This is a genomic window from Pseudomonas sp. PDM28 (assembly GCF_019219115.1).
GTDB lineage: Bacteria > Pseudomonadota > Gammaproteobacteria > Pseudomonadales > Pseudomonadaceae > Aquipseudomonas > Aquipseudomonas laurylsulfatiphila.
The window spans coordinates 459,543-517,213 of record NZ_JAHUWG010000004.1; the positions used below are offsets into that span (position 1 = coordinate 459,543).

48 protein-coding genes and 2 tRNA genes (2 of these 50 cut by a window edge) are annotated in these 57,671 nt (G+C 60.6%); 34 read left to right on the forward strand and 16 right to left on the reverse strand.

What is annotated here, in order from left to right; genetic code table 11:
• The 12 genes from KW841_RS11405 to KW841_RS11460 form a co-directional block, all read left to right on the forward strand.
• Window positions 1-491: the end of an NAD(P)H-hydrate dehydratase gene (locus KW841_RS11405; protein ID WP_218476020.1), read on the forward strand. 1,009 nt of this gene lie to the left of the window's left edge; the window shows 491 of its 1,500 coding nt (coding positions 1,010-1,500); its start codon lies off the left edge, out of view; its stop codon occupies window positions 489-491.
• Window positions 479-949, forward strand: coding sequence for a tRNA (adenosine(37)-N6)-threonylcarbamoyltransferase complex ATPase subunit type 1 TsaE (gene tsaE, locus KW841_RS11410; RefSeq protein ID WP_007973252.1), 471 nt, complete (start codon window positions 479-481; stop codon window positions 947-949). The genes KW841_RS11405 and tsaE overlap by 13 nt, the downstream gene beginning before the upstream one ends.
• Window positions 950-2,380 carry an N-acetylmuramoyl-L-alanine amidase gene (locus KW841_RS11415; RefSeq protein ID WP_371319504.1) on the forward strand — a complete coding sequence of 477 codons (1,431 nt, stop codon included), beginning with the start codon at window positions 950-952 and terminating at the stop codon, window positions 2,378-2,380.
• On the forward strand, window positions 2,377-4,287 hold the full coding sequence (gene mutL / locus KW841_RS11420; protein WP_256357777.1) for a DNA mismatch repair endonuclease MutL: 1,911 nt from the start codon (window positions 2,377-2,379) through the stop codon (window positions 4,285-4,287). The genes KW841_RS11415 and mutL overlap by 4 nt, the downstream gene beginning before the upstream one ends.
• Window positions 4,287-5,258, forward strand: a complete 972-nt coding sequence (gene miaA, locus KW841_RS11425) for a tRNA (adenosine(37)-N6)-dimethylallyltransferase MiaA (RefSeq protein WP_218476022.1) — start codon at window positions 4,287-4,289, stop codon at window positions 5,256-5,258. The genes mutL and miaA overlap by 1 nt, the downstream gene beginning before the upstream one ends.
• A gap of 93 nt (window positions 5,259-5,351) precedes the next feature.
• Window positions 5,352-5,612, forward strand: a complete 261-nt coding sequence (gene hfq / locus KW841_RS11430; RefSeq protein WP_003221112.1) for an RNA chaperone Hfq — start codon at window positions 5,352-5,354, stop codon at window positions 5,610-5,612.
• A gap of 12 nt (window positions 5,613-5,624) precedes the next feature.
• Window positions 5,625-6,926 (forward strand): ribosome rescue GTPase HflX, encoded by a 1,302-nt coding sequence (gene hflX / locus KW841_RS11435; RefSeq protein WP_007973259.1) that lies wholly within the window; start codon window positions 5,625-5,627, stop codon window positions 6,924-6,926.
• 96 nt (window positions 6,927-7,022) lie between these two features.
• Window positions 7,023-8,198 carry an FtsH protease activity modulator HflK gene (hflK, locus tag KW841_RS11440; protein ID WP_102698659.1) on the forward strand — a complete coding sequence of 392 codons (1,176 nt, stop codon included), beginning with the start codon at window positions 7,023-7,025 and terminating at the stop codon, window positions 8,196-8,198.
• Window positions 8,198-9,067 (forward strand): protease modulator HflC, encoded by an 870-nt coding sequence (gene hflC / locus KW841_RS11445; RefSeq protein ID WP_218476024.1) that lies wholly within the window; start codon window positions 8,198-8,200, stop codon window positions 9,065-9,067. Before hflK ends, hflC begins: the two co-directional genes overlap by 1 nt.
• Window positions 9,068-9,380: 313 nt before the next feature.
• Window positions 9,381-10,568, forward strand: coding sequence for an ATP phosphoribosyltransferase regulatory subunit (locus KW841_RS11450; RefSeq protein WP_007973265.1), 1,188 nt, complete (start codon window positions 9,381-9,383; stop codon window positions 10,566-10,568).
• Window positions 10,569-10,622: 54 nt separating this feature from the next.
• Entirely contained in the window at window positions 10,623-11,912 is a 1,290-nt protein-coding gene (locus KW841_RS11455) for an adenylosuccinate synthase (protein ID WP_007973267.1), read from the forward strand.
• 138 nt (window positions 11,913-12,050) lie between these two features.
• Entirely contained in the window at window positions 12,051-13,985 is a 1,935-nt protein-coding gene (locus tag KW841_RS11460) for a methyl-accepting chemotaxis protein (RefSeq protein ID WP_218476026.1), read from the forward strand.
• 120 nt (window positions 13,986-14,105) lie between these two features.
• On the opposite strand, the gene KW841_RS11465 is transcribed toward KW841_RS11460, so the two are convergent.
• The 4 genes from KW841_RS11465 to KW841_RS11480 form a co-directional block, all read right to left on the reverse strand.
• Entirely contained in the window at window positions 14,106-15,662 is a 1,557-nt protein-coding gene (locus KW841_RS11465) for an iron ABC transporter permease (protein WP_218476028.1), read from the reverse strand.
• Window positions 15,662-16,672, reverse strand: a complete 1,011-nt coding sequence (locus KW841_RS11470) for an iron ABC transporter substrate-binding protein (RefSeq protein ID WP_218476031.1) — start codon at window positions 16,670-16,672, stop codon at window positions 15,662-15,664. The genes KW841_RS11465 and KW841_RS11470 overlap by 1 nt, the downstream gene beginning before the upstream one ends.
• A 309-nt stretch (window positions 16,673-16,981) precedes the next feature.
• Window positions 16,982-17,068: transfer RNA gene (locus tag KW841_RS11475), tRNA-Leu, on the reverse strand.
• 168 nt (window positions 17,069-17,236) lie between these two features.
• Window positions 17,237-17,323: transfer RNA gene (locus KW841_RS11480), tRNA-Leu, on the reverse strand.
• Between the two features lie 224 nt (window positions 17,324-17,547).
• Between KW841_RS11480 and rnr the strand changes: the two genes are divergently transcribed.
• From rnr to KW841_RS11535, 11 genes are all read left to right on the forward strand, one after another.
• Window positions 17,548-20,184, forward strand: coding sequence for a ribonuclease R (rnr, locus tag KW841_RS11485; protein ID WP_218476033.1), 2,637 nt, complete (start codon window positions 17,548-17,550; stop codon window positions 20,182-20,184).
• Window positions 20,181-20,948, forward strand: a complete 768-nt coding sequence (gene rlmB, locus KW841_RS11490; RefSeq protein ID WP_007973273.1) for a 23S rRNA (guanosine(2251)-2'-O)-methyltransferase RlmB — start codon at window positions 20,181-20,183, stop codon at window positions 20,946-20,948. Before rnr ends, rlmB begins: the two co-directional genes overlap by 4 nt.
• A gap of 305 nt (window positions 20,949-21,253) precedes the next feature.
• The gene (gene rpsF, locus KW841_RS11495; RefSeq protein WP_007973274.1) at window positions 21,254-21,676 is read left to right on the forward strand and encodes a 30S ribosomal protein S6; all 423 of its coding nucleotides are present in this window, start codon (window positions 21,254-21,256) and stop codon (window positions 21,674-21,676) included.
• Window positions 21,677-21,704: 28 nt separating this feature from the next.
• Window positions 21,705-21,935: a 30S ribosomal protein S18 gene (gene rpsR / locus KW841_RS11500; protein WP_002551829.1), complete on the forward strand. Its 231-nt coding sequence runs from the start codon at window positions 21,705-21,707 to the stop codon at window positions 21,933-21,935.
• 36 nt (window positions 21,936-21,971) lie between these two features.
• Window positions 21,972-22,865, forward strand: a complete 894-nt coding sequence (locus KW841_RS11505) for a hypothetical protein (RefSeq protein WP_218476035.1) — start codon at window positions 21,972-21,974, stop codon at window positions 22,863-22,865.
• 19 nt (window positions 22,866-22,884) lie between these two features.
• Window positions 22,885-23,331 carry a 50S ribosomal protein L9 gene (gene rplI, locus KW841_RS11510; RefSeq protein ID WP_007973276.1) on the forward strand — a complete coding sequence of 149 codons (447 nt, stop codon included), beginning with the start codon at window positions 22,885-22,887 and terminating at the stop codon, window positions 23,329-23,331.
• 134 nt (window positions 23,332-23,465) lie between these two features.
• Entirely contained in the window at window positions 23,466-24,863 is a 1,398-nt protein-coding gene (gene dnaB, locus KW841_RS11515) for a replicative DNA helicase (RefSeq protein ID WP_007973277.1), read from the forward strand.
• 216 nt (window positions 24,864-25,079) lie between these two features.
• Window positions 25,080-27,383, forward strand: a complete 2,304-nt coding sequence (locus KW841_RS11520) for a YgiQ family radical SAM protein (protein ID WP_218476037.1) — start codon at window positions 25,080-25,082, stop codon at window positions 27,381-27,383.
• 359 nt (window positions 27,384-27,742) lie between these two features.
• A complete protein-coding gene (locus KW841_RS11525) occupies window positions 27,743-31,015 on the forward strand; it encodes a transglutaminase family protein (RefSeq protein WP_218476039.1) in 3,273 nt (1,090 codons plus the stop codon).
• Between the two features lie 88 nt (window positions 31,016-31,103).
• Entirely contained in the window at window positions 31,104-33,590 is a 2,487-nt protein-coding gene (locus KW841_RS11530) for a circularly permuted type 2 ATP-grasp protein (RefSeq protein WP_218476041.1), read from the forward strand.
• Complete coding sequence (locus KW841_RS11535; protein WP_218476044.1) at window positions 33,590-34,480, forward strand: transglutaminase family protein; 891 nt, start codon at window positions 33,590-33,592, stop codon at window positions 34,478-34,480. Before KW841_RS11530 ends, KW841_RS11535 begins: the two co-directional genes overlap by 1 nt.
• A 213-nt stretch (window positions 34,481-34,693) precedes the next feature.
• Here the strand turns inward: KW841_RS11535 and KW841_RS11540 are convergent, their stop codons facing one another.
• Together KW841_RS11540 and KW841_RS11545 are read right to left on the reverse strand one after the other, a co-directional pair.
• The gene (locus KW841_RS11540; RefSeq protein WP_007973286.1) at window positions 34,694-34,873 is read right to left on the reverse strand and encodes a hypothetical protein; all 180 of its coding nucleotides are present in this window, start codon (window positions 34,871-34,873) and stop codon (window positions 34,694-34,696) included.
• Between the two features lie 68 nt (window positions 34,874-34,941).
• Window positions 34,942-35,529: a TIGR00730 family Rossman fold protein gene (locus KW841_RS11545; RefSeq protein WP_007973290.1), complete on the reverse strand. Its 588-nt coding sequence runs from the start codon at window positions 35,527-35,529 to the stop codon at window positions 34,942-34,944.
• 344 nt (window positions 35,530-35,873) lie between these two features.
• Here KW841_RS11545 and azu point away from each other — a divergent pair, with 344 nt between their 5' ends.
• Entirely contained in the window at window positions 35,874-36,320 is a 447-nt protein-coding gene (gene azu / locus KW841_RS11550) for an azurin (protein ID WP_015093240.1), read from the forward strand.
• Between the two features lie 194 nt (window positions 36,321-36,514).
• Here the strand turns inward: azu and nadE are convergent, their stop codons facing one another.
• From nadE to KW841_RS11565, 3 genes are all read right to left on the reverse strand, one after another.
• On the reverse strand, window positions 36,515-37,342 hold the full coding sequence (gene nadE / locus KW841_RS11555; RefSeq protein WP_126048935.1) for an ammonia-dependent NAD(+) synthetase: 828 nt from the start codon (window positions 37,340-37,342) through the stop codon (window positions 36,515-36,517).
• Window positions 37,343-37,346: 4 nt separating this feature from the next.
• Window positions 37,347-38,573: a nicotinate phosphoribosyltransferase gene (gene pncB / locus KW841_RS11560; protein ID WP_007973300.1), complete on the reverse strand. Its 1,227-nt coding sequence runs from the start codon at window positions 38,571-38,573 to the stop codon at window positions 37,347-37,349.
• A 192-nt stretch (window positions 38,574-38,765) separates the two neighbouring features.
• Window positions 38,766-39,677, reverse strand: coding sequence for a LysR family transcriptional regulator (locus tag KW841_RS11565; RefSeq protein WP_218476046.1), 912 nt, complete (start codon window positions 39,675-39,677; stop codon window positions 38,766-38,768).
• Between the two features lie 174 nt (window positions 39,678-39,851).
• Between KW841_RS11565 and KW841_RS11570 the strand changes: the two genes are divergently transcribed.
• The 9 genes from KW841_RS11570 (at window position 39,852) to KW841_RS11610 (ending at window position 50,976) form a co-directional block, all read left to right on the forward strand.
• On the forward strand, window positions 39,852-41,342 hold the full coding sequence (locus KW841_RS11570) for an aldehyde dehydrogenase family protein (protein WP_007973303.1): 1,491 nt from the start codon (window positions 39,852-39,854) through the stop codon (window positions 41,340-41,342).
• A gap of 141 nt (window positions 41,343-41,483) precedes the next feature.
• A complete protein-coding gene (locus KW841_RS11575) occupies window positions 41,484-42,767 on the forward strand; it encodes an FAD-binding oxidoreductase (protein ID WP_218476048.1) in 1,284 nt (427 codons plus the stop codon).
• A gap of 364 nt (window positions 42,768-43,131) precedes the next feature.
• Complete coding sequence (locus KW841_RS11580; protein ID WP_102698673.1) at window positions 43,132-44,265, forward strand: ABC transporter substrate-binding protein; 1,134 nt, start codon at window positions 43,132-43,134, stop codon at window positions 44,263-44,265.
• A 250-nt stretch (window positions 44,266-44,515) separates the two neighbouring features.
• Entirely contained in the window at window positions 44,516-45,430 is a 915-nt protein-coding gene (locus KW841_RS11585) for a branched-chain amino acid ABC transporter permease (RefSeq protein WP_008048116.1), read from the forward strand.
• A 3-nt stretch (window positions 45,431-45,433) separates the two neighbouring features.
• Entirely contained in the window at window positions 45,434-46,717 is a 1,284-nt protein-coding gene (gene livM, locus KW841_RS11590; RefSeq protein WP_102698674.1) for a high-affinity branched-chain amino acid ABC transporter permease LivM, read from the forward strand.
• Window positions 46,714-47,586 (forward strand): ABC transporter ATP-binding protein, encoded by an 873-nt coding sequence (locus tag KW841_RS11595; RefSeq protein WP_218476051.1) that lies wholly within the window; start codon window positions 46,714-46,716, stop codon window positions 47,584-47,586. Before livM ends, KW841_RS11595 begins: the two co-directional genes overlap by 4 nt.
• Window positions 47,583-48,299 (forward strand): ABC transporter ATP-binding protein, encoded by a 717-nt coding sequence (locus KW841_RS11600; protein ID WP_007979701.1) that lies wholly within the window; start codon window positions 47,583-47,585, stop codon window positions 48,297-48,299. The genes KW841_RS11595 and KW841_RS11600 overlap by 4 nt, the downstream gene beginning before the upstream one ends.
• Before the next feature lie 837 nt (window positions 48,300-49,136).
• The gene (locus KW841_RS11605) at window positions 49,137-49,898 is read left to right on the forward strand and encodes an SDR family oxidoreductase (RefSeq protein WP_007979699.1); all 762 of its coding nucleotides are present in this window, start codon (window positions 49,137-49,139) and stop codon (window positions 49,896-49,898) included.
• 172 nt (window positions 49,899-50,070) lie between these two features.
• Window positions 50,071-50,976 carry a cation diffusion facilitator family transporter gene (locus tag KW841_RS11610; protein ID WP_218476053.1) on the forward strand — a complete coding sequence of 302 codons (906 nt, stop codon included), beginning with the start codon at window positions 50,071-50,073 and terminating at the stop codon, window positions 50,974-50,976.
• A 102-nt stretch (window positions 50,977-51,078) separates the two neighbouring features.
• On the opposite strand, the gene KW841_RS11615 is transcribed toward KW841_RS11610, so the two are convergent.
• From KW841_RS11615 to KW841_RS11645, 7 genes are all read right to left on the reverse strand, one after another.
• A complete protein-coding gene (locus KW841_RS11615; RefSeq protein ID WP_218476055.1) occupies window positions 51,079-52,212 on the reverse strand; it encodes an AGE family epimerase/isomerase in 1,134 nt (377 codons plus the stop codon).
• A 200-nt stretch (window positions 52,213-52,412) separates the two neighbouring features.
• Window positions 52,413-52,985, reverse strand: a complete 573-nt coding sequence (locus KW841_RS11620) for a HupE/UreJ family protein (protein ID WP_218476057.1) — start codon at window positions 52,983-52,985, stop codon at window positions 52,413-52,415.
• Between the two features lie 26 nt (window positions 52,986-53,011).
• Window positions 53,012-53,626 (reverse strand): urease accessory protein UreG, encoded by a 615-nt coding sequence (gene ureG / locus KW841_RS11625; protein ID WP_007979691.1) that lies wholly within the window; start codon window positions 53,624-53,626, stop codon window positions 53,012-53,014.
• 23 nt (window positions 53,627-53,649) lie between these two features.
• On the reverse strand, window positions 53,650-54,324 hold the full coding sequence (locus KW841_RS11630; RefSeq protein WP_218476059.1) for an urease accessory protein UreF: 675 nt from the start codon (window positions 54,322-54,324) through the stop codon (window positions 53,650-53,652).
• Window positions 54,321-54,821 (reverse strand): urease accessory protein UreE, encoded by a 501-nt coding sequence (gene ureE, locus KW841_RS11635; RefSeq protein ID WP_095964722.1) that lies wholly within the window; start codon window positions 54,819-54,821, stop codon window positions 54,321-54,323. Before ureE ends, KW841_RS11630 begins: the two co-directional genes overlap by 4 nt.
• 288 nt (window positions 54,822-55,109) lie before the next feature.
• Complete coding sequence (locus tag KW841_RS11640) at window positions 55,110-55,742, reverse strand: TetR family transcriptional regulator (protein WP_007979686.1); 633 nt, start codon at window positions 55,740-55,742, stop codon at window positions 55,110-55,112.
• A gap of 171 nt (window positions 55,743-55,913) precedes the next feature.
• A complete protein-coding gene (locus KW841_RS11645; RefSeq protein ID WP_218476061.1) occupies window positions 55,914-56,426 on the reverse strand; it encodes a hypothetical protein in 513 nt (170 codons plus the stop codon).
• A gap of 387 nt (window positions 56,427-56,813) precedes the next feature.
• Here KW841_RS11645 and KW841_RS11650 point away from each other — a divergent pair, with 387 nt between their 5' ends.
• Window positions 56,814-57,671, forward strand: the 5' end (the start) of a protein-coding gene (locus tag KW841_RS11650) for an AsmA family protein (RefSeq protein ID WP_218476063.1). Its footprint extends 1,218 nt past the window's final position; 858 of the gene's 2,076 nt are visible here — the first part of the coding sequence; it begins with the start codon at window positions 56,814-56,816; its stop codon lies beyond the right edge, outside the window.

Sequence of the window (57,671 nt, forward strand, 5' to 3'; positions counted from 1 at the left end):
CTGCTAACGCAGCGTTGCCGCAAGTCTGGGACGCCGATGCGCTGAACCTGCTGGCCGAGGGGCATGTGAGTTTGCCCAGGGATTGCGTGATCACCCCGCATCCGGGCGAAGCGGCGCGTTTGCTCGGAATGAGTACGGCGCAGGTTCAAGCCGACCGACCGGCCGCGGCCCATGCATTGAGCAAGAAATACTCGGCGGTCGTGGTGCTCAAGGGGGCCGGGAGCCTGGTTACCTGTCCCGACGGGCGGCTGGCCGTCTGTCATCAGGGCCACCCGGCGATGGCTACTGCCGGTCTGGGCGATGTATTGGCCGGTTTGCTCGGCGCATTGCTGGCCCAGGGCATGGAACCCTTCGACGCGGCCTGCCTGGCGGTCTGGCTGCACGCCAATGCCGGCGAGCAACAAGGAAAATTCGGCCGTGGGCTGGCGGCCAGTGATCTGATTCCAGTCATTCGTCAGTTGTTAGAGGAGCAAGCACCGTGTCTGAAGTAACCCTGTACCTGGCCGATGAGCAGGCCATGAGCGACTTTGGCGCACGCATTGCCCGAATCACCCAAGGCCATGGCCTGATCTTCCTTGAGGGCAACCTGGGGATGGGCAAAACCACCTTGTCCAGGGGCATCATCCGTGGCTTGGGGCATGTCGGGGCGGTAAAAAGTCCGACCTTCACTCTGGTTGAGCCCTACGAGATTGGCGACATTCGCGCCTTCCATTTCGATTTGTACCGTCTGGTCGATCCGGAGGAGCTGGAGTTCCTCGGTATCCGCGACTATTTCGAAGACGATGCCCTGTGTCTGATCGAATGGCCCGACAAAGGTGCAGGCTTTTTGCCAAAGCCGGACCTGACCATTACCATTAGCCCGCAAGACAGCGGGCGTTCGCTGAAAATTTTATCCCAGGGCTCGCGTGGCGAGGCCTGGTGTGCCGCTTTGGCATTGGAATCCAAATAAATGATGGGGTTAGGTATGCGCTTTCGCGCGTTGGTTGCTGCCGTAGGGGTGTTGTTTCTGGCGGTGACCGTCGACGCTGTGGCCGATTCGAAGGTCAACAGTGTTCGTCTGTGGCGGGCACCGGACAACACACGTCTGGTGTTTGACCTGACCGGCCCGGTGCAACACAGCGTCTTTACCCTGACCGCGCCGGATCGCCTGGTTATCGACATCAATGGCGCGACCCTCGGTGCGCCGCTCAACGTCAACACGTCGAACACCCCGATTACCGCCATGCGTTCGGCCCAACGCACGCCGACCGACCTGCGGGTGGTCATCGACCTGAAAAAGGCGGTGACGCCAAAAAGCTTCTCCCTGGCGCCGAACGCCCAGTACGGCAACCGGTTGGTGGTCGATCTGTTCGATAACGCCGCGGATGCCGCGCCTCCTCCAGCGCCGACACCGTCGGTTGCCACGATGCCCGCCGTGCCGGTCACGCCGACGGAACCTGCTATCAAATTGCCGCCAGCCCCGGCTGGCAAACGCGACATCGTAGTGGTGATCGACGCCGGTCACGGTGGCGAAGATCCGGGGGCTTCCGGCTCCCGAGGCCAGCGCGAGAAGGACGTGGTGCTGCAGATTGCTCGCGAAACGCAACGGCAGGTCAACGGCATGAAAGGTTTCCGCGCCGAACTGACCCGTACCGGCGACTACTTCATTCCGTTGCGCGGCCGTACCGAAATCGCCCGCAAGAAAGGCGCCGACCTGTTCGTCTCGATCCACGCCGACGCCGCGCCTTCTGCCGCCGCTTTCGGTGCTTCGGTATTTGCCCTGTCCGATCGCGGCGCGACTTCCGAGACCGCCCGCTGGCTGGCCGACAGCGAAAACCGTTCCGACCTGATCGGTGGTGCCGGCAACGTCAGCCTCGATGACAAGGACCGCATGCTCGCCGGCGTGCTGCTCGACCTGTCGATGACGGCATCCCTGACCTCCAGCCTGAACGTTGGCCAGAAGGTGCTGAGCAACATTGGCCGGGTCACGCCTCTGCACAAGCAGCGGGTCGAGCAGGCCGGGTTCATGGTGCTGAAGTCGCCGGATATTCCGTCGATCCTGGTGGAAACCGGGTTCATCTCCAACGCCAACGAAGCCTCGAAGCTTGCCGCGTCGAGCCACCAGCAGGCACTGGCGCGTTCGATCAGCAGCGGCGTGCGCCAGTTCTTCCAGCAGAACCCGCCGCCGGGCACTTACATTGCCTGGCTGCGCGACTCCGGCAAGATCGTGCAGGGGCCGCGTGACCACCGCGTCAACCCGGGCGAGACCCTGGCGATGATCGCCGTGCGTTATCAGGTGTCGCCCGCGGCCCTGCGCAGTGCCAACAACCTGTCGAGCGATGAGCTCAAGGTCGGTCAGCACCTGACCATTCCGGGCACTGAACTGGCGGCCAAAGAATGAATCAGGTCGTGAACAGCGGCGCTCGCATCGAGCTGCTCAGCCCGCGACTGGCGAACCAGATTGCCGCCGGTGAGGTGGTCGAACGCCCGGCTTCGGTGATCAAGGAGCTGCTGGAAAACAGCCTCGACTCCGGTGCCAGGCGCATCGACGTCGATGTGGAGCAGGGCGGCGTCAAATTGCTGCGGGTGCGCGACGACGGTAGCGGCATTTCCGCCGATGACCTGCCGCTGGCGCTGGCCCGTCACGCCACCAGCAAGATTCGCAACCTGGAAGACCTCGAGCAGGTCATGAGCCTGGGCTTTCGCGGTGAGGCCCTGGCATCGATCAGCTCCGTCGCGCGCCTGACCCTGACCTCCCGCACCCGCGACGCCGATCAGGCCTGGCAGGTCGAGACCGAAGGCCGTGACATGGCGCCCCGCGTGCAGCCTGCGGCGCATCCGGTGGGCACCTCGGTTGAAGTGCGCGACCTGTTTTTCAACACGCCGGCGCGACGCAAGTTTCTCAAAACCGAAAAAACCGAATTCGATCATCTGCAGGAAGTGATCCGGCGTCTGGCTCTGGCGCGCTTCGATGTGGCGTTCCATCTGCGCCATAACGGCAAGACCATCCTCAGCCTGCACGAGGCCCATGATGATGCGGCCCGTGCCCGGCGCGTGGCGGCGATTTGCGGTCCGGGCTTCCTGGAACAGGCCCTGCCGATCGAAATCGAGCGCAACGGCCTGCATCTATGGGGCTGGGTCGGCCTGCCGACCTTCAACCGCAGCCAGGCCGATTTGCAGTATTTCTTCGTCAATGGCCGAGCCGTGCGCGACAAGCTGGTGGCCCACGCGGTGCGCCAGGCCTATCGCGACGTGCTGTTCAATGGTCGTCACCCGACTTTCGTACTGTTTTTCGAGGTCGATCCGACCGGCGTCGACGTCAACGTGCACCCGACCAAACACGAAGTGCGCTTCCGCGAAGGGCGCATGGTCCACGATTTTCTCTACGGCACCTTGCACCGTGCCTTGGGTGATGTGCGCCCCGATGATCATCTGGCGGCACCCGTTGCTACGGCCGTCGTCCGGCCTACCGGTCTCGAGGCCGGTGAATTCGGGCCCCAGGGCGAAATGCGCCTGGCCGCCAATGCGCTGCTGGAACAGCCTCAGGCCCAGCCGTCGTTCAATGCGCCGGCGGGTTCCGGTGCTGGCGCGGGTTATCAGTATCAATACACGCCACGTCCACAGTCCGGTGTGCCTGTCGCCGAAGCGCAGGCCGCCTATCGCGAGTTTTTTGCGCCGCTGCCCGAGGCCAATGCCGTTGCGCTACCGGCCGGGCAGGACGACATCCCGCCGCTGGGTTATGCGCTGGCACAACTCAAGGGCATCTACATCCTTTCGGAAAACGCCCAGGGCCTGGTGCTGGTGGACATGCACGCCGCGCACGAGCGGATCATGTATGAGCGTCTGAAGGTGGCGATGGCCAGCGAGGGCCTGAGTGGGCAGCCGTTGCTGGTGCCGGAGTCCCTGGCCGTTAGTCAGCGTGAAGCCGATTGCGCCGAGGAACATGTCGCCTGGTTCCAGCGCCTGGGCTTTGAGTTGCAGTGCCTGGGCCCGGAAACCCTGGCCATCCGACAGATCCCGGCACTGCTCAAACAGGCCGAAGCCAACCGGCTGGTCGCGGACGTTCTGGCTGACCTGATGGAATTCGGCACCAGCGACCGCATTCAGGCGCACCTGAACGAATTGCTCGGGACCATGGCCTGCCACGGTGCGGTTCGGGCGAACCGGCGTCTGGCCCTGCCGGAAATGAATGCCCTGCTGCGTGACATGGAAAACACCGAGCGCAGCGGTCAATGCAACCATGGCCGACCGACCTGGACCCAACTGGGCCTGGACGATCTGGACAAACTGTTCTTGCGCGGTCGTTGATGAGCCAGCTCCCACCTGCGATTTTCCTGATGGGCCCGACCGCCGCCGGCAAGACCGACCTGGCCATCGAACTCACCAAAGTCCTGCCTTGCGAGTTGATCAGCGTCGATTCGGCACTGGTCTACCGTGGCATGGACATCGGCACCGCCAAGCCTTCCAAAGAGCTGCTGGCGCAATATCCGCACCGTCTGATCGATATTCTCGACCCGGCCGAGAGCTATTCGGCTGCGGATTTCCGCCGTGACGCCCTGCAAGCCATGGCCGAGATCACCGCGCGCGGAAAAATTCCGCTGCTGGTAGGCGGCACGATGCTCTATTACAAGGCTTTGGTTGAAGGCCTGGCGGAAATGCCGGCCGCCGACCCGCAAGTGCGCGCACAGATCGAGGAAGAGGCTGCACGCCTTGGCTGGCAAGCCCTGCACGACCAGTTGGCAATGATCGACCCGGTTTCTGCCGCGCGTATTCATCCGAACGATCCACAGCGTCTGAGTCGAGCACTGGAAGTTTATCGGGTAAGCGGTCAGAGCATGACTGCGCTACGCTTGCAACAATCTGCGCAAAGTACCGAAGCAGCCGCTTCGGGACAGCAACAATTGCCCTATACTGTCGCGAACTTGGCTATTGCCCCGGCAAATCGCCAGGTACTGCACGAGCGAATTAAACAAAGATTCACTTTAATGTTGGAACAGGGATTCATTGACGAGGTCGTAGCCCTGCGTAATAGAGGTGACCTGCATGCCGGGATGCCGTCTATACGTGCAGTAGGCTACCGCCAAGTCTGGGACTACCTGGATGGCAAGCTGACGTCAGCCGAGATGCAGGAGCGTGGAATCATTGCCACGCGCCAATTGGCGAAACGCCAGTTCACCTGGCTGCGCAGTTGGACTGACCTGCATTGGCTGGACAGTCTGGATTGCGACAATCTGCCGCGCGCCTTGAAATACCTTGGGACCATCTCCATATTGAGCTGAGTCCTTGCAATTGCCGTCTATCCTTGGGGGTGTGGCGGCTAAAGCCATCTGTTTACCTATTTTTTATATTGAATCCTTAAAGGAGTGCGGCACATGTCAAAAGGGCATTCGCTACAAGACCCTTACTTGAATACTTTACGTAAAGAGAAAGTTGGGGTGTCCATCTACCTGGTCAACGGTATCAAACTGCAAGGAACGATCGAGTCGTTCGACCAGTTCGTCATCCTGCTGAAAAACACCGTAAGCCAGATGGTCTACAAGCACGCTATCTCTACAGTGGTACCGGTTCGTCCAATTCGTCTGCCTAGCGCAACCGAATCCGATGCAGGTGACGCTGAGCCAGGTAACGCCTGATAGGAGTCTCCTTTGTTCTTTGAGCGCCACGGTGGTGGTGAGCGAGTGATCCTCGTTCACTTGGATGGACAGGACCCTGAGGCGCGCGAAGATCCGCAGGAGTTTCAGGAATTGGCTAATTCGGCCGGCGCCGAGACCGTTGCGTTTTTTAACGTGCCGCGTCATCGGCCAACCGCCAAATTTCTGATTGGCAGCGGCAAGGTCGAGGAGCTACGCGATCTGGTCCATGCCGAAGAAGCAGACCTGGTCATCTTCAATCACGTCCTCACACCCAGTCAGGAACGTAACCTCGAACGTGTCTTCGAGTGTCGCGTGATCGACCGCACCGGTCTGATTCTCGATATTTTCGCCCAACGCGCCCGCACCCATGAAGGCAAGCTCCAGGTAGAACTGGCCCAGCTTGACCACATGAGCACCCGGCTGGTTCGGGGCTGGACCCACCTTGAGCGCCAGGGTGGCGGTATCGGCATGCGTGGCCCGGGTGAAACCCAGCTGGAAACCGACCGCCGTTTGCTGCGGGTTCGCCTGCGACAGATCAAGGGCCGCCTGGAAAAAGTGCGCAGTCAGCGCGAACAGTCGCGACGCGGCCGTTCCCGTGCGGATATTCCTACCGTGTCCCTGGTGGGCTATACCAACGCCGGCAAATCCACGCTCTTCAATAACGTGACGAAATCCGACGTGTACGCGGCTGACCAGTTGTTTGCCACGCTGGACCCGACCTTGCGCCGTCTGGAACTGGACGACCTGGGGCCGATTGTCCTGGCCGACACTGTGGGTTTCATTCGCCACTTGCCCCACAAGCTGGTCGAGGCATTTCGGTCTACGCTCGAAGAGTCGAGCAACTCCGACCTGCTGTTGCACGTGATCGATGCGGCCGAACCGGATCGCATGTTGCAGATCGAGCAGGTGATGGTGGTGCTGGGCGAGATTGGTGCCCAGGACTTGCCGATCCTCGAGGTCTATAACAAACTCGATTTGCTTGAAGGCGTTGAGCCACAAATCCAGCGCGACGAAAACGGCAGGCCCCAGCGGGTCTGGCTCTCGGCACGTGATGGCACAGGTCTGGAGTTGCTTGAGCAAGCTATTGCCGAGTTGCTGGGCAGTGATTTGTTTGTCGGTACCTTGCGCTTGCCTCAGCGCTTTGCGCGTCTGCGTGCACAGTTTTTCGAGCTGGGCGCGGTACAGAAAGAAGAATACGACGAAGAAGGTGTCAGCTTGCTGGCCGTTCGATTGCCGCGCTCGGAGCTCAATCGACTGGTCAGCCGTGAAGGCGTTGTGCCGACGGAGTTTATCGAGCAACACACTTTGCAATAAAAGCCTGAGAAAGCGGTTGTGCCGTGGTGACAGGCATTCTGTAGCATTGGTCGGCGCGCCGTGGGTGCGTCTTTGCTTTATCAGATGGAGAGCGCTATGGCTTGGAATGAGCCGGGTGGCAACTCGAATAATCAGGATCCTTGGGGTGGCAAGCGTCGTAACAACGGCGACCGCAAGGGGCCACCGGATCTCGACGAGGCCTTCCGAAAGCTGCAGGAAAGCCTGAACGGTTTGTTCGGTGGTGGTAAGAAACGTGGTGGCGACGACGGCGGTGGTCCGGGCAAGAGTGGCGGCTTTGGCGGCCTGCTCGGCATCGGCCTGGTCGTGTTGGCCGCCGTTTGGCTGTACAGCGCGGTTTATGTCGTCGACGAGCAGGAGCAAGCCGTGGTGCTGCGCTTCGGCAAGTACTACGAAACTGTGGGGCCGGGCCTGAATATCTATTTCCCGCCGATCGACAAGAAGTACATGGAAAACGTCACGCGTGAGCGTGCCTACACCAAGCAGGGCCAGATGCTGACCGAAGACGAGAACATCGTCGAAGTGCCGCTGACCGTGCAGTACAAGATCAGCAACCTGCAGGACTTCGTGCTGAGCGTCGATCAGCCGGAAATCAGCCTGCAGCACGCGACCGACAGCGCCTTGCGCCATGTGGTGGGTTCCACCGCCATGGACCAGGTACTGACCGAAGGTCGTGAGTTGATGGCCAGCGAGATCAAGGAGCGTCTGCAACGCTTCATGGACACCTATCGCACCGGTATCACCGTTACCCAGGTCAACGTTCAGAGCGCAGCGGCACCGCGCGAAGTCCAGGAAGCCTTCGATGACGTGATCCGTGCCCGGGAAGACGAGCAGCGTTCGCGCAACCAGGCCGAAACCTATGCCAACGGCGTCGTGCCGGAAGCCCGTGGTCAGGCCCAGCGCATCCTCGAGGATGCCAATGGTTACCGTGACGAGACCGTCTCGCGCGCCAAGGGTGAGGCCGATCGCTTCACCAAGCTGGTCGCCGAGTACCGCAAGGCGCCTGAAGTTACCCGCCAGCGTCTGTACCTGGACACCATGCAGGAAGTCTTCAGCAACACCAGCAAGGTACTCGTGACCGGCAACAAGAATGGCCAGAGCAACCTGTTGTACCTGCCGCTGGACAAGATGGTCGAAAGTGGTCGCAACACCAGCACTCCGGTGACCAGTGCGGCAGCCACCAGCAATGAAGCGAATGCGCGTGCGGCAGCTGATCTGCAGCAACAGCAAGCACGTACCAGGGAGAGTCGCTGATGAGCAATAAATCGCTGATCGCCCTTATTTTCGGCGTCGTCGTGGCGATCGCTGCCTGGAACTGCTTCTACATCGTGGCTCAGACCGAGCGTGCGGTGTTGCTGCAGTTCGGTCGCGTGGTCCAGACCGATGTTCAGCCAGGCCTGCATGTGAAAGTGCCTTACGTTAACCAGGTGCGTAAATTCGACGCACGCCTGATGACGCTGGATGCGCCGACACAACGCTTCCTGACGCTGGAAAAGAAAGCCGTGATGGTCGATGCCTACGCCAAGTGGCGCGTGAAGGACGCAGAGCGTTACTACACCGCGACTTCCGGCCTCAAGCAGATCGCCGACGAACGTCTGTCCCGTCGTCTGGAATCGGGCCTGCGTGACCAGTTCGGTAAGCGCACCTTGCACGAAGTGGTCTCCGGTGAGCGCGATGCGTTGATGGCGGACATTACGGCTTCGCTGAACAAGATGGCTGAAAAAGAACTGGGCATCGAAGTGGTTGATGTCCGGGTCAAGACCATCGACTTGCCGAAAGAAGTGAACCGCAGCGTGTTCGAACGCATGAGCACCGAGCGTGAGCGTGAAGCTCGCGAGCACCGCGCCAAGGGTAACGAGCTGGCCGAAGGCATCCGTGCCGACGCCGATCGTCAACGCCGCGTGCTGCTGGCTGAAGCCTATCGTGAATCCGAAGAGGTTCGCGGTGACGGTGATGCCCAGGCCGCTGCGATCTACTCCAAGGCCTACGGTCAGGATCAGGAGTTCTACGCGTTCTACCGTAGCCTGCGTGCCTACCGTGAAAGCTTCGCGAACAAATCCGACGTCATGGTCCTCGACCCAAGCAGTGACTTCTTCCACTACCTGGAAAAAGCCAAGCCTTGATACAGCGTTGACCTGATTTATCCCCCCGCCGGGCGGCTAAAACCTCTGGCGGGGTGATCCTTTGGGAAAACGTGTGTATGATGCGGCAGCCGGGAAATTCCCGGCTTTTTTGCGTCTGCATGTTTGATTGCTGTTTTAAAGCAGATGCCGGGCCGATTGGCTCGACAGTTTTTCGAGGAAAGTGGTTGGCGAAGCCGGTAGAAGGGCTTTTCGCTCCGTCGCTCATGCGCGTGGTTTGTGCGCAAGCCGACCATTTTCTGCTTCACTCAAGGCTCGCCGACAGGCTGGTCGCCCGGAGATAGGGGAAGGCGTAATGGCAACGGTAGACCGCTGGCTTCTGCCAGATGGCATCGAAGAAGTACTGCCACCGGAAGCTGCGCGTATTGAAGTCGCGCGTCGTCAGGTGTTGGATCTGTTCCAGAGCTGGGGTTACGAGTTTGTCGTGACTCCCCATATCGAGTACCTGGAATCCCTGCTGACCGGCGCGGGCCAGGACCTGGATCTGCGCACCTTCAAGGTCATCGACCCGCAATCGGGCCGCCAGATGGGTTTCCGTGCCGATATCACGCCGCAAGTGGCGCGCATTGATGCGCATACCCTGCGTCGTGAAGGCCCAAGCCGCCTGTGCTATGCCGGCAGCGTGCTGCATGCTCAGCCGCGTGCCTTGTCGTCCTCGCGCAGCCCGATTCAACTGGGTGCCGAGTTGTACGGCGACGGCAGCCCGAGCAGCGACGTTGAAGTCATCAGTCTGATGCTGGCCATGCTGCAACTGGCCGATGTGCCGGATGTGCACATGGACCTCGGTCATGTCGGCATCTATCGCGGCCTGGCCCGCGCCGCCGGTTTGTCCGGTGAAGTCGAGCAGCAGTTGTTCGATGCCTTGCAACGCAAGGCCATCGACGAGGTCATTACCTTGACCGAAGGTTTGCCTGCCGATCTGTCGGGCATGCTGCGGGCGTTGGTCGACCTGTGTGGCGGTCGTGAAGTGCTGGCTGCGGCCCGCGAGCGTCTGGCCAAGGCGCCTGCCCCGGTTCTGGCGGCGCTGGATGACCTGCTGGCAATTGCCGAGCGGTTGTCCGTGCGTTTCCCTGAGCTGCCGCTGTATTTCGACCTGGGCGAGCTGCGTGGCTATCACTACCACACCGGTGTGGTGTTCGCCGTATTCGTGCCGGGTGTTGGCCAGTCCATTGCCCAGGGCGGTCGTTACGACGACATCGGCGCGGACTTCGGTCGTGCCCGTCCGGCGACCGGCTTTTCCACCGATTTGAAAACCCTGGTGACCCTGGGGCGTGCTGAGATCGAGTTACCGTCTGGCGGTATCTGGATGCCTGACAGTACGGATGCGGCACTCTGGCAGCAGGTTTGCCAGTTGCGCAGTGAGGGTCAGCGTGTCGTTCAGGCTTTGCCTGGGCAACCTTTGGCCGCCGCCCGTGAAGCGGACTGCGACCGGCAATTGATTCAGCAGAACGGGCTTTGGCAAGTATCGCCACTGGCTTCTTGAGTTTTCCTGCCGGCTGCCGCCGGCACCAAGTTTGCGCGAATGAGGACAAGTGTTATGGGTAAGAATGTCGTAGTCCTGGGCACCCAATGGGGTGATGAGGGCAAAGGCAAGATCGTTGATCTGCTGACCGAACATGCTGCCGCCGTAGTGCGCTACCAGGGTGGCCACAACGCGGGTCACACTCTGGTGATCGATGGCGAAAAAACCGTCTTGCACCTGATTCCGTCGGGCGTGCTGCGCGAAGGCGTGCAGTGCCTGATCGGCAACGGCGTGGTGGTTGCACCTGACGCCCTGTTGCGCGAGATCACCAAGCTGGAAGAAAAAGGTGTGCCGGTGCGCGAGCGCCTGCGTATCAGCCCGTCCTGCCCGCTGATCCTGTCCTTCCACGTTGCGCTGGACCAGGCCCGTGAAAAGGCCCGTGGCGAGCTGAAGATCGGTACCACCGGTCGCGGCATCGGCCCGGCCTACGAAGACAAGGTTGCACGTCGTGGCCTGCGTGTGGGCGACCTGCTCAACATGCCGCGCTTTGAAGACAAGCTGCGTGAACTGGTGGATTACCACAACTTCATGCTGGTGGGTTACTACAAAGAGCCAGCCATCGACTTCGACAAGACCCTGGCCGAGTGCAAGGAATACGCTGAGCTGCTCAAGCCGCTGATGCTGGATGTGACGGCCGAGCTGCACGACCTGCGTCGCGCTGGCAAGGACATCATGTTCGAAGGCGCCCAAGGCTCCCTGCTGGACATCGACCACGGTACCTACCCGTACGTGACCAGTTCCAACACCACCGCTGGCGGCGTTGCTACCGGTTCGGGTGTCGGCCCCATGTTCCTGGACTACATCCTGGGCATCACCAAGGCTTACACCACGCGTGTAGGTTCGGGTCCATTCCCGACGGAGCTGTTCGACGAAGTCGGTGCGCACCTGGCCAAACAAGGTCACGAGTTCGGCGCGACTACCGGCCGTGCTCGTCGTTGTGGCTGGTTCGACGCTGTTATCCTGCGTCGCGCTATCGATGTGAACAGCATCTCGGGCATCTGCCTGACCAAGCTGGACGTGCTCGACGGTCTGGAAACCATCAACATCTGCGTCGGCTACAAAGACGCAGAAGGCAAGGCCGTTGCCCCGACTGATGCTGACAGCTACGTGGGCCTGCAGCCTGTGTACGAAGAAGTGCCGGGCTGGACCGAGTCGACCGTGGGTGCCAAAACCCTGGAAGAGCTGCCAGCTAACGCCCGTGCTTACATCAAGCGCGTTGAAGAGCTGATCGGTGCGCCGATCGACATTATTTCGACGGGCCCGGACCGCAACGAAACCATCGTTCTGCGTCATCCGTTTGCTTGATAAGTCATTGATGTAAAACACAAAGGCTCCTTAATCGGGGCCTTTGTCGTATTTGTCTGCAGGACGGCATGACCTTTGCTGTAAATATCCTCAAAAGAATGCCATCAAATTAATGGCGTCCAAGTAGAGGGATTCACAGTGTCGGCCGTTCTCTCACTGTTACAAAGCCGTTTGTTGCGGCCTGTGTTCGTTACCCTGGGTATCGCCCTTTTGGTGCAGGTGCTGGTGGCTGTTGCTCTGACCCGGAGCACGGTGACCGCGCTCGAAGCCGATCTGGGCACGCGCCTGGGCGCTGACAGTCAAAAACTTTCCGCCGAGCTCGAGCAGGCCGGGCGTGAAGTCACGTCCAGTCTGGACAGCCTTTCTACCAGTACACGTCAGCGCCTCACGGCCGGTTTGTCCTCGCGTCTTGAGGAAGAGCAGGCGCAACTGCGTTCGACCCTGGAAAAGGACCTGAAGGACTCCGCCAACGATATGGCGCAGCTTCTGGCTTCGGTCGCGCCCCGCGCCATGTGGGACAACGACGTTCCGACGTTGTCCGAATTCGCTCGCCGGGCCCAGCGCAATCCCAATGTGCTGTTCGTGGTGTATGACGACGCTACCGGTCAGCACCTGACGCGCTACCTCAACCGGGAAAACCCGATCAACAAGGCACTGCTGGAAAAGGGCCAGGGCGAGCGGGCGCTCGACAAGGTGCTGGATGCAGCGAAGAACGATCCTTCGGTCTTCTACATCGAGGCCTCGATCAACCCCAATGGCGTGGAAATCGGCAAGGTCCTGATGGGGGTCTCGACGGCGTCGGTGGAGACTGATCTCGCAGCCCTCGACAAGCGCTTCTCGGCCTTGATCGCCAGCAGCGATCAACTGGTCGGCGACAGCCTCAAAGGCGCCGCTGCCGACAGCGCAACGGCGATGCGCGCGCGTCTGCAGTCGGCGCAGTCCACAGCGGCTGAAATGAAAGCCAACACCACCAGCACCGTACAGGAAGCCGCTGCAACATTGCGCTGGCGCATCGGTGTGTGTCTGGCAGTCGTGGGTTTTGGTGTCCTGCTGTTGCTGGCGGTGGTGCTCGGTCGTCGAGTGGTCAATCGTCTGAAAATGCTGATCGTTGCCATGGATGACCTGGCCGCGGGCGAAGGCGATCTGACCAAGCGTGTGCAGATCAACAGCAAGGACGAAATCGGCGACATGGCCTCGGCGGTCAATCGCTTTGTGGATAAGTTGCAGCCGATCGTGCGCGAGGCGGGCGATGTGGCTCAGCGTACCGGCGTCGAGATTGGTGCCATGACCCTGCGCAACGCGGGTGCGGACGCAGCGGCTGGCATGCAGCGCGATGAAGTGGCGGAGAGTTTGCGTGCCCTGTCGCAAATGGCGGATGAGGCGCAATCGGAAAGCCAGGCCATGCAGGCGGCGCTGAAGCAGGTGGTGGAGATTCGTCAGGCTACCGATGAAAACACCCGGACCTCGGCGAAAGTCGGCAGTCTGATCGAGGAGCTGGCGGGGCAGGTCAATACCGGCGCCCAGGTGATCGAGCGACTGGCGCAGCAAAGCGAGCAGATTGAAGTGGTGTTGACGGTAATTCACGGCATCGCCGAGCAGACCAACCTGCTGGCGCTGAACGCGGCGATTGAAGCGGCGCGTGCCGGCGAGACCGGACGCGGGTTTGCGGTGGTGGCAGATGAAGTGCGGGCGCTGGCGAGCAAGACGCAGAGCTCCACCGGCGATATCCAGGCGCACATCGTGGCGTTGCAGCAGGGCGCGCGCGAGGCGGTCGCGGCAATCGGTCAGGCCGGGCGCCAGGCCAACGAGGGTTTGGTGGTGCTGCGTGACAGTGCGCGGTTGCAGCAGTCGGTGCAGGCGTCGGTCGAGCAGGTGCATGCAGCGATTGGTCTGGCGACCCAGGCCGCTGCGCATCAGGCGCAGGGGGCGCAGGCTGTGCGAGGGCGAGTGCAGACCATTCATGCCCAGGCTGAGAAAGCTGCGCAAGCTGTGGTGGAGACCACGGCCAGCGGCAAGGTGCTGGATGGCTTGGCGGCGCAGTTGAAGGCGAGCCTGGGGCAGTTCAGGGCTTGATTGGTTGTTGGTGCCGGCCCCTTCGCGAGCAAGCCCGCTCCCACAGTGGTCCTCTGTCGAACACAAATATGATGTTCACAAAGGGCCACTGTGGGAGCGGGCTTGCTCGCGAATACGGTTTTAGCGGCTCAGGTACATCCGGGTCGTAAGCAGATAGACCGGCAACCCCGACACCAATATCAACAACGCCGCATAAGGCGCCGCCGCCGCAAACTCCACATTCGCGGTATGCGCCCAGACTTCTGTCGCCAGTGTATTCAACCCCGTCGGACTCAACAGCAGGGTCGCCGTCAGCTCCTTCATCGCATCCAGGAACACCAGCGCAAAAGCCGCGCCCAGTGCCGGGAAAATGATCGGCAGTGTCACTCGGCAGAAAGCGCTGAAAGACGAGGCGCCCAGCGTGCGTGCCGCTTCTTCAAGCTGCGGTGCCGCCTTGTTCAGGGCGGTGCGGATCGGCGCCTGGGCCAGCGGCAGAAACAGCAGGGCGTACGCGATCAGCAGCAATGCCGAAGTCTGGTACAGCATCGGCACGTAGTGCAGGGCGAAATACACCAGGGTCAGGGCGATGACCAGTCCCGGCAGGGCATGCAGCAGATATGGCAAGCGCTCGGCCCAGATCGCCAGTTGGCCCTTATGGCGCACGACCAGCAGGCCGACCGGCACCGCCAGCACCAGGCAAAACGCAGCGCCACCCAGCGACAGCGCGAGGGATGACAGCAATGCTTCACCGATGGCTGCCATTGGAAAGGCCGCCGATGATCCGACGGCCAGCCAGTAAGCCAGCATGCCCAGCGGAATCCCGCTGCCGACGATTGCCAGTAGCAGGCAATAAAGCTGTCCTGCCACAGCCCACGGCCCCAGTTGAACCTGCTCCGCGCGTCGCGCCGCACCCTGGCCGGTGCGCACGTGTCGACCTTTGCCGCGCACGCGCAGCTCCAGCCACAGCAGCGCCAGGCAGAGCATCAGCAGTACGGCGGAAAGCATCGCCGCGTTGGCATTGCTGAACTCCAGCTCGAACTGCTGGTAGATCGCCGTGGTGAAGGTTTGCAGGCCGATGATCGACAGCGCGCCGAACTCCACCAGCATGTGCAGGGCAATCAGCAAGGAGCCAGCTAGCAGCGACGGCCAGAGCAGGGGCAGGGTGACCTTGAAGAACACGCCCCAGCGGTTCTGTCCCAGGGTGCGCGCCGACTCTTCCAGGGATGGGTCGAGGTTGCGCAGGGTCGCCGCCACCGGCAGGAAAATCAGCGGGTATTTAGAGAGCGTCATCACCAGAATTGCCCCGCCGAGTCCCTCGAAATGAGCGCTCAATGAAACCCAGGTGAAGCTGCTGACAAACGCCGGTACGGCGAAGGGCAGGCACAGGATCACACCCCACAGGCGTCGCCCCGGCAGGCTGCTGCGCTCCAGCAACCACGCCAGCGACAGGCCGATCACGGCGCAGGCCAGCGTCACGCCGATCATCAGCGCCAGGGTATTGCGCAGCAGTCCGAACACATAGGGGCGCCACAGCAAATGCAGCGCCTCGGCCCAGCCTGCTTGCCAGGCCTTGAGTCCGACATAGGCCAGCGGCAGCAGGCTGAGCACCACCAGTAGCAAAACCGGCAGGACCAGCCAGATCGACGGCCGCTTGCGCCGTGGCATGTACCCGCCATGCGCGGAAAGCGATGCGCTCATCAGTTCAGGCCAACATCACGTTCCAGGTCCAGGGCTTCTTCGGCGTTGCCCAGGTCGGCTGGCGTGACTTTCGGTGCTTGCAGTTCGCTGAATGGCTTGAGTCCGCGATCGGACTCCATGCCTTTGTGCAGCGGGTATTCGGCGGTGGTCTGGGTGATCACGCGCTGGCCTTCCTCGCTGGCCATGTAGGCGAGCAATTGCTGTGCTTCTGTTGGGTGTTTGCTGGATTTCAGGACGGCTGCGCTGGACACAGTGATCAGCCCGCCGACGTCGCCGCCGGTGAAGTAGTGCAGTTTCGAATCGAGCTGGCCTTTTTCGCGCTGCAAGGCGAACCAGTAGTAGTTGTTGACCAGCACGGTGGCCACTTCGCCATTTTCCACGGCTTTGAGCGCGACCATGTTATTGCTGTAGGTCTTGCCGAATGCGCGCAGCCCGGTCAGCCACTCTTCGGCAGCGTCCATGCCGTGCACTTTGATGATGGCCACGGCTTGTTCCTGAAAGGCGCCGCTGGTGGGTACGAAGCCGACCTTGCCTTGCCATTTTGGATCGGAGAATTCCATCACCGAGGTCGGCAGGTCTTTTTCATCAATCAGCTTGGGGTTGTAGGCGACGACGCGCACCCGGGCAGTCACGCCAATCCAGGTGCCATTGCTGGCGACGTATTCCTTGGGCAGAACGGCCAGCGTGGCGTCATCCGCCTTGGCCAGCAGGCCTTGTTCGCCAAGTTTGTTCAGTGGCGGCGATTCTTCGGTGTAGATCACATCGGCAGGGGAGCGATCGCCTTCTTCGACGACCTGGCTGGCGAGTTGGTTGCTGCTGCCTTTACGTACATTGACGTGGATCCCGGTCTTGGCTTCGAAGGCTTTGGCGACCGCGTCGCCGACTTCTTTGTGTTGGCCGTTGTAGAGCGTCAGGGAAACCGGGTCGGCGGCTTGGGTGAGGGGAGTGGCGAGTGTCAGGCCGAGCAGGGTGATGGTCAAGCCGCGGCGCAGGGTATTTCGAAACATCATTCGCAGGGTTCCTCACTGTCGCATTGCAAAAACTTGCAACAATGATAAACGATATTGTTTCTCAAATGCGCCTTGCGGGTTGGATTTCCTTTTGGTACAGGCTGCCGATAACCCTGTAGGAGCGAGCCTGCTCGCGATGGTTTTCAACGATAACGCGGGGTGCCTGCATGCCAGTGTTGTCTGGGCGTGCATCGCGAGCAGGCTCGCTCCTACAGAAGGGCGGTAGAGAACTTTTCTGGAGGTCAGAAACGCAAAAACCCGCTTTCGCGGGTTTTTGTGAAATTCAAGGCCGTAACCTTGAACTTGAATTGGTGCCCAGAAGAAGACTCGAACTTCCACGACCGTAAGGTCACCAGCACCTGAAGCTGGCGTGTCTACCAATTTCACCATCTGGGCATTCATCTTCAGCGTTGCCGCTGTTGATGTGGCGCACTATACGGAGAGCATTTTGATCTGTAAACCCCTGATTTTAAAAATTAATAAACCAGTGGCCCAGAATGCAAAAACCCGCTTTCGCGGGTTTTTGTGTGAGCCTTGAAATTGATCTAATCTCAAGCTCGAAATTGGTGCCCAGAAGAAGACTCGAACTTCCACGACCTTGCGGTCACCAGCACCTGAAGCTGGCGTGTCTACCAATTTCACCATCTGGGCAGTATCGGCAACGTCTCCGTCGTCGATGGCGCGCACTATACGGAGCGTCTTTTTAACTGTAAACCCCCGACACCAAAAAAACCTGGAAAATTTCACCAGCGGTCTTCAAATCAGCTTTGCGGTGTCGATACAGGGCTTTAGATGGGTCGTCTTAGCTTGAAATTTCCCGTTTCATTACGCCTATGCCAAACTAACCCGCATATAGACAAGGTGAAAACTCTCTAATGGCCGATTGGCAGTCCCTCGATCCCGAGGCCGCTCGTGAAGCGGAAAAATATGAAAACCCTATTCCTAGCCGCGAACTGATCCTTCAGCACCTTGCTGATCGCGGTTCGCCTGCTAACCGCGAGCAACTGGTCGAAGAGTTTGGTCTGACCACAGAAGACCAGATCGAAGCCCTGCGCCGCCGCCTGCGCGCCATGGAGCGCGATGCTCAACTCATCTATACCCGACGTGGCACTTATGCGCCGGTGGACAAGCTTGACCTGATCCTGGGCCGCATCAGCGGTCACCGTGACGGCTTCGGCTTCCTGGTGCCGGACGATGGCAGTGACGATCTGTTCATGAGCCCGGCGCAGATGCGCCTGGTGTTCGACGGTGACCGTGCCCTGGCGCGTGTTTCCGGCCTGGATCGTCGTGGTCGCCGCGAAGGCATGATCGTCGAAGTGGTGTCCCGTGCTCACGAAAGCATCGTCGGTCGCTACTTCGAGGAAGGCGGTATCGGTTTCGTCGTGGCGGATAACCCGAAGATCCAGCAGGAAGTGCTGGTGACGCCGGGCCGTAATGCCAACGCGCAGATCGGTCAGTTCGTCGAAGTGAAGATCACTCACTGGCCAACGCCACGCTTCCAGCCGCAAGGCGACGTGGTTGAAGTCGTGGGCAACTACATGGCGCCGGGCATGGAAATCGACGTCGCCCTGCGTACCTATGACATTCCTCACGTCTGGCCTGACGCCGTGCTCAAGGAAGCCGGCAAGCTCAAGCCGGAAGTCGAAGAGAAAGACAAAGAGAAGCGCATCGACCTGCGTCATCTGCCGTTCGTCACCATTGACGGCGAAGATGCCCGCGACTTCGACGATGCGGTCTATTGCGAAGCCCGTCCGGGCAAGCTGCGTCTGTTCTCGGGCGGCTGGAAGCTGTACGTGGCGATTGCCGACGTATCCAGCTACGTGAAGCTTGGTTCGGCGCTGGATGCCGAAGCGCAGGTTCGCGGCAACTCGGTGTACTTCCCCGAGCGCGTGATCCCGATGCTGCCTGAGCAGCTGTCCAACGGTTTGTGCTCGCTGAACCCGCAAGTCGATCGTCTGGCCATGGTTTGCGAGATGACCATCTCCAAGTCCGGCGAAATGACCGACTACTGCTTCTACGAAGCGGTGATCCACTCCCATGCGCGCCTGACCTACAACAAAGTCAGCGCCATGCTGGAAACGCCGAAAGCCACCGAGGCGCGCAAGCTTCGCGGCGAATACACCGACGTCGTGCCGCACCTTAAGCAGTTGTACTCGCTGTACAAGGTATTGCTGGCGGCTCGTCACGTTCGTGGTGCGATCGATTTCGAGACCCAGGAAACCCGGATCATCTTCGGTTCCGAGCGCAAGATCGCCGAAATCCGTCCGACCGTGCGCAACGATGCACACAAGCTGATCGAGGAATGCATGCTGGCGGCCAACGTGGCCACCGCCGAATTCCTGAAAAAGCACGAAATTCCTGCGTTGTACCGTGTTCATGATGGTCCGCCACCGGAGCGTCTGGAAAAACTGCGCGCCTTCCTCGGCGAGCTCGGCCTGTCCCTGCACAAAGGCAAGGACGGTCCGTCGCCGAAGGATTACCAGGCATTGCTGGCCGGTATCAAGGATCGTCCGGATTTCCACCTGATCCAGACCGTCATGCTGCGTTCGTTGAGCCAGGCGGTGTACAGCGCCGATAACCAGGGCCACTTCGGCCTGAATTACGAAGCCTATACCCACTTCACCTCGCCGATCCGCCGCTACCCGGATTTGCTCACGCACCGCGCAATCCGCAGCGTGATCCATTCCAAGCAGAACACCCCGCACGTTCGCCGTGCCGGTGCGATGACCATTCCGAAGGCGCGCATCTATCCGTACGACGAAGCGGCCCTGGAGCAACTCGGCGAGCAGTGCTCGATGAGCGAGCGCCGTGCCGACGAAGCGACTCGCGACGTGGTTAACTGGCTCAAGTGCGAGTTCATGAAAGATCGCGTGGGCGAATCGTTCCCGGGCGTGATCACTGCGGTGACCGGTTTTGGTCTGTTCGTCGAGCTGACCGATATCTACGTCGAAGGCCTGGTGCACGTCACCGCGCTGCCGGGCGATTACTACCACTTCGATCCTGTGCACCACCGCCTGGCCGGTGAACGCACCGGTCGCAGCTTCCGCCTGGGCGACACCGTGGAAGTGCGAGTCATGCGCGTCGACCTCGACGAGCGCAAGATCGACTTCGAGATGGCCGAAAAAACCATCAGCGCACCGATTGGCCGGAAAAAGCGTGGCACGGAAGCGGCAGCACCTGCAGCCCTCTCTACAAAAACAGTCGCAGAACCGGCCCCGGCGAAAACCGGTCGCCGTCCTGCCAAGGAAAAGGCTGTGGAAGCCTATCGCCCGAGCGATGCCGCGGCGAAAAACGCCGAAGTGCGCAAAAGTCGTGAAATGAAACAGGCGTTGCTGGCCGGTGCGAAAAGCGGCGGTAAAGCGGCGTCTGGGGGAAAGACCAGCCGGTCGGCGCCTGACAAGGCCGTCGGCGGCAAGCCAGCCAAACCGAGCAAACATCGTAAAGGCCCGCCAAAAGCGGGCTCGGCTCCAGCCAAGAGTGGTGGGGCGCGTAAACCTAAGGCCAAGCCATGAGTCAGTTGGAAAAGATCTACGGCGTTCATGCTGTAGAAGCGTTGTTGCGTCACCACCCGAAACGCGTCAAGCAGATCTGGCTGGCCGAAGGCCGCAATGATCCTCGGGTCCAGACGCTGATTGAGCTGGCCAATGAAAACCGGGTCCAGGTCGGCCAGGCCGAGCGCCGCGAAATGGACGCCTGGGTTGAAGGCGTGCACCAGGGCGTGGTCGCGGACGTGAGTCCGAGCCAGGTCTGGGGCGAGGCAATGCTCGATGAGCTGCTCGATCGCACCGACGGCGCACCGTTGTTGCTGGTGCTCGACGGCGTGACCGATCCGCACAACCTCGGTGCCTGCTTGCGTTCCGCCGATGCGGCGGGCGCGCTGGCAGTGATCGTGCCGAAGGACAAGTCAGCCACGCTGACTCCGGTTGTACGAAAAATTGCCTGCGGCGCGGCGGAAGTGATTCCGCTGGTTGCCGTGACCAACCTGGCGCGTACCCTGGAAAAGCTCCAGCAGCGTGGCTTGTGGGTTGTCGGTACGGCTGGCGAGGCTGAGGTCAGCCTGTATGACCAGGATCTCACCGGTCCGACCATCCTGATCATGGGCGCCGAAGGCAAGGGCATGCGCCGCCTGACCCGCGAGCATTGCGATTATCTGGTGAACCTGCCGATGGCCGGTAGTGTCAGCAGTCTCAACGTTTCCGTGGCGACCGGCGTTTGCCTGTTCGAAGCGCAGCGTCAGCGTAGCGTCAAGGCCAAGGCTGCTGCCAAGAAGTCCTGATCCAGTTGCAGTCCCTGTGGGAGCGAGCTTGCTCGCGATGACGGAGTAACATTCAGCATCAATGTTGAATGGGAGGCCCCCATCGCGAGCAAGCTCGCTCCCACAGTGTTTTGTGGTGTGGCATGAATGTGTGGCTGTTCAAATATTCACCAATTGCCTTGCGCCTCCCTCATCCCTTCTCTACAATTGCGCCCCTTGCTGTGATGGCAGGCACCAACGTGTCTAGCGTCCGCAAGTCCATAAGTGTCATTCACTCCTTGTCTGACCGCTTTTGAGCGGCAGGCTACAACCCGTAAGGAGCATTCATGCGTCATTACGAAATCATCTTTTTGGTCCACCCGGATCAAAGCGAGCAAGTCGGCGGCATGGTTGAGCGTTACACCAAGCTGATCGAAGAAGACGGCGGCAAAATCCACCGTCTGGAAGATTGGGGCCGTCGTCAACTGGCCTACGCAATCAACAATGTTCACAAGGCTCACTACGTGATGCTGAACGTTGAGTGCACTGGCAAGGCCCTGGCCGAGCTGGAAGACAACTTCCGCTACAACGATGCAGTGATCCGTAACCTGGTCATCCGTCGCGACGAAGCCGTTACCGGCCAGTCCGAGATGCTCAAGGCTGAAGAAAACCGCAGTGAGCGCCGTGAGCGTCGCGACCGTCCTGAGCACGAAGGCGTTGAAAGCGCTGACAGTGATGACAGCGACAACAGCGATAACGCTGACGAGTAATCCACGGACCTTTTAAGGAGCCTATCAAATGGCACGTTTCTTCCGTCGTCGTAAATTCTGCCGCTTCACCGCTGAAGACGTGAAAGAGATCGATTACAAAGATCTCAACACTCTGAAAGCCTACGTATCCGAGACCGGCAAAATTGTTCCAAGCCGCATCACCGGTACCAAAGCTCGTTATCAGCGTCAGCTGGCCACCGCTATCAAGCGCGCCCGCTTCCTGGCCCTGCTGGCCTACACCGACAGCCACGGCCGCTGAGACCGGGCAGTCGACACGTAGCAAAGGATTGAATGCATGCGGGCCATAGCTGAGTTCATCATGCGCGGCCGTATGCAGGCCACTCTGGTAGTGGCTGGATGCGCGGCATTGCCGTTGTTGTATTGGTTGGGTGCTGCCGCCGGATGCCTTGTGCTCCTGCGGCGCGGATTGAGGGACGCCCTGGGCGTTCTTGCTCTGGGACTGCTGCCGGCATTGGCCTGGTGGCTTTACTCCGACGACCCACGGGCACTTCTGGTGCTGCTGGGGTCTGCGAGCCTTGCGTTGGTTTTGCGCGCAAGCGAGTCCTGGAACCGCGTGCTGCTGGTCAGCATAGCGATGGGAGTGGTGTTTTCAGTGGTGTTGGGGACAGCTTTTGCTCCCCAGATCGAGATGCTGGCGCAGGCTTTGATCAAAGTCATGCCGTCGCTACTCGGCGATGTCTACCAGAAGTTGTCGGTAGACGAACAAGCGCGTTTCGCGTCCCTGATTGCACCGGTCCTGACCGGCCTGATTGCGGCATTGTTGCAAATCGTCAGCTTGCTGAGCCTGCTTGTCGGGCGCTACTGGCAGGCGTTGTTGTACAACCCGGGCGGTTTTGGTCGCGAGTTTCGCGCCATCCGCTTCCCGCTGTTGCCGGCGATGTTGCTGCTGGCGTGCATGCTTCTGGGGCCGAATCTCGGACCGCAGATGGCCATGTTGACGCCGTTGTGCAGTGTACCGCTGGTGTTCGCCGGGCTGGCCCTGATTCACGGGCTGGTGGCGCAGAAGCGACTGGCCAGGTTCTGGCTGGTGGGGTTGTACGTGACGCTGTTGCTGTTCATGCAACTGATCTATCCGTTGCTGGTGGTCCTGGCCATCGTCGACAGCCTGATTGATTTTCGCGGTCGTTCGGCACCGAAAGATGCCGATAACGCGAACGGTGAAGGTTAAAAGTTAAGAGGATTTTCACATGCAACTGATCCTTCTGGAAAAAGTCACCAACCTGGGCAACCTGGGTGACAAAGTGAACGTTAAGGCTGGTTACGGTCGTAACTACCTGCTGCCTTACGGCAAAGCTACCGCTGCGACCCCAGCCAACCTGGCTGCGTTCGAAGAGCGTCGCGCTGAGCTGGAAAAAGCTGCAGCAGATCGCAAAGCATCGGCTGAAAGCCGCGCTGCCCAACTGGCCGAGCTGGAAGTGACCATCACTGCCACCGCTGGCGACGAAGGCAAGCTGTTCGGTTCGATCGGTACTCACGACATCGCTGACGCACTGACCGCCTCCGGCGTTGAAGTGCAGAAGAGCGAAGTTCGTCTGCCGAACGGCACCATCCGCAACGTAGGCGAATTCGACGTAGCCGTGCACCTGCACGCCGAAGTTGAAGCCACCGTACGCGTTGTCGTGGTAGCAGCTTAAGCAGCACTTGTCGGCTGGCACCCTCGGGTGCTTGCCGGTAACATCGGGCACGATCCTGTTTACAGGTCGTGCCCTTTGTCTTTCTGGCATCCCAGTTTTTACATTCCTGCTTTCCAAAAAAAAACCAAGTGGCCATGAACGAAATCTTAGCTCCCGAGCAATACGACCTGCAAACCGCCGCGCTGAAGGTGCCGCCGCATTCCATCGAGGCCGAACAGGCCGTGCTCGGTGGTCTGATGCTGGACAACAACGCCTGGGAGCGTGTGCTCGATCAAGTCTCCGACGGCGATTTCTATCGACATGACCACCGTCTGATTTTCCGCGCGATCGCCAAACTGGCCGATCAGAACTCGCCGATCGACGTCGTGACCCTTGCCGAGCAATTGGACAAGGAAGGTCAGACCTCGCAAGTCGGTGGCCTCGGATACCTCGGCGAGCTGGCGAAAAACACGCCGTCCGTCGCCAACATCAAGGCCTATGCGCAGATCGTTCGCCAGCGCGCGACCCTGCGTCAATTGATCGGCATCAGCACCGAAATCGCCGACAGCGCCTTCAATCCTGAGGGGCGCACGGCAGAAGAAATCCTCGATGAAGCTGAACGGCAGATCTTCCAGATCGCTGAGGCCCGGCCAAAAACCGGTGGCCCAGTGGGTGTGAACGAGTTGCTGACCAAGGCCATCGACCGCATCGACACCCTGTTCAACACCGACAACGCCATCACCGGCCTGTCCACCGGCTACACCGACCTCGACGAGAAAACCAGCGGCCTGCAACCGGCCGACCTGATCATCGTCGCCGGCCGTCCGTCCATGGGTAAAACCACCTTTGCGATGAACCTGGTGGAAAACGCCGTGTTGCGCAGCGAGAAGGCTGTCCTGGTGTACTCCCTCGAGATGCCAGGCGAATCGCTGATCATGCGTATGCTGTCTTCCCTCGGCCGCATCGACCAGACCAAGGTGCGTTCCGGTCAGTTGGAAGACGACGACTGGCCGCGCCTGACCTCGGCGGTCAACCTGCTCAACGACCGCAAGCTGTTCATCGACGATACCGCGGGCATCAGCCCGTCGGAAATGCGCGCCCGGACCCGTCGTCTGGTGCGCGAACACGGCGATGTCGGCCTGATCATGATCGACTACCTGCAGCTGATGCAGATCCCGGGTTCCAGCGGTGACAACCGGACCAACGAAATTTCCGAGATCTCCCGTTCCCTGAAAGCCCTGGCCAAGGAATTCAACTGCCCGGTGGTGGCGCTCTCGCAGCTCAACCGCTCCCTGGAACAGCGGCCGAACAAACGCCCGGTGAACTCCGACTTGCGGGAATCCGGAGCGATCGAGCAGGACGCCGACGTGATCATGTTCGTGTATCGCGACGAGGTGTATCACCCGGAAACCGAGCACAAGGGCATTGCCGAGATCATCATCGGCAAGCAGCGGAACGGGCCGATCGGCTTTATCCGCCTGGCCTTTATCGGTAAGTACACCCGATTCGAGAACTTGGCGCCGGGTAGCTATAACTTCGACGACGACGAATAATTTTCGTTGTCTCAGCGGGCCCCATCGCGGGCAAGCCCGCTCCCACAGTGATTTATGGTGTACCTGCTATTTTTGGTATCACCCAGAATCCTGTGGGAGCGGGCTTGCCCGCGATGGGGTCGCCGCAATTTCCGACCACAGCCGTCGGAATTGGTCAAAATTTGTGCTATATTCCGCGCCCGCGAAATTCAATGAAAGCCAACACCGGTTATCGACATGCAAGCAGCCAAGCCGTTATTTGACTATCCCAAGTACTGGGCCGAATGTTTCGGGCCAGCGCCGTTCCTGCCCATGAGCAGGGAGGAGATGGATCAGCTCGGCTGGGATTCCTGCGACATCATCATCGTCACTGGTGATGCGTACGTCGATCACCCGTCGTTCGGCATGGCGATCATCGGCCGGCTGCTGGAGTCCCAGGGCTTCCGCGTCGGGATCATTGCCCAGCCGAACTGGCAGTCCAAAGACGACTTCATGAAGCTCGGCGAGCCGAACCTGTTCTTCGGTGTCGCGGCCGGCAACATGGACTCGATGATCAACCGCTACACCGCGGACAAGAAAATCCGTTCCGACGATGCCTACACGCCGGGTGGCCTGGCGGGCAAGCGTCCGGACCGCGCCAGCCTGGTCTACAGCCAGCGCTGCAAGGAAGCCTACAAGCACGTGCCGATCGTGCTCGGCGGCATCGAAGCGTCGCTGCGCCGCATCGCGCATTACGATTACTGGCAGGACCGCGTGCGCAACTCGATCCTGATCGACGCCAGCGCCGACATCCTGCTCTACGGCAACGCCGAGCGCGCGATCGTCGAGGTCGCCCAGCGTCTGTCCTACGGTCACAAGATCGAAGACATCACCGACGTGCGCGGGACGGCGTTCATCCGTCGTGACACGCCGCAAGGCTGGTACGAAGTCGATTCCACGCGCATCGACCGTCCGGGCAAGATCGACAAGATCATCAACCCGTACGTCAACACCCAGGACACCCAGGCCTGTGCCATCGAGCAGGAAAAGGGGCCGGTTGAAGATCCGCAGGAAGCCAAGGTCGTACAGATCCTGGCGAGCCCGCGCATGACCCGCGACAAGACCGTGATCCGTCTGCCGTCGGTGGAAAAGGTTCGCAACGACGCGGTGCTCTACGCCCACGCCAACCGTGTGTTGCACCTGGAAACCAACCCGGGCAACGCCCGCGCGCTGGTGCAGAAGCACGGCGAAGTCGATGTCTGGTTCAACCCGCCACCGATTCCGATGACCACCGAAGAAATGGACTACGTGTTCGGTATGCCTTACGCCCGAATTCCGCACCCGGCGTATGGCAAGGAGAAAATCCCGGCCTACGACATGATCCGTTTCTCGGTGAACATCATGCGTGGCTGCTTCGGCGGCTGCACCTTCTGCTCGATCACCGAGCACGAAGGGCGGATCATCCAGAACCGTTCCCACGAGTCGATCATTCGCGAAATCGAAGAAATTCGCGACAAGGTTCCCGGTTTTACCGGCGTAATCTCCGACCTCGGTGGCCCGACCGCGAACATGTACCGCATCGCCTGCAAGAGCCCGGAAATCGAATCCGCGTGCCGCAAGCCATCCTGCGTGTTCCCGGGTATCTGCCCGAACCTGAACACCGACCACTCGGCGCTGATCAAGCTGTATCGCAGTGCCCGTGAATTGCCGGGTGTGAAGAAGATCCTGATCGCTTCCGGCCTGCGTTATGACCTCGCGGTCGAATCGCCGGAATACGTTAAAGAGCTGGTGACCCACCACGTCGGTGGTTACCTGAAGATCGCCCCGGAACACACGGAGGAAGGTCCGCTCAACCAGATGATGAAACCGGGCATCGGCAGCTATGACAAGTTCAAGCGCATGTTCGAGAAGTACTCCAAGGAAGCGGGCAAGGAGCAGTACCTGATTCCGTACTTCATCGCCGCCCACCCGGGCACCACCGATGAAGACATGATGAACCTGGCCCTGTGGCTCAAGGGCAACGGTTTCCGTGCCGACCAGGTGCAGGCGTTCTACCCGTCGCCGATGGCCACCGCCACCGCGATGTACCACTCGGGCAAGAACCCGCTGCGCAAGGTCACCTACAAGAGTGACGCGGTGACCATCGTCAAGAGCGAGGAGCAGCGTCGTCTGCACAAGGCGTTCTTGCGTTATCACGACCCGAAAGGCTGGCCGATGCTGCGTGAAGCACTGACCCGCATGGGTCGCGCCGACCTGATCGGGCCGGGCAAGAACCAGTTGATTCCTTTGCATCAGCCGTCGACCGACAGCTACCAGAGCGCCCGTCGCAAGAATTCGACGCCAGCCGGCAGCCATAAAGTGGCCAAGGAAAAGACCACCAAGATCCTCACCCAGCACACCGGTCTGCCACCGCGTGCCAGCGATGGCGGCAACCCGTGGGACAAACGCGAACAGGCCAAGGCGGCGGCGTTCGCCCGCAACCAGCAGGCGGCCAAGGAACGCAAGGACGCGGCCAAGGGCAAGGGGCCGAAGCCGGCTCGCAAGCCCGTCGTACCGCGATAAGCCTCGCCCGCTGAACAGAACGCCAACCTTCGGGTTGGCGTTTTGCATTCCTGGCTTGAAAGGTGTGCAGGGCTGCTGGCCTCTTCGCGAGCAAGCCCGCTCCCACAGGTTTAGAGGCGTTCGCAAAATTTGTGTTCGACTCGGACACTGTGGGAGCGGGCTTGCCCGCGAAGAGGCCGGTTTTGGCGGCGACTATGCAACTGGACGCCACAAATACGTGCAACTCTTGAATCCAATTCTCCGCCTCGCCCGGTTTTGGTGCTGTACTGCCTCAGGCAACCGAAGAAAGCGCCAGCAATGCGCGATGGCATAAGTCTTGCGCGCTTTCCCATACGCTCAAGGCTCGCAGGAGGCACGCCGTGTCGATTCATGTCGCATTGCACCATGTCACGCATTACCGCTATGACCGCGCTGTCGAGCTGGGTCCGCAGATTGTTCGCCTGCGTCCCGCCGCCCACAGCCGCACGCGGATTCTGTCTTATGCGCTGAAAGTCTCGCCCGAGCAGCACTTCATCAACTGGCAGCAGGACCCTCAGGGCAATTACCTGGCGCGGCTGGTGTTCCCGGAAAAAACTGATGAATTGCGAATCGAGGTCGATCTGCTGGCAGAAATGGCGATCTTCAATCCGTTCGACTTCTTCCTCGAACCCTACGCGGAAAAGATCCCCTTCACGTATGCAGCAGATGAGCGCAAGGAACTGGCGCCGTACCTGGAAACCCTGCCCCTGACGCCGAAATTCAAGGCCTATCTGGACGGCATCGACCGCACACCATTGCCCGCCGTGGACTTCCTCGTCGCGCTCAACCAGCACCTGAGCGAAGACATCGACTACCTGATTCGCATGGAGCCCGGCGTGCAGACGCCGGAACATACCCTCGAACATGCCTCCGGTTCCTGCCGCGACTCGGCATGGTTGTTGGTGCAACTGCTGCGCAACCTGGGACTGGCGGCGCGTTTCGTCTCCGGCTACCTGATTCAACTGACTGCCGACGTCAAAAGCCTCGACGGCCCGTCGGGCACTGAGGTGGATTTCACCGACCTGCACGCCTGGTGCGAGGTGTACTTGCCCGGTGCCGGCTGGATCGGCCTGGACGCAACCTCCGGGCTGTTTGCCGGTGAAGGACATATTCCGTTGGCCTGTAGTCCCGATCCGTCTTCTGCGGCGCCGATCAGTGGCCTGGTGGAACCCTGCGAGTGCGAATTCAGCCACGAAATGTCCGTGGAGCGGATTTGGGAAGCACCGCGGGTCACCAAGCCCTACACCGACGACCAGTGGCTGGCGATCCAGGCCCTGGGCCGACAGATCGATGCCGACTTGCTGGAAGGCGATGTGCGCCTGACCATGGGTGGCGAGCCGACCTTTGTGTCCATCGATGACCCGGACGGCGCCGAGTGGAATACCGCGGCACTGGGGCCGGATAAACGGCGGTTGTCCGCCGAACTGTTCCAGCGCATGCGTAAACACTACGCGCCCAATGGACTGGTGCATTTCGGGCAAGGCAAGTGGTACCCCGGCGAGCAACTGCCACGCTGGTCGCTCAATTGTTACTGGCGCCGCGACGGCGTGCCGATCTGGCACAACAGCGCGCTGATCGCCGACGAACAACAAGACTACGGCGCCGATGGCGCGCTGGCCGGACGCTTTCTGGCGAGTGTCGCCGAACGCCTGAAAATTCCGACACGCTTCGTTTTTCCAGCCTACGAAGACAATTTCTATTACCTCTGGCGCGAAGGGATGCTGCCGCAAAACGTCAGCGCCGAAGATTCCCGTCTGGAGGAACCGCTGGAGCGGGCACGTCTGCGCAAGGTGTTCAGCCAGGGGTTGGACAAGGTAATTGGCCAGGTCCTTCCGCTGGCGCGCACCGCCAAGGGCGATCAGTGGCAGAGCGGCCGCTGGTATCTGCGCGACGAGCACTGCCGACTGGTGCCGGGGGATTCGCCGCTGGGCTATCGCTTGCCGCTGGGGTCGCAACCCTGGGTGAAAGCGGCGGAATATCCATTCATTCATGCGCAAGACCCGAATCAGGCGTTCCCGCCGCTGCCTGACACCGGCCAGCTTCAGAGTCAGGGCGCAGCAGTCGCAGAAGACCGCGTGCCAAAAATCGACGAGTCCGCCGACTGGCTGACCCGTACAGCCTTCTGTGCCGAGGCGCGGGAAGGCCGTTTGTACCTGTTCATGCCGCCGCTGGAGCGGGTCGAGGATTACCTTGAACTGGTCGCGGCCATCGAAGCCACCGCTGAAGAACTGATGTGCCCGGTATTGCTGGAGGGCTATGAGCCGCCGAACGATCCGCGCCTGAGCAACTTCCGCATCACCCCGGACCCGGGGGTGATCGAGGTCAACGTGCAGCCGTCCGCGACCTGGGATGAATTGGTCGAGCGCACCGAGTTCCTCTATGAAGAAGCGCGCCAGACTCGCCTGACCACCGAGAAATTCATGATTGACGGCCGGCACACCGGTACGGGCGGCGGTAACCATTTCGTGCTGGGCGGTGCGCCCCCGGGGGACTCGCCGTTTCTGCGTCGCCCGGATCTGCTGCGCAGCCTGATCAGCTACTGGCACAACCACCCGTCCTTGTCCTACCTGTTTTCCGGATTGTTCATCGGCCCGACGTCCCAGGCGCCCCGCGTCGACGAAGCACGCAACGATGCCTTGTACGAACTGGAAATCGCTTTTGCGCAAATGCCCTCACCGGGTGAGGAGTGTCCGCCATGGTTGGTGGATCGACTGCTGCGCAACCTGCTGATCGATGTCACCGGCAACACTCACCGCGCCGAGTTCTGCATCGACAAACTCTATTCGCCGGACGGTGCCACCGGGCGCCTCGGATTGCTGGAGCTGCGTGCGTTCGAGATGCCGCCCCATGCCCGCATGAGCCTGGCGCAACAATTGTTGCTGCGGGCGCTGGTGGCGCGGTTCTGGCGCGAGCCCTATGCACCGCCAAAACTGGCGCGCTGGGGCACGGAACTGCACGATCGCTTCCTGTTGCCGCACTTTATCGAGCAGGATTTTGCCGATGTCATCGTCGACCTCAACGCCGCCGGTTATCCGGTGCGGGCCGAATGGTTCGCCGCGCATCTGGAGTTTCGTTTTCCCAAGGTGGGCGATTACGCCGTCAGTGGTATTGCCCTGGAACTGCGCCAGGCGCTCGAGCCCTGGCACGTGCTGGGCGAAGAGGGCGCCATGGGCGGCACGGTGCGTTACGTGGATTCGTCGCTGGAGCGTTTGCAGGTCAAGCTCAGCGGCTTGCCGCCCCAGCGTTACCTGCTGACCTGCAACGGTATTCCTGTTCCCTTGCAGCCCACCGGGCGTGTAGGTGAATTCGTCGCGGGCGTGCGTTTTCGTGCCTGGCAACCGGCCAACTGCCTGCAGCCGACCATCCCGGTCCACGCGCCGCTGGTATTTGACCTGCTCGATACCTGGATGCAGCGTTCGCTGGGCGGCTGCCAGTACCACGTCGCCCACCCGGGCGGGCGCAATTACGACAGTTTGCCGGTCAATGCCAACGAGGCCGAGAGTCGGCGGATGGCGCGTTTCTTCCGCATCGGACACACGCCGGGGAAACTCCCTGTACCCCATCTGGACATTAACGATGAGTTACCGATGACGCTCGATTTACGACGTTTCTAAACCGTCCGCGACGCTCGGATTTTTCGTATATCCGGGCGTCACGAGCCTGCGCTAGTCTGACCGATCATTGCTGTCTGCCGAGCTTTCCATGCCTGATCTGCTTGACCGCTACCCGCTGACGGCGGGCACCTATCACGAACTGCTCGACGACAGTGGCGCCGTGCGCCCGCACTGGCGCCGGCTGTTCGAGCAGTTGCAACGCAGCACGCCGGCACAACTGGTGCAGCGTCAGGCCCTGCTGACCCGGCAAATCCAGGAAAACGGTGTCACCTACAACGTCTATGCCGATCCCAAGGGCGCTGACCGGCCATGGGAGCTGGACCTGCTGCCCCATGTGATCGCTGCTGATGAGTGGGAGCACTTGTCGGCCGGCATCGCTCAGCGGGCGCGTTTGCTCAATGCCGTGCTGGCTGACCTTTACGGTCCGCAACGGCTGATTGCCGAAGGACTGCTGCCCGCCGAGCTGGTGTTCGGTCACAACAATTTCCTTTGGCCCTGTCAGGGCATCAGCCCGCCTGACGGAGCCTTTCTGCATCTGTATGCCGTGGATCTGGCGCGCACACCCGATGGCCGCTGGTGGGTCACGGCGGACCGTACCCAGGCGCCGTCGGGTGCCGGGTATGCGCTGGAAAACCGCACTATCGTGTCCCGGGCCTTTCCCGAGCTGTACCGCGATATGAAAGTGCAGCACCTGGCCGGGTTCTTCCGCACCTTGCAGGAAACCCTGGTCCGTCAGGCCCCGAGTGACGAGGACGCACCCTTGGTGGTGCTGCTGACACCCGGGCGTTTCAACGAAAGCTATTTCGAACATCTGTACCTGGCCCGTCAGCTCGGTTATCCGCTGGTGGAGGGCGGCGACCTGACGGTGCGCGATGCCACGGTCTACCTGAAGACCCTGAGTGGGCTGCGGCGGGTGCACGCGATCATGCGGCGGCTCGACGATGACTTCTGCGACCCGCTGGAACTGCGCACCGATTCGGCCCTCGGTGTACCGGGCCTGCTGGAAGCGGTGCGGCAGGGGCGGGTGCTGGTGGCCAACGCGCTCGGCAGTGGTGTTCTGGAGTCACCGGGCTTGTTGGGTTTCCTGCCGAAGATCAATCAGTTCCTGTTCGGCGAAGAGCTGATCCTGCCGTCCATTGCCACCTGGTGGTGCGGCGAAGCGCCGGTATTGGCCCAAGCCCTGGAAAAACTTCCGGAGTTGCTGATCAAACCGGCGTTTCCGTCCCAGAGCTTTGCACCGGTATTTGGCCGCGACTTGAGTGAAAAACAGCGCCAGGAGCTCGCCGAGCGCATGCAGGCACGGCCATACGCTTATGTCGCGCAAGAACTTGCGCAACTGTCCCAGGCGCCGATCTGGCAAGCCGAAGACGGTCAACTACAACCCCGGGCCATCGGCATGCGCGTGTATGCAGTGGCCAGCCGCGAGGGCTATCGGGTGTTGCCCGGTGGCTTGACCCGGGTCGCCGCACAAGCCGATGCCGAAGTGGTGTCGATGCAGCGCGGCGGCGCCAGCAAGGACACCTGGGTACTGGGCGATCGTGCGCCCAGCGGCGAGCAATGGAAGGCCCAGCGCAACATCGGTGTGCATGATCTGGTGCGGCGCGACCCGTATCTGCCATCGCGGGTGGTGGAAAACCTGTTCTGGTTTGGTCGTTACTGCGAACGTTGCGACGACAGTGCCCGTTTGCTGCGCATCATGCTCGCGCGCTATGTCGACGGCGACGACCCGCAAGCCTTGCAGGCCGCAGTCGATCTCGGCGAACGGTTGATGCTGCTGCCCGATGAGGGCGAATTACCCGAACGCCTGTTGGCGGCATTGCTCGGTGACGACTGGCCGTTCAGCCTGCGGTCCAACCTGCAACGCTTGCAGTGGGCCGCTTCGCAGGTGCGCGGCAAGCTCTCGCGGGAAAACTGGCAGGCGCTGGTGGAGTTGCAGCGTGAAGCCATGGAGCTGGAAACCGAAGAACCGGACTTCGGCGAGTTGCTGGATTTCCTCAACCGCCTGGTGATGTCCCTGGCGGCGCTGTCCGGTTTTGCCCTGGACGACATGACCCGGGACGAAGGCTGGCGTTTCCTGATGATTGGCCGGCGGATCGAACGCCTGCAATTTCTCAGCGGCAGCCTGGCGGCGTTCCTGCGGGGCGCCGGGGTTTTCGATCAGGCCGGGCTGGAATGGTTGCTGGAACTGGGTAACAGCAGCATCACCTACCGCTCGCGCTATCTGGCGGTCGCGCAGCTGATTCCGGTGCTCGACCTGTTGTTGCTCGACGAGCAGAACCCTCACGCCGTGTTGTTCCAGTTGAAACTGGTGACGCGCACCCTCAAGCGTCTCAACGACGACTTTGGCGTACCGCGTGAAACAGTACTGCCGCAATTGGTCGAGCGTCTGGCGCGATTCGATCTGGGGTGCCTGGAAAACCCGTTGTTCGGCGACGCCAGTGTTCGCGCCGCCATCGAAGGGCTGGCCGCACTGTTGCAGGAGATCGCCGATGCCAGCGGGCAAGTCTCCGATCGCCTGGCGCTGCGGCATTTCGCCCATGTCGACGATGTCAGCCAGCGCACGGTGTCCGTCTGATGAGCGCCCACTACCAGATTTTCCACGACACTCATTATCACTACGACAGCCCGGTGTCCCTGGCCCAGCAACTGGCACATTTGTGGCCGCGGCCTTGTGCCTGGCAGCGCTGCACCGACCGGCAATTGCAGATCAGTCCGCAGCCGACCTCGCGTCGCGATGAGCTGGATGTATTCGGCAATCCGCTGACCCGGCTGGCATTCGAGCGTCCCCACGATGAGTTGCTGGTCAACGCCAGCCTCACCATCGAAGTGTTGCCCCGACCTGTGCCGGATTTCAGTGGGTCTGCGGCGTGGGAACACACACGAAGCGCGCTGACCTACAGCAGCCAACCGTTGTCGCCGGAATTGCTCGAAGCCTGTCGATACCGGTTCGAATCGCCGTATGTGCATTTGAAGAAAAACTTCGTCGAGTTCTCGCAAAGCTGTTTTCCACCCGGTCGACCGTTGTTGCTCGGCGTGCAGGCGCTGATGGAGAAAATCTACAGCGAATTCACCTTCGATGCTGAAGCTACCCAGGTGGCGACGCCGCTGGTCGAAGTGCTGGAGCGCCGACGCGGGGTCTGTCAGGACTTTGCTCACCTGATGCTCGCTTGCGTGCGTTCCCGTGGATTGGCCGCGCGTTATATCAGCGGCTACCTGCTGACCCAGCCACCACCGGGCCAGCCACGGCTGATCGGTGCCGATGCGTCTCACGCCTGGGTCTCGGTGTTTTGCCCGATGCTGGGGTGGGTGGATTTCGATCCAACCAACAATGTGCAGCCGGCACTGGAGCACATCACCCTGGCCTGGGGCCGGGATTTTTCCGATGTGTCGCCGTTGCGGGGGGTAATCCTGGGAGGAGGTAACCACGACCCGGAAGTTCGGGTCACCGTGATGCCACTGGATTAACGAAAATCAACTGTGGGAGCGAGCTTGCTCGCGATAGCGGTGTGTCAGTCAGTTTGATATTGGATGTGCAGCCTTCATCGCGAGCAAGCTCGCTCCCACAGGGAATTACGGTGTGTTTGAGTCATACGATTGGCCTGTGAGGATCGGCAGCCAAGCTGCCAATCCATTACACAGATCCGGTGGGCCAGATCAGATCAACCGGCCCGGAGGTTCTCAGGCGTCGGGCGCCGAGTCTTTCGGTGCATCAACATCGTCTTCTGCCGCCACTTCACCCTCAGGGTTCAGTGCCGCTTCTTCAGCTGTAGCTTTCTTGCGCTGAAGCTTTTCCTCTTTCTTCTGCTCCTTGGCCAAGTCTCTCTGACGTTTGGCGAAGGAATAATTAGGTTTAGCCATGGGCGATCCTCTGGGGTCGAAGGTGAGGTTGAGCGGCGCATATTCTGCCCTGTATCGGTACCGAGCCGTTAGCTGGGTTTTTGCTCGGCCCACTTTGGCGCTACGGACGGTTGCCAGGCATCCAGCGCATCGAGCAGGTTTTGCGGCGATTCGCTCACCTGCAGCATGTCACGGTGCTGCCCGCGAACGAAGCCTTCGCCGACGATGTGATCAAGAAAAGACGTCAATTTGCTGTAGAAACCGTTCACTTCCAGCAATCCCAGCGGTTTGCCGTGGTAGCCGAGCTGGCCCCAGGTCCAGACTTCGAACAGTTCTTCGAGGGTGCCAAGGCCACCGGGCAACGCGATAAAGGCATCGCTGAGTTCGGCCATCCGCGCCTTGCGTGCGTGCATGCCATCGACAACTTCCAGGCGGGTCAGGCCGCTGTGGCCGATTTCCTTGTCCTTGAGGCTTTGCGGGATGATGCCGATCACTTCACCGCCGGCCGCCAGGGCCGCATCAGCGACTATGCCCATCAGCCCGACGGCGCCACCGCCATACACCAGGGTCAGCTTGCGTTCGGCCAGAGCCCGGCCAAGGGCCACGGCGGCTTCGCGGTAAGCCGGGTGGGTGCCGGTGCTGGCGCCACAAAATACACAAACGGATGTTAAAGACATGCCTTGCTCCATGGTCGATCAGGGCCACAGAGTAAAGGCAGGCGCGCGTCACTCCAAGGGCTAGACTTGGTGTTTTGGCGTTTCGTACGTACCGCTGGCGCCGCAGGCGTAGGCGGCCAGCAAACTGCACAACAGGCTGTTGATCGACATGACAGGCATTCCATTTGAAGGGGGACGGCCTGATGATAGGCCCGGGCCAGACACTTGGCCGGTAGATATTTCGTATTGGTGCCATAGCGCGAAAGTTGTATACAATTTTTGATTCAAGTCATATGAACTTGCGAAGTTTTCAGGCAGTCTTCTGTTTATTCGCGATTTCGCTAACCCTGCCTTGGAGATTCACCATGTTTGCCAAACTTGTTGCGGTATCCCTGTTGACACTGGCCAGCAGCCAACTGATGGCTGCCGAGTGCAAAGTCACTGTCGACTCCACCGACCAGATGTCTTTCGACACGAAGGCCATTGAAATCGACAAGAGCTGCAAGACGTTTACCGTGGAACTCAAGCACTCCGGCAGCTTGCCGAAGAACGTCATGGGCCATAACTGGGTGCTGAGTAAAGAAGCCGACATGCAGCCGATCGCCACCGATGGCCTGAGCGCCGGCATCGACAAGAACTATCTGAAAGAAGGCGACGCCCGTGTGATCGCCCACACCAAGATCATCGGCGCCAAGGAAACCGACTCGGTGACCTTCGACGTGTCCAAGCTCGCGGCCGGTGAAAAGTACGGGTTCTTCTGCTCGTTCCCGGGCCACATCTCGATGATGAAAGGCACGGTTACCCTGAAGTAATCAGGTACACCGCGTCATCGTTCTTCGCGAGCAAGCCCGCTCCCACAGGTACCGCTTAACCGTCAGACGGCGCGGTCAAAATGTGGGAGCGGGCTTGCCCGCGAAGGGGCCAGAAGCATCGGCGCATGTTTTGGCCCAAGAAAAAGCCCGCTGAAGCTCAACACTTCAGCGGGCTTTTTTCATTCACTCACGCCTCAAGGCGCAAACGGCATCACCCGCTTGTGATGGGTCTTGTTGTAGGTGTCGCAAATGATCTTGAACGCTTCCTCCCGCACCGGATGGCCGTGCAGGAACGCGTCGATCTCGGCATAGGTCACGCCGTGGGAGGCTTCGTCCGGTTTGCCGGGCGACAGGTCTTCAAGGTCCGCCGTCGGGACTTTTTCCACCAGCGATTCCGGCGCGCCGAAGCTGCGGGCGATGGCGCGGACCTGGTTTTTCACCAGACCGCTCAGTGGCGCCAGGTCGCAGGCGCCGTCACCGAACTTGGTGAAGAACCCCATCACCGCTTCCGCCGCGTGATCGGTGCCGATCACCAGGCCATGGGCCGCGCCGGCGATGGTGTACTGGGCGACCATGCGCATGCGCGCCTTGGTGTTGCCGAGCACGAAGTCCACCGACACTGCATGTTTGCCTTCGAAGGCCGCCACTTCATTGGCCAGGGCCTTGACCGCCGGGCCGATGTTCACGGTGTGGCGCTCGTCCGGCTTGATGAAATCCACCGAAGCCTGGGCGTCGTGTTCATCGAACTGGGTTTCGTAGGGCAGGCGCACGGCAATGAATTTGTACGCGGCATCACCGCTGCGCTGGCGCAGTTCACGCACGGCTCGTTGGGCCAGCAGGCCGGCGGTCAGGGAGTCGACACCGCCACTGATGCCCAGGACCAGGGTCTTGAGCCCGGAGTTGACCAGGCAGTCCTGAATGAAGGTCACCCGCCGGGCGACTTCGGCCTCAAGGGCGGCTTCGTCGGCGAATGGCGGCTGGACCTTGAGCTGTTCAGCAATCTCACGCTGTACGGCTTGCATGAATTCACTCCTTGCTTGATGGACTTGAAAGGGCGGCAGGTACTTGGAAAACGTGTCGCAAGTACGCGACGAAATTCGGGTCTTTGCAGTGCGTCTTGCCGGGCTCGTCCGAGATCTTCGCCACCGGCTGGCCGTTGCAGGCGGCCATTTTAAGCACGATGCTCATCGGTTCGACACCCGGAATATCACAGGTCAGGTTGGTGCCGATGCCGAAGCTGACATTGATCCGACCGCGCAGCGCCCGGAATATCTCCAGGGCTCTGGGCAGGGTCAGGCTGTCAGAGAAGGTCAGGGTCTTGCTCATTGGGTCGATGCCGAGCTTGTGATAGTGGGCGATGGCTTTTTCCGCCCAGACCACCGGATCGCCCGAGTCGTGGCGCAAGCCGTCGAAAAGCTTGGCGAAAAACAGATCGAAATCGCCGAGGAAGGCATCCATGGTGATGCAGTCGGTCAGGGCAATCCCCAGCAGGCCACGGTATTCGCGGACCCAGCAATCGAGTGCGGCGATCTGGCTGTCGATCAGCCGCGGGCCGAGCTGCTGGTGGGCCATGATCCATTCGTGGGCCATGGTGCCCAGGGGTTTCATGTCCAGCTCCCGGGACAGGTGCACGTTGCTGGTGCCGACAAAGCGTCCGGGGAAGTCGTGCTTGAGCACATTCACGACTTCTTCCTGTACGCGATACGAGAAGCGGCGGCGCGTGCCGAAATCGGCCACCTGCAACTCGGACAACTCATCGCTGCTGGCGTTGGCGCTCAGCCAGTCGAACTTGCGGTAAAGCTGCTCGCGGGCCTGCTCCAGCACGACTTCGCGATAGCGATAGCGATTGCGTACCTCGCTGACCAGCGCCAGCAGCGGCACTTCGAACAGGATCACATGCAGCCAGGGGCCGCGCAGGCGGATGACCAACTCGCCGTTTTCGATACCGGTGTGGAGGTAACGCAGGTTGAAGCGAAACAAACCGAGAAAGCGCAGGAAATCCGGCTTCAGGAAGCTGATGCGTTCCAGAAAGCTCAATTGATCGGCGCTCAGGCTCAGTTCGGCCAGGCGCTCGATCTGGAAACGGATCTCCGCCAGGTAGGGGCGCAAATCCTCGCCGTTACGGCAACGAAACTCCCATTCGACTTCGACGTTGGGGTAGTTGTGCAGCACCGCCTGCATCATCGTCAGTTTGTAGAAGTCGGTGTCGAGCAGGTTCTGCACGATGCGATCGGCAAACACACTCTCGCTCATAACGGGGGTTCTCCACATTGAATAGAGCTAGTGGCGCACAACGGTGGTGGGGATTGCCAGCAATTTTTCAGACTGCACCAGATCCTTGTGGGAGCGAGCTTGCTCGCGATAGCGGACTGACAGGCAATTCAAGTATTGAATGTAATGACGCCATCGCGAGCAAGCTCGCTCCCACAGGGATTGTGAAAAGGCTCAATGTTGTGGAGCCTCCGGGCTATCAACCTGCTCCAGCATCCACTTCACAAAGTCCCGCACCTTCGGCACTTCCGCCGAGTGCTCCGGGTACGCAAGGTAATAGGCATCGCTGCTGGGCATTGCATGCTGCCAGGGAATGACCAGCTTGCCGTCCGCCAGTTCCTCTTCCACCAGAAAGCGCGGTAGCAGCGCCACGCCGCAGCCAACCTGGGCGGCGCGGATGCACATGTAAAAGGTTTCGAAACGCGGGCCGTGGTAGCTGTGCTCGGTGTGGTAGCCCTGGTGGTCGAACCAGTCATGCCAGGCCTGGGGGCGGGAGGCGTTTTGCAGCAGGACCAGGTCGGTCAGTTGCGTCGGGTCGGTGAACGGCGTGTTCGGCAGGCTACCCGGGGCGCACACTGGCACCAGCTCTTCGCCGAACAGCTTCAGGCATTCGGTGCCGGGCCGCGAGCCCTGGCCGAAGTAGAACGCCAGGTCGCTGCGACCTTGCAGCAGGTCGTCGGCTTCCTGTTCGCTGCACAGGTCCAGATGGATCGACGGGTGCCGCAGGCGCCAGCCTTTCAGGCGCGGCACCAGCCAGCGGGCGCCGAAGGTGGGCGGCGTCGAAACCCGCAGGACTTCGGTTTCGCCACCGTAGGAACGCAGGTAATGGGTCGACATCTCGACCTGAGTGAGGATTTTTCGCACCTCGACCAGGTACAGATCGCCGGCCGGCGTCATCTGCAGGCGTCGGCGCACCCGGCGGAACAGCAGGTGCTGCAACAACTCCTCGAGTTGCGCGACCTGTTTGCTCACGGCGCTCTGGGTCAGGTTCAGCTCTTCGGCAGCCCGGGTGAAGCTCAAGTGCCGGGTGACGGCTTCGAAGCACTGCAATGCAGCGATCGATGGCAGGTAGCGTTTATTCAGCATGGGCGGTCCTTGGTTCTTGTTTCTTATTGCCAGCAATGCACAGCATGAATAAACGGAATGATATCTCTCTTAAAGGTCGTTTGTTGAGTAACCTCCGGGCAGCTAAAACTACAGGTCTGATCAGCCGTGATTTTCCGGCTGCACGTGTTCTGTCTTTTGCTTGAGGAGTGACCCATGGTTGCCGCATTGCTTGATCGTCTAGGTGTGAACCCGGCCCTGTACCAGAACGGCAAAGTGCCGGTGCATTCGCCGGTCGATGGCAGCAGGATCGCCGCCGTGAACTGGGAAGGCGCGGCTGAAGTCGAGCAGCACATCAGTCGCGCAGATCATGCGTTCGAACTGTGGCGCAAGGTTCCGGCACCGCGCCGTGGTGAGTTGGTGCGTCAATTCGGTGAAGTGCTGCGCGAATACAAGGCCGACCTCGGCGAGCTGGTGTCCTGGGAAGCCGGCAAGATCACTCAGGAAGGCCTGGGTGAAGTTCAGGAAATGATCGACATCTGCGACTTCGCCGTCGGCCTGTCCCGTCAACTGTACGGTTTGACCATCGCTTCCGAGCGCCCTGGCCACCATATGCGTGAAACCTGGCACCCGCTGGGCGTTGTCGGGGTGATTAGTGCCTTCAACTTCCCGGTTGCGGTCTGGGCCTGGAACACCACGCTGGCGCTGGTGTGCGGTAACCCGGTGGTGTGGAAACCGTCGGAAAAGACCCCGCTCACCGCGCTGGCCTGCCAGGCGCTGTTCGACCGCGTCGTGAAGAACTTCAGCGATGCGCCTGCGAATTTGTGCCAGGTAGTGATCGGCGGTCGCGATGCCGGCGAAGCCTTGGTGGACGACCCGCGCGTAGCCCTGATCAGCGCCACCGGCAGCACCCGCATGGGCCGCGAAGTGGCACCGAAAGTGGCCGCGCGCTTTGCCCGCAGCATTCTCGAACTGGGCGGTAACAACGCCATGATCCTCGGCCCGAGCGCCGACCTGGACATGGCCGTTCGCGCGATCCTGTTCAGTGCCGTCGGCACCGCCGGTCAGCGATGCACCACCCTGCGTCGACTGATCGCTCATGAATCGGTGAAAGAAGAAATCGTCACCCGCCTGAAAGCCGCGTACTCGAAAGTACGTATCGGCCATCCGCTGGAAGGCAACCTGGTCGGCCCGCTGATCGACAAGCAAAGCTTCGACAACATGCAGGATGCGCTGGAGCAGGCGTTGAGCGAAGGCGGCAAGGTCTTCGGCGGCAAGCGTCAGTTGGAAGACCAGTTCCCGAACGCCTACTACGTTTCGCCGGCCATCGTCGAAATGCCGGAGCAGAGCGACGTCGTGTGCCACGAAACCTTCGCCCCGATCCTGTACGTGGTCGGCTACACCGACTTCCAGGAAGCGCTGCGCCTGAACAACGCCGTGCCACAAGGCCTGTCCTCGTGCATCTTCACCACCGATGTGCGTGAAGCCGAGCAGTTCATGTCGGCGGTGGGCAGCGATTGCGGCATCGCCAACGTCAACATCGGCCCGAGCGGTGCGGAAATCGGTGGCGCGTTTGGTGGCGAGAAAGAAACCGGTGGCGGTCGCGAGTCCGGCTCCGATGCATGGCGCGGCTATATGCGCCGCCAGACCAACACCGTGAACTATTCGCTGGAGTTGCCGTTGGCGCAGGGCATCACGTTCGATTGATTGTAGGAGCGAGCTTGCTCGCGATGATCGTCAACGATAACGCGGGCTTGCTGTTTAAACGCGTTGCCATGACGTTTTTCGCGAGCAAGCTCGCTCCTAAAGTGATTTGTGTGTTGGTTAGGTTTCTGTTGGAGTCTGGCAATGCCGTTACGCGAAGAGTGTCTGTGGGAAAAACTGACGCCGCAGAGGCCGGACAATTCGGCCCTCAAGGGTGAGGTCACGGTGGATGTCTGCGTCATCGGCGCCGGGTTTACCGGTTTGTCGGCGGCGGTGCATCTGCTGGAGCAAGGCAAGACCGTTTGTGTGCTGGAGGCCCATCGTGCCGGCCATGGTGGTTCGGGGCGCAACGTCGGGCTGGTCAATGCCGGGATGTGGATTCCCCCGGACGAGATCGAAGCAGGGTTCGGCGAGGCGGTCGGCAGCCAGCTCAACCGCATGCTGGGCGCGGCGCCATCCCTGGTGTTCAGCCTTGTCGACAAATACAACATCGATTGCCAGTTGCGCCGCGAAGGCACGCTGCACATGGCGCATAACGCCCGTGGCGAAGCCGACTTGCGCAGTCGTGAAGAACAATGGAAACGTCGCGGTGCGCCGGTAGAGCTGCTCACCGGTCAGGCCTGCGAGCAAGCCACCGGCACGAAAAAGATTGCCGCAGCATTGCTCGATCGCCGCGCCGGCACGCTCAACCCGATGGCCTACACCACCGGGCTGGCCAAGGCGGCCATCGGCCTGGGCGGTCAATTGTTCGATCATTCCCCGGTCACCCGGCTCGAACGTCAGGGCCAGCGCTGGTCGGTGCAAACCGCCCAGGGTTCGGTGATGGCCGAGAAAGTGGTGATTGCCTCCAATGCCTACACCGAAGGCGACTGGACGGAACTGCGGCGCAATTTCTTCCCCGGTTATTACTATCAGGTGGCCTCGGTGCCGCTGACCGAAGAAGCTGCCCGGCAAATTCTGCCCGGAGGCCAGGGTTCCTGGGACACCCGACAGGTGCTCAGCAGTATCCGCCGGGATAAAGACGGTCGCCTGTTGCTTGGCAGCCTGGGGAATGGCAATCAGAAGCCGACCTGGTTCCTCAAGGCCTGGGCCGACCGGGTGCAGCAACACTATTTCCCGTACCTCAAACCGGTGGAATGGGAATGCACCTGGACCGGCCGCATCGCCTTTACCCCCGATCATCTGATGCGCCTGTTCGAGCCAGCGCCCGGTTTAGTGGCCGTCACCGGTTACAACGGGCGGGGCGTGACCACGGGAACGGTGGTCGGCAAGGCGTTTGCCGATTACCTGTGTAACGGAAATCCTCAAGCGCTACCGATTCCTTTCGCGCCCATGCAGCCATTGGCCGGGGTGGGGTTGCGCAGCTGTCTGTACGAGGCGGGATTCTCGCTGTATCACGCAGGCCAGTGCCTGCGCATCGTGATCTGAATATTGATTTTTGCAGGGCGCAAGCGGCGCTTTTTCGATCTACAGCTAGCCTGTAGTGGTGCGGGTTGTAGCAGTCTCGCACCAGCAGTGTGCACTTCGGTGACGCACGTTGTTACAGGCTGGTTGCACGTCGTTTAAAGCCACGGTTGCAATGATGGCGCAGGCGGGTTGCGCCTCAAAAAAATAATGGTTTTACCTTCCGCGGTTTAGACGGTTGCACGCCCAATGAAAATGGGCCCGAAACAGTCGAAATAACAAGAAAGCAGCGACTTTTTTAAGAATAAAAAACCGATGGCACGGCCCTTGCTCTGAGCATTCATTGAAGTCGCAGTGCCAATTAAAAAAAACCATGGAGCACCACCTCATGTCCCAGACGTTTTACAAGAAAGGCTTTCTGGCCCTCGCAGTGGCAACTGCGCTGGGTGTTTCTGCGTTTGCTCAGGCTGACATCAAGATCGGCGTAGCGGGACCAATGACAGGCGCCAACGCGGCATTTGGCGAACAGTACATGAAGGGTGCGCAAGCGGCGGCCGATGCGGTCAACGCGTCGGGCGGGGTCAACGGGGAAAAAATCGTACTGGTCAAGGGCGATGACGCCTGCGAACCGAAACAGGCTGTGACGGTCGCCAAGGACCTGACCAACCAGAAAGTCGCCGGCGTGGTCGGTCACTTCTGCTCCTCGTCGACCATCCCGGCCTCCGAGATCTACGACGAAGCAGGCATCATCGCCATCACTCCAGGCTCCACCAACCCGGCTGTGACCGAGCGCGGCCTGAGCGCCATGTTCCGTATGTGCGGGCGTGACGACCAGCAAGGCATCGTGGCCGGCGACTACATCGTCGACGTGCTCAAGGGCAAGAAAGTGGTCGTGCTGCACGACAAGGACACCTACGGTCAAGGCCTGGCGGATGCCACCAAGGCTCAGCTTGAGAAGCGTGGCGTGAAGCCTGTGCTGTATGAAGGCCTGACCCGTGGCGAGAAAGACTTCAGCACCATCGTGACCAAGATCCGCGGCGCTGGCGCTGACGTCGTCTACTTCGGTGGCCTGCACCCGGAAGCCGGTCCTCTGGTGCGTCAACTGCGTGAACAGGGCCTGAAAGACGTCAAGTTCATGTCCGACGACGGCATCGTGACCGACGAACTGGTGACCACCGCTGGCGGTCCGCAATTCGTTGACGGCGTGCTGATGACCTTCGGCGCCGACCCACGCCTGCTGCCAGACAGCAAGACCGTGGTAGACGCCTTCCGCAAGGCCGGTACCGAGCCTGAAGGCTACACCCTGTACGCCTACGCTTCGGTCCAGGCCCTGGCGGCAGCCTTCAACGGCGCCAAGTCCAACAAGGGCGAAGAAGCGGCCGCATGGCTGAAGAAGAACCCGGTCAAGACCGTCATGGGCGAGAAGACCTGGGACAGCAAGGGCGACCTGAAAATATCCGACTACGTGGTTTACCAGTGGGACAAGGACGGCAAATACCACCAGCTGGAAAAACAGAAGTAAGGGCTGACTCGATCACCTGAACCCCACTGATTCCCTGTAGGAGCGAGCACGCTCGCGAAAAACGTCAACGATGACGCGTGCTTGCTGGTTCAACGCGTTGTCCTCAGGTTCTTCGCGAGCAAGCTCGCTCCTACAGGGGGCGGTGGTGGCCAGCCTGATCGTGGTTGTCATTGCTCCGACGTATATCTGTATTTTCCTTAGAAGAACCGCACAGCCACATGTGCAGGTTCTCATTGCGTGAGATTGCGTTATGGATGGTATTTTCCTGCAGCAACTGGTCAACGGCCTGACCCTCGGGTCGGTCTATGGCCTGATCGCCATCGGCTACACAATGGTCTATGGCATCATCGGCATGATCAACTTCGCCCACGGCGAGGTTTACATGATTTCCGCTTACCTCGCGGCAATCAGTCTGGCTCTGCTGGCTTACTTCGGTATCGAATCTTTCCCGCTGCTGATGCTTGGCACACTGATCTTCACCATCGTCGTCACGGCGGTGTATGGCTGGGTCATCGAGCGTGTCGCCTACAAACCCCTGCGCAACTCCACTCGACTCGCACCGCTGATCAGTGCGATCGGCATCTCTCTGATCCTGCAAAACTACGCACAGATCTCCCAGGGCGCGAAGCAACAAGGCGTTCCGACGTTGCTCTCGGGTGCCTGGCGCGTTGATATCGGTACCGGTTTCGTTCAGTTGACCTACACCAAGGTCTTCATTCTGGTCGCCGCGTTTGTCGGGATGGCCGCGCTGACCTACATCATCAAGTACACCAAGCTCGGCCGCATGTGCCGTGCAACCCAGCAAGACCGCAAGATGGCTTCGATCCTGGGGATCAACACCGACCGGGTGATTTCCTACGTGTTCATCATCGGTGCAGCGATGGCGGCCCTGGCCGGCGTGCTGATCACCATGAACTACGGCACATTCGACTTCTATGCCGGCTTCATCATCGGGATCAAGGCGTTCACCGCCGCGGTGCTCGGCGGGATTGGCTCACTGCCCGGCGCAATGCTCGGCGGGATCATTCTCGGGATTTCCGAGTCGCTGTTTTCCGGTCTGGTGAACTCGGACTACAAAGACGTTTTCAGCTTCTCGCTGTTGGTCCTCGTTCTGGTCTTTCGGCCTCAAGGCCTGCTCGGCCGTCCTCTTGTGTCGAAGGTGTAAGCGATGTCTTCAACCACTAAAAAAACCATTGATATCAAAAAAAGTCTGGTTGACGCGATTCTTGCCGGCCTCATTGCCCTGATTGTGTTCGGGCCGATTGTCGGCGTCGTTCTCGATGGCTATGGCTTCAACCTGGAAACCACCCGGGTGGCGTGGATCGTGGCGATCGTCATGGCCGGACGTTTTGCCCTGAGCATGTTCCTGCAGACAGCCCAGGGCCTGAAAATCCTCGAAGGCTTTGAATCGACAGGCTCCGGGGTGCATGTGCTGGCGCCTGACTACAAGTCGCGGCTGCGCTGGATCATCCCGCTGGTCATCTTGATTGCCGTGGCGCTGCCGTTTTTCTCCAACTCCTACCTGCTGGGCGTGGTCATCCTCGGGTTGATCTACGTACTGCTGGGGCTGGGGCTGAACATCGTGGTTGGCCTGGCCGGCCTGCTCGACCTCGGTTACGTGGCGTTCTACGCCATCGGCGCCTACGGCCTGGCACTCGGTTACCAATACCTCGGGCTGGGCTTCTGGACGGTGTTGCCGCTGGCGGCGATCATCGCCGGCCTGGCCGGTTGCATCCTCGGTTTCCCGGTGCTGCGCCTGCACGGTGACTACCTGGCGATCGTGACCCTGGGTTTCGGTGAAATCATCCGCCTGATCCTCAACAACTGGTTGTCGCTGACTGGCGGCCCGAACGGCATGCCGGCACCGCTGCCGACTTTCTTCGGCCTGGAGTTCGGCAAGCGAGCCAAGGACGGCGGCGTGCCGTTCCATGAGTTCTTCGGCATCGCCTACAACCCCGACGTGAAGTACTACTTCATCTACGCGGTGCTGTTCCTCGTGGTGCTGGCTGTGCTGTACATCAAGCATCGCCTGACCCGCATGCCGGTCGGCCGTGCCTGGGAAGCCCTGCGCGAAGACGAAATCGCCTGCCGCTCCATGGGCCTGAACCACGTACTGGTCAAGCTCTCGGCATTCACCATCGGTGCCTCGACGGCCGGTCTGGCCGGGGTGTTCTTCGCCACCTACCAGGGCTTCGTCAACCCGACCTCGTTCACCTTCTTCGAATCGGCGTTGATCCTCGCCATCGTGGTACTGGGCGGCATGGGTTCGACCATAGGCGTGGTGATTGCAGCCTTCGTGCTGACCGTCGCTCCGGAACTGCTGCGTGGCTTCGCCGAGTACCGCGTGCTGCTGTTCGGCATCTTGATGGTGTTGATGATGATCTGGCGACCGCGCGGCCTGATTCGGATCAGCCGTACCGGTGTGACGCCGCGTAAAGGAGTAGCGCCATGAGCGAAGTCGTACTCTCCGTAGAGAAGCTGATGATGCACTTCGGCGGCATCAAGGCGTTGAATGATGTGAGCCTGAAGGTCAAGCGCAACTCGATCTTCGCCCTGATCGGCCCCAACGGCGCCGGCAAGACCACGGTGTTCAACTGCCTGACCGGGTTCTACAAGGCCTCCGGCGGCAAGATCGAACTGAACGTGCGCGGGCAACAGACCAACGTCATCCAGTTGCTGGGCGAATCGTTCAAGCCGACCGATTTCGTTTCGCCAAAAAGCTTCATCACCCGGCTGCGCTACAAGATGTTCGGCGGCACCCACCTGGTGAACCGTGCCGGCCTGGCGCGGACGTTTCAGAACATTCGCCTGTTCAAGGAAATGTCGGTGCTGGAAAACCTGCTGGTGGCCCAGCACATGTGGGTCAACCGCAACATGCTGGCCGGCATCCTCAACACCAAGGGCTATCGCAAGGCCGAAAGCGATGCACTGGACCATGCCTTCTACTGGCTGGAAGTGGTGGACCTGGTGGACTGCGCCAACCGCCTGGCCGGTGAACTGTCCTACGGCCAGCAGCGCCGCCTGGAAATCGCCCGCGCCATGTGCACCCGTCCGCAGATCATCTGCCTCGACGAACCGGCCGCCGGCCTCAACCCTCAGGAAACCGAAGCGCTGAGCGCGATGATCCGGCTGCTGCGCGATGAGCACGATCTGACCGTGGTGCTGATCGAACACGACATGGGCATGGTAATGAGCATTTCCGACCACATCGTGGTGCTGGACCACGGCATCGTCATCGCCGAGGGTGGTCCCGACGACATCCGCAACGACCCGAAAGTGATTGCCGCGTACCTGGGCGCTGACGAAGAGGAGGTGGTATGAGCAAACCCATCCTCGAACTCAAGGACCTGGACGTGTTCTACGGCCCGATTCAGGCCCTTAAAGGCGTCTCGCTGCACATCAACGAAGGGGAGACCGTCAGCCTGATCGGCTCCAACGGCGCCGGCAAGTCGACCCTGCTGATGTCGATCTTCGGCCAGCCACGGGCCGCCGACGGGCAGATCCTTTATCAGGGCGTGGACATTACCCACAAGTCGTCCCACTACATCGCCTCCAACGGCATCGCGCAGTCGCCGGAAGGGCGGCGGGTGTTCCCCGACATGACAGTCGAGGAAAACCTGCTGATGGGCACCATCCCTATCGGTGACAAGTACGCCAAGGAAGACATGCAACGCATGTTCGAGCTGTTCCCGCGGCTCGAAGAGCGGCGTACCCAGCGGGCGATGACGATGTCCGGTGGCGAGCAGCAGATGCTTGCCATCGCCCGTGCCCTGATGAGCCGGCCCAAGTTGTTGCTGCTCGATGAGCCGAGCCTGGGGCTGGCGCCGATCGTGGTGAAACAGATCTTCGCGACCCTGCGAGAACTGGCCAAGACCGGCATGACCATCTTCCTGGTGGAGCAGAACGCCAACCACGCCCTGCGGTTGTCGGACCGGGCGTATGTGATGGTCAACGGCGAAATCCGCATGACCGGCACCGGCAAGGAACTGCTGGTCAACGAGGATGTGCGTAACGCTTATCTCGGCGGGCACTGAGTTTCAGTGGTTATGCAAAAGCCCCGGCGCGCAATCGCCGGGGCTTTTTACATCTCCCAAACACCACTAAACCCTGTGGGAGCGAGCTTGCTCGCGATAGCAATCTATCAGCCAATATTGATGTTGACTGACAAACCGCTATCGCGAGCAAGCTCGCTCCCACAGGGTTTTTGGCGTGCCTCCGGGAAATTGTGGAAAACAATATTCAAGAGCTCCCGAAGCGCGACATAAAGCCGCTGCAAATAGTTGTTTTGTCACGGTTTTGACTTGTCCCCGTTTGCTGTGGAGCCGGCTGTGAATAACGTGGGAGTAGCTGGCTGCAGGCCTTCTAAACCGTGGCCTGCAGGAGGGTGTTCAGTTTTTGATCAAGTGTTTTTGCGCAACTTGAAGAGCGCTTTGTCAACCTTTTTGTTCGAGATGAAAGCGGGTGGAATCAGCGTGGACAAGCCTGTGGATAAGTCTGTGATTAAACTCTGGAAAGACCCGGCTGAAGGCCGTGGTTACTGGCTTGGCGCCATCGCTGGTTTGACCCGTCAGTCATGAAAATTGCCAGGGGCTACACGGCAGGCTATTGAGGGTCAAGCAAAAAAGTTTCAAAAAGTCGCGCAAAGCCTTGTGGATAGCGGCTTGCAGCTTTTCCACTTGCCCCCAAAGACTGTGGACCGGCCTGTGGATAACGTGCGCGCACATGGCTGCAAGCCAAGCTGGCCGAGGGCTTGCGGGGATTGTTCGTTTTTTGTACAGAAAGTGCGGTTGCCGCTATGGGCAAGGCCGGGCATTCTGCCTGCTGATTTACCATTCCAATGGCTGGCGATCAGCCGAAGCAAGGAGAACACGATGTCCAACACCCTGTTTATTACCGGCGCGACCTCCGGTTTTGGTGAAGCCTGTGCCCGTCGTTTTGCCGACGCTGGCTGGAAATTGGTGCTGACAGGCCGTCGTGAAGAGCGCCTCAATGCACTGTGCGCCGAGCTGTCGAAGCAGACCGAAGTCCATGGCCTGGTGCTCGATGTGCGTGATCGCAAGGCCATGGAGGAGGCGATTGCCAATCTGCCGCCGTCCTTTGCCAAGCTGCGTGGGTTGATCAACAACGCCGGGCTGGCCCTGGGCGTCGATCCGGCACCCAAGTGCGACCTGGACGATTGGGACACCATGGTCGACACCAACGTCAAAGGCCTGATGTACAGCACCCGTCTGCTGTTGCCACGCCTGATTGCCCACGGTCGTGGCGCCGGCATCGTCAACCTGGGGTCCATCGCCGGCAACTATCCGTACCCGGGCAGCCATGTGTATGGCGCGACCAAGGCGTTCGTCAAACAGTTCTCCCTGAACCTGCGCTGCGACCTGCAGGGCACAGGCGTGCGGGTCAGCAACATCGAACCGGGCCTGTGCGAGAGCGAGTTCTCGCTGGTGCGTTTTGCCGGTGACCAGGAGCGCTACAACGCTACCTACGCCGGCGCCGAGCCGATCCAGCCGCAAGACATCGCCGAGACCATTTTCTGGGTACTCAATGCGCCTGCGCATATCAACATCAACAGCCTGGAACTGATGCCGGTGAGCCAGACCTGGGCTGGGTTTGCGATCGAGCGCAAGTCTTAAGACCGAGTAACGGCCAATCGCGAGCAAGCTCGCTCCCACATGGAAATGCGATCAACTGTGGGAGCGAGCTTGCTCGCGATGAGGCCGGAATAGACACAACAGGACATCAGCTAGACTTCTCCCTCAAGCAACCCGCCACACCCGGCGGTCTAGAGGTATTAGAGGAGATCCAGTGAGTAATCGAGGCGAGCAGTCGCTGCTCAAACAATCGACCTTCCTGATGCTTGCCGTGACATTCGCCGGGATCATCACCGGTTTTGTGTCGGGCGCCCAATCCATCCTGTTCGATGGCTTCTTTTCGTTGATCGCGGCCTTCATCAAGGTCCTGATGCTGATCACCGCCCGGCTGATCGCCAAGGAAAGCAACCAGCGCTTCCAGTTCGGTTCCTGGCACCTGGAACCCATGGTGCTGGTGATCGAGGGTAGCTTCATTTTCCTGGTCGCCATTTACGCCTTTCTCAACGGCGTGTTCGGCATCATCAGCGGAGGCCGCGAGGTCGAACTGGGGCTGGTGATCTTCTACGCGGCGTTCTTCACTGTCGTTGAGCTCATTTACTTTTTCTATGTCCGCCAACGCAATCGCACGCTCAACTCATCGCTGATCCAGTTCGACAACATCAGTTGGCTGGTGGACGCGATGCTGTCGGCGGGCCTGCTGGTGAGTTTCCTCATCGCGCTGCTGCTCAAGACTCAGGGTTACGACAAGTGGGCGGTGTATGTCGACCCGATGATCCTGATTCTGCTGGCCTTGGGCATGCTCCCCCCGGCGCTCAAAATCCTCGGACCGGCCTTGCGTGATGTGTTGGGGATCGTCCCGGATCAGCTGGACGAAAAGGTGCGTCAGGTGATGGAGGTGGCGAAGGTCGAGCATGGTTTCGACGACTACATTTCCTACGTGCAGAAGCACGGCAGGGCGTGTTTTATCGAGATCCACATCGTATTGCCGAAGGATTACTGGCTGGACGGCGTGGGGCAACTGGACAGTCTGCGCGAGGAAATTTCTGCGAAGCTTGGCGAGCCGGATGCCGCACGATGGCTGACCATCAGCTTTACCGGGGATCGCAAGTGGATTGAGTGACAGTTCGGTGACCTCTTTGAGGTCATTCGCGAGCAGGCTCGCTCCCACATTGAAATGCGATCACCTGTGGGAGCGAGCCTGCTCGCGAAAGCAACCAAACAGTCAGCCGAGATATACCGCCAACCCGCGATAACAGGTCGCCAGGTGATAAGGCGTGGTCGACGGCATGTCGCGGCGGCTGACTTCACCGTGTTCATCACGACACTCAAACCAGCCTCCTGCGTGCAGCGAACGCTGCTGCAACGCCTGCAATTGACGCAATACATCCGCTTCGCTGTCCGGACGCAGCGTCAGGGCGCGCAGGTACTCGGCCTGGGCCCAGATACGCTGCGTGGCATCCCGGACGCCGCCACCTGGTTCGAGGTCGAGCATGGCCCGCACCGCACCGGTCTGCTGATCGACGCCCAACTGCTCGGTCAAAACGAAGGCCCTTTCCAGATCGGCATGCAGGGTTGAAGTGCGCAGCAGTGCCGAGGATTCCAGCAGGAAATACCACTCGAACTGATGCCCCGGTTCAAACCAGTTATCCACAGACCCCAGCGGCTTTTCCATCAACACGCCGTGCTGCGGATCGATAAAGCGCTTGTGCATGGCTGTGCATAACTCGATGAGTGCGTGTTGCACGTCGAGATCTTCACGCACCGACAGGGTGGCGAGGAATGCTTCGGCCAGGTGCATCAGCGGGTTTTGCAAGGGGCCGCTGCCCAGCGATGCCCAGTCGCGGTCGAGCGTGGCTTCGTACAGACCGTCGTCCGTGGCGAAACGCTGCGCGATCACTTCCAGCGAGGCGTTGAGTACCGACTCCACCAGCGGCTCGCGGACCTTGTCCCAGTAATGGGCGCAGGCGAACAGGATGAACGCGTGGGTGTAGAGGTCCTTGCGCTGATCCAGTGGCGCCCCTTGAGCATCGACGCTGTAGAACCAGCCGCCGTGCTCGGCATCGTGGAAGTGCCGCTGCAACGAGCGGAACAAGGCGGCGGCACGCTCTTCGGCGCCCGGCACCTGACCGATCAGGCTGGCAAACAGATACAACTGCCGCGCACAGGCCATGGCCCGGTAGCGTTGCGGTGGCAGCGGTTGGTGTTCGGCATCCAGCGCCTCGTAGGGCAACGCCATGTCGGCATTCCAGCCCGGACCTTGCCAGAGCGGCACGATGACGTTCAGGAAATGCTGTTGCACCGAGGCGAACAGGGCGGTCAATTCAGGCTGGGAGGCGGAGCGGGAAACAGGTGGCATTGGCTGGCGTCGTCACGGCAGGGGCGATTGCGCGACATGTTAGCAGAGAGGTTGACTTGAGAGAGGTTGTGTCTGTCAGGCCGCCTTCGCGGGCAAGCCCGCTCCCACAGTAGTTTGCTGTGTGACATAGATAGCATTCACACCAGGAACCCTGTGGGAGCGGGCTTGCCCGCGAAGAGGCCGGTTCAGGCACTAGAGAACTAGCCCGCCAGCAGCCACGCCCCGGTCATCGCCGAAGCTGCGCCCGCCAGTCGCACCAACGGCGCTGCGGCCTGCGGCAACACCCGCACCACCGCATAACCTGCTGCATGCAACGCTGCTGTGCCCGCTACAAAACCCATGGCATAGGTCCATGGACTCGACATCTCCGGCAGTTCCAGCCCATGTGCCACACCATGGAACAGCGCAAACAACGCTGTCGCACCCACCGCCATCGCCAGCGGTGGACGCACAGCCAGCGCCACCGCCAGCCCCAAGGCCAATACGGAAGCGGCAATCCCGCTCTCCAGTGCCGGCAGGTTCATTCCTTCAAAGCCCAGCATCCCGCCAATCAGCAGGGTCCCGACGAAGGTGCATGGCAGCGCCCAGCGCGCAGCACCTTGCTGCTGTGCGGCCCACAGGCCGACCGCGAGCATCGCCAGCAGGTGATCGAGACCGCCAAGCGGGTGGCTGATACCGGCGATCAAGCCATTGTCGCCGTGCCCTGGATGGGCGAGGGCAAGGGCTGGCGTCAGCAGCAGGGCCAGGGCGCCCAGAATGCGTTTCAGTGTCATGGATAAGCTTCCTTGTTGAAGGGGGATCAGGCCGCGGTCAGCAAGCCCTGGCGTTCGATGAAGGCGATGATCTGTTCCAGACCCTGGCCGGTTTTCTGGTTGCTGAAGACAAATGGCTTGCCGTTGCGCATGCGCTGGGTGTCGCTGTTCATCATCTCCAGCGAGGCGCCGACCAGCGGCGCCAGGTCGATCTTGTTGATCACCAGCAGGTCGGATTTGCAGATCCCCGGCCCACCCTTGCGCGGCAGTTTGTCGCCAGCGGAGACGTCGATCACGTAGATCGTCAGGTCGGACAGTTCCGGGCTGAAGGTCGCGGAGAGGTTGTCGCCACCGGACTCCACGAGAATCAGGTCCAGCCCCGGAAAACGGCGATTGAGTTGATCCACGGCTTCAAGGTTGATCGAGGCGTCTTCGCGGATGGCCGTGTGCGGGCAGCCGCCGGTTTCCACGCCGATGATGCGTTCCGGCGCCAGGGCTTCGTTGCGTACCAGGAAGTCGGCGTCTTCGCGGGTGTAGATGTCGTTGGTCACCACGGCCAGGTTATAGCGCTCGCGCAGGGCCAGGCACAGGGCCAGGGTCAGGGCGGTTTTGCCGGAGCCGACCGGGCCGCCGATGCCCACGCGCAGGGGTTGTGTGTTCATGTGATTCTCCAAAATAACAGGCCCTAGGAACGGAACAGACGGCTGTACTGGCGCTCATGGGCCATACACGCCAGGGACAGGCCGAAAGCGGCGCTGCCGTAGTGATCGGGATCGATTCGGGTGGCGCTCTGTTGCGCCTGTTGAAGCAGCGGCAACAGTTCGCTGGTCAGGCGTTGGGCGGCTTGCTGGCCCAGGGGCAAGGTCTTCATCAGCACCGCCAACTGGTTTTCCAGCCAGCTCCATAGCCACGCAGCCAAGGCGTCCTGCGGGCTGATCTGCCAGGCGCGCGCGGCCAAGGCCCATCCCAGGGCCAGATGTGGCTCGCTGCATTGTTCGAGGAAGGCACGGGCGGGTGTGTCGAGTTCCGGCAAGCCGTTGAGCAACTGCTGCAACGAGTAGCCCATCTGCCGGCTTTCCTGATGCAGCTCGCGGGTTTCGCGACTGGCGCGGTGTTCCTCGCAGCGTTGCAGCAATTGGCCCCAGTTGTCCTCGCTGGCGGCCACGCAATGGGCGAGCAGCAGCGGCGCTTCGAAGCGTGCAAGGTTCAACAGCAACTGATCGCTGATCCAGCGTCGCGCACTGTCGGGGTCGTTTACCCGGCCGTTATCCACAGCCATTTCCAGCCCTTGGGAGTAGCTGTAGCCGCCAATCGGCAATTGCGGACTGGCCAGGCGCAGCAACGCCCAGGCCGGGTTCATGGGCGTACGCCGAACTGGTGCAGTTTCGGCGCGTAGTTGAAGTCTTCATCGCCGTGGCGCGAATGATGATGGCCACCGCCGTAGGCGCCATGTTCCGGTTGGAACGGCGCTTCGATGTTCGAGGCCATGGCACCGAGTTGTTCGAGCATGGCCTTGAGCACGTAGTCGTCGAGCAGGCGCAACCAGCCGTCGCCGACTTGCAGGGCGACATGGCGGTTGCCCAGGTGATAGGCCGCGCGGGTCAGTTCGAAGGCATTGGCGCAGGTGACGTGCAGCAGTTGTTCGGGGCGGGCGCAGACGCGCACGATCCGCCCGTCTTCGGCTTGCAGGCATTCGCCGTCATGCAGGGGCGGTTGGCCACGCTCCAAAAACAACCCGACGTCTTCGCCCTCGGCACTGAAACAGCGCAAACGACTTTTGCTGCGGGCTTCGAACGTCAGGTGCAGTTCAGCGGCCCAAACGGGTTGAGGGTCGATTCTGCGATGAATCACCAGCATCGGAAGGCTTCCAGCAATGGACGATCCTCAGGCTAGAGCAAGGGGCTTGCCAATCGACATGATGTGTAGGAAATGGCTGACGGAGACGTAGGAGGGGTATCGATTGAGTGGGCTTTTTGGTTGAAGTTGGTGCGTTGTTTTTGATTCGCGCACCAAGTTGAAGCGATGCAGTTCATTGTGGGAGCGAGCTTGCTCGCGAAGGCGGTGTACCTGTCACATCAATGTTGAATGTGCCGGCGCTTTCGCGAGCAAGCCCGCTCCCACAGGGATATGGGCTTCGTCAAGAGGTTATTCGGTGCTTCCGAGCCCTTGCCAGTGCTTGAGGCCGATAAAGATAAACCGCAGCTGCTGGGTGATTTTTGCCTGGGGCGTCAGGTGCTCAGGCAAGGCCTCGGCGGGCGGATCGATGATGTCCGGCAGGGTGGCGAACACGCTTTTGACGATCAGGTCTGCCATGACGCTCAGGTCGGCGATGTCCAGGTGCTGCAGTTTCGGCATCAGTGACAAATCTGCCGCCAGGTCCGAACTGATGCCTTCACGCAGACGGCCAATGGCCTGGCGTACCGGCAGCGAACCGCCGTATTGCTCGCGGGCAAGAAACAGGAACTGCGAGCGGTTGGCGCTGACCACGTCGAGAAAAATCCGCACCGAGGCATCGATGATGCCGCCCATCACGAATTCGTTGTGCCGTACCAGGCGAATGGTTTCGCGGAAGGTCTGGCCGACTTCGCTGACCAACACCAGGCCCAGTTCATCCATGTCGGCGAAATGGCGGTAGAAACCGGTCGGTACGATGCCGGCGGTTTTCGCGACTTCACGCAGGCTCAGGCTGCCGAATCCTCGGCCGCCATCCATCAGGCGCCGGGCAGCGTCCATCAGGGCATTACGGGTCTGTTGTTTCTGTTCGGCGCGGGGCAGCATCGCAAGGGCGTTTTCTGGACAAGGACGCGGCGCACTCTAGCAAATCGGCTTTGCCGGCGTCGAACGACTGTGAGGGATCAAGCGGGGAAGTGCGGCATCTATAAAGCGCAGTGCTGAAAAGTCAAAAGCCCAATCCGGGGATTGGGCTTTTTTTCTGGGCGGCCATGGGGCTTAGCTCAGGGTGCTGTTGCGTTCGATCACACGGTCACCACCGCCTTCAGCGAGGGTTTGACCTTGTGGCGTGCGATCCGAACCGTCGGCAGCGAGGGTCTGACCTTGTGGAGTGCGATCCGAACCGTCGGCGGCCAGGGTTTGACCTTGTGGAGTGCGATCCGAACCGTCAGCAGCCAGGGTCTGGCCTTGTGGAGTGCGATCCGAACCATCGGCAGCCAGGGTCTGGCCTTGTGGAGTACGATCCGAACCATCGGCAGCCAGGGTTTGGCCCTGTGGAGTACGGTCCGAGCCATCCTGAGTGATCAGGCCTTTTTCTTTCAGGCGATCATTACCGCCTTCGGCAAGGGTCTGGCCTTGTGGAGTGCGCTCGGAGCCATCGGCGGCGACGGTCTGGCTGAACACCGAGTGGTCTTGTTTCACTTGTGGGGTGGCCTGGTCAGCGGCTGGCAGGGCAAAAGCAGTGCTGGCCAGCATCGAGAGTGAAAGGCTAAGCAGTAATTGGCGTTTCATGATTGTTGTGCTCCTCGGGGGTGCGAAAAAGTGGGTACGAGGGCAATGCTACTCTCGATAAGTCGATATAAAAGTTCATAAACGCAATGGTAATAATCAACGGAATTGATTGTTTGCTTGGGAGGCTCTAGAACGGGCGTTTCCGGTGAGTTGTTTTGCACCGGTTTGGGTATTTTCGACCCATCTCTGACGTGTAGAAGTGCGGGGTCGGTAACGCCGTTCGACTGATGGGTCAGTATCGGACTGGCTGAATCCGGCGAAATCCGTCTATCGATTAAACCTGCCGGGTTTTTATCAGTCGTAGACTTCATGGCGAGCCGCTTCCGGCTCACCGTTTCACCTGTGCGCCGCAGTCGGGGCGCTCAGTCGTTTCAGGAGCTCTGTGCAATGACGCGCACCCAAAAGACGTTTGTCTGGACCCTTTCCACCTTCCTTACCTTGTTGGCGTTGCTGGTGCTGATCATCGTGTTCTTCGACTGGAACCGGATCAAACCGCCGCTCAATGCCAAGGTTTCCGAAGAACTGCACCGCGCTTTTGCCATCAACGGCAATCTGTCGGTGGTCTGGCAGACCGAGCCCGATGAAAGCGGCTGGCGCGCCTGGGTGCCATGGCCTCATGTGGTGGCCGAGGACCTCAGCCTGGGCAACCCGGACTGGTCGAAGCAACCGCAGATGGCCACTCTCAAGCGTGTCGAGTTGCGCATTTCACCCCTGGCTTTGCTGGCACAGCGGGTGGTGATCCCGCGTATCGACCTCGCCGAGCCAAATGCGCAGCTGCAACGCCTGGCTGACGGGCGCGCCAACTGGACGTTCAAATTCGACCCCAAAGACCCGAACGCCGAGCCTTCCAGTTGGGTGGTGGATATCGGTGCGATCGGCTTCGACAAGGGCCACGTCACCCTCGACGACCAGAGCCTGAAGACGCAGCTCGACGTGCTGATCGATCCGTTGGGCAAGCCGATTCCGTTCAGCGATATCGTCGGCGACAAAGCGGCGAAAGCCGCGCAGGAGAAGGGCTCGTCACCCCAGGATTATGCGTTCGCCCTCAAGGTCAACGGCCAGTACCACGGTCAGAAACTCGCCGGCCAGGGCAAGATTGGCGGGCTGTTGGCGTTGCAGGATGCGGCACGGCCGTTTCCGCTTCAGGCACAGGTGAAGATCGCCGATTCCAGCGTCGAACTGGCTGGTACCCTGACCGATCCGCTGAATCTCGGCGCCCTGGACTTGCGCCTGAAACTGGCCGGC

What these genes read in the sequence shown, in the direction of transcription:
- KW841_RS11415 (WP_371319504.1), top strand. Translation starts at nt 950, where the DNA reads ATGATGGGGTTAGGTATGCGCTTTCGCGCGTTGGTTGCTGCCGTAGGG.
- mutL (WP_256357777.1), top strand. Translation starts at nt 2,377, where the DNA reads ATGAATCAGGTCGTGAACAGCGGCGCTCGCATCGAGCTGCTCAGCCCG.
- miaA (WP_218476022.1), top strand. Translation starts at nt 4,287, where the DNA reads ATGAGCCAGCTCCCACCTGCGATTTTCCTGATGGGCCCGACCGCCGCC.
- hfq (WP_003221112.1), top strand. Translation starts at nt 5,352, where the DNA reads ATGTCAAAAGGGCATTCGCTACAAGACCCTTACTTGAATACTTTACGT.
- hflK (WP_102698659.1), top strand. Translation starts at nt 7,023, where the DNA reads ATGGCTTGGAATGAGCCGGGTGGCAACTCGAATAATCAGGATCCTTGG.
- hflC (WP_218476024.1), top strand. Translation starts at nt 8,198, where the DNA reads ATGAGCAATAAATCGCTGATCGCCCTTATTTTCGGCGTCGTCGTGGCG.
- KW841_RS11450 (WP_007973265.1), top strand. Translation starts at nt 9,381, where the DNA reads ATGGCAACGGTAGACCGCTGGCTTCTGCCAGATGGCATCGAAGAAGTA.
- KW841_RS11455 (WP_007973267.1), top strand. Translation starts at nt 10,623, where the DNA reads ATGGGTAAGAATGTCGTAGTCCTGGGCACCCAATGGGGTGATGAGGGC.
- KW841_RS11465 (WP_218476028.1), bottom strand. Translation starts at nt 15,662, where the DNA reads ATGAGCGCATCGCTTTCCGCGCATGGCGGGTACATGCCACGGCGCAAG.
- KW841_RS11470 (WP_218476031.1), bottom strand. Translation starts at nt 16,672, where the DNA reads ATGATGTTTCGAAATACCCTGCGCCGCGGCTTGACCATCACCCTGCTC.
- rnr (WP_218476033.1), top strand. Translation starts at nt 17,548, where the DNA reads ATGGCCGATTGGCAGTCCCTCGATCCCGAGGCCGCTCGTGAAGCGGAA.
- rlmB (WP_007973273.1), top strand. Translation starts at nt 20,181, where the DNA reads ATGAGTCAGTTGGAAAAGATCTACGGCGTTCATGCTGTAGAAGCGTTG.
- rpsF (WP_007973274.1), top strand. Translation starts at nt 21,254, where the DNA reads ATGCGTCATTACGAAATCATCTTTTTGGTCCACCCGGATCAAAGCGAG.
- rpsR (WP_002551829.1), top strand. Translation starts at nt 21,705, where the DNA reads ATGGCACGTTTCTTCCGTCGTCGTAAATTCTGCCGCTTCACCGCTGAA.
- KW841_RS11505 (WP_218476035.1), top strand. Translation starts at nt 21,972, where the DNA reads ATGCGGGCCATAGCTGAGTTCATCATGCGCGGCCGTATGCAGGCCACT.
- rplI (WP_007973276.1), top strand. Translation starts at nt 22,885, where the DNA reads ATGCAACTGATCCTTCTGGAAAAAGTCACCAACCTGGGCAACCTGGGT.
- dnaB (WP_007973277.1), top strand. Translation starts at nt 23,466, where the DNA reads ATGAACGAAATCTTAGCTCCCGAGCAATACGACCTGCAAACCGCCGCG.
- KW841_RS11520 (WP_218476037.1), top strand. Translation starts at nt 25,080, where the DNA reads ATGCAAGCAGCCAAGCCGTTATTTGACTATCCCAAGTACTGGGCCGAA.
- KW841_RS11530 (WP_218476041.1), top strand. Translation starts at nt 31,104, where the DNA reads ATGCCTGATCTGCTTGACCGCTACCCGCTGACGGCGGGCACCTATCAC.
- KW841_RS11535 (WP_218476044.1), top strand. Translation starts at nt 33,590, where the DNA reads ATGAGCGCCCACTACCAGATTTTCCACGACACTCATTATCACTACGAC.
- KW841_RS11540 (WP_007973286.1), bottom strand. Translation starts at nt 34,873, where the DNA reads ATGGCTAAACCTAATTATTCCTTCGCCAAACGTCAGAGAGACTTGGCC.
- KW841_RS11545 (WP_007973290.1), bottom strand. Translation starts at nt 35,529, where the DNA reads ATGTCTTTAACATCCGTTTGTGTATTTTGTGGCGCCAGCACCGGCACC.
- azu (WP_015093240.1), top strand. Translation starts at nt 35,874, where the DNA reads ATGTTTGCCAAACTTGTTGCGGTATCCCTGTTGACACTGGCCAGCAGC.
- nadE (WP_126048935.1), bottom strand. Translation starts at nt 37,342, where the DNA reads ATGCAAGCCGTACAGCGTGAGATTGCTGAACAGCTCAAGGTCCAGCCG.
- pncB (WP_007973300.1), bottom strand. Translation starts at nt 38,573, where the DNA reads ATGAGCGAGAGTGTGTTTGCCGATCGCATCGTGCAGAACCTGCTCGAC.
- KW841_RS11565 (WP_218476046.1), bottom strand. Translation starts at nt 39,677, where the DNA reads ATGCTGAATAAACGCTACCTGCCATCGATCGCTGCATTGCAGTGCTTC.
- KW841_RS11570 (WP_007973303.1), top strand. Translation starts at nt 39,852, where the DNA reads ATGGTTGCCGCATTGCTTGATCGTCTAGGTGTGAACCCGGCCCTGTAC.
- KW841_RS11575 (WP_218476048.1), top strand. Translation starts at nt 41,484, where the DNA reads ATGCCGTTACGCGAAGAGTGTCTGTGGGAAAAACTGACGCCGCAGAGG.
- KW841_RS11580 (WP_102698673.1), top strand. Translation starts at nt 43,132, where the DNA reads ATGTCCCAGACGTTTTACAAGAAAGGCTTTCTGGCCCTCGCAGTGGCA.
- KW841_RS11585 (WP_008048116.1), top strand. Translation starts at nt 44,516, where the DNA reads ATGGATGGTATTTTCCTGCAGCAACTGGTCAACGGCCTGACCCTCGGG.
- livM (WP_102698674.1), top strand. Translation starts at nt 45,434, where the DNA reads ATGTCTTCAACCACTAAAAAAACCATTGATATCAAAAAAAGTCTGGTT.
- KW841_RS11595 (WP_218476051.1), top strand. Translation starts at nt 46,714, where the DNA reads ATGAGCGAAGTCGTACTCTCCGTAGAGAAGCTGATGATGCACTTCGGC.
- KW841_RS11600 (WP_007979701.1), top strand. Translation starts at nt 47,583, where the DNA reads ATGAGCAAACCCATCCTCGAACTCAAGGACCTGGACGTGTTCTACGGC.
- KW841_RS11605 (WP_007979699.1), top strand. Translation starts at nt 49,137, where the DNA reads ATGTCCAACACCCTGTTTATTACCGGCGCGACCTCCGGTTTTGGTGAA.
- KW841_RS11615 (WP_218476055.1), bottom strand. Translation starts at nt 52,212, where the DNA reads ATGCCACCTGTTTCCCGCTCCGCCTCCCAGCCTGAATTGACCGCCCTG.
- KW841_RS11620 (WP_218476057.1), bottom strand. Translation starts at nt 52,985, where the DNA reads ATGACACTGAAACGCATTCTGGGCGCCCTGGCCCTGCTGCTGACGCCA.
- ureG (WP_007979691.1), bottom strand. Translation starts at nt 53,626, where the DNA reads ATGAACACACAACCCCTGCGCGTGGGCATCGGCGGCCCGGTCGGCTCC.
- KW841_RS11630 (WP_218476059.1), bottom strand. Translation starts at nt 54,324, where the DNA reads ATGAACCCGGCCTGGGCGTTGCTGCGCCTGGCCAGTCCGCAATTGCCG.
- ureE (WP_095964722.1), bottom strand. Translation starts at nt 54,821, where the DNA reads ATGCTGGTGATTCATCGCAGAATCGACCCTCAACCCGTTTGGGCCGCT.
- KW841_RS11640 (WP_007979686.1), bottom strand. Translation starts at nt 55,742, where the DNA reads ATGCTGCCCCGCGCCGAACAGAAACAACAGACCCGTAATGCCCTGATG.
- KW841_RS11645 (WP_218476061.1), bottom strand. Translation starts at nt 56,426, where the DNA reads ATGAAACGCCAATTACTGCTTAGCCTTTCACTCTCGATGCTGGCCAGC.